The following is a 53,944-nucleotide window of genomic DNA, read 5'->3' on the forward strand; positions in this document are numbered from 1 at the left end:
CGTTCATCTGGCTGGAAAGCGTGGTTTCCAGGTCAGCGCTGAGCAGCACGCGGATGGCGCCGGGGTCCTCGCTGGGGGCGGCCGGGGGCAGGTCATCGGCAAGGGCGATGGGCAACTGTAGAGACAGGACAAGGGACGCAAACAGGGCGAGCAGACTGCGCTCAGCGATCGACGACATGCGGTGTTCCTTATTTGCTGACCAGAAGTTTGCTGTGTTCCTGTTCACCCAGGGTGCGCTGGATTTCTCGGGCCAGCGTCTGGATATCGTGCTTCTCGATCTGCTCCGGGAGGATGTCCAGGCCAACGGAGTTATACAGCCGGCCCCAGGCTGCCTGGGCGTCCGAGTAGGCTGCTTCACGCTGGTAGCGCGAAAGCAGGTAGCGGCCTTCGGCGCGGATCAGCTCCAGCTCCGAGCCGTAGGAGGTGGTGCGCGCCGCCTGGGCGTAGTCCAACAGGCTCTGGTCCACCCGCAGGCTCTGGTCGGCGAACTCCACTTCCTGGCGCGCCAGCTGGTAGCGCAGGGTGCCCACCCGGACCTGGGTGAGGATGGCCATGGACAGTGCCACACGGCGCATGTCGTCGGTCTTTTCCTGGGATTCGGCGGCGGCGTTCAACGACGGCAGCTGCAACAGGCGCAGCAGGTTCATGGACACCTGCAGGCCGGTTTCAGTCCAGTCGCTGTTGTAGAGGAATTTGTTGGAATCGTACTTGTAGCCGAAATCCAGGCTGACGTTGGGCCAGAGCTGTGCCTTGGCGATCTTCAGGTCATTCTCGTTGACCCGCTTGCGGTACCACTCTTCCATGATCTCCGGGCGGTTCTCCAGGGAGATCTGTTCCAGCCGGTCGATGTCCTGGTTCAGTTCCGGCAGCGGTTGCTCGGTCTGGTCGGGGAGGATCAGCTTCGAGCCCGGCGGTAGCGACATCAGAGCGGCCAGTTCGGCCTGGGCGAACTCCAGGTCCTGGCGGCGCACGGTGAGCAGGTAGATCGAGTCGAGCAGGGCGCGCTGGTAGGACAGCACTTCCTGACGCGGCAGCAGGCCCTTGGTCTCGGCCTCGCGGGCGGAGAGCAGTGCCTGGTGGGTACGCACCAGCAGGCGATCGACCTGGGGCATCAGGCGCTGGGCGCCGACTGCGCGCCAGTAGGCGTTGCGCACATCCTGCAGGACGTTCTGAGCCACCTTGCGGCGACGCTCCTCGGCCATGAGGATCTGGTCGCTCTTCTGCTGGGTGCGGTAGTAGGCGACGCCGAAGTCCAGCAGGCTCCAGGAGAGGCCCAGGCCGTACAGTTCGCGATAACGCTCTTCGGAGGTGGATGCCCGCAAGCTTTGCTCGCGGTCCTCGATGCCGATGGAGGTGCCGCCGGAGTCGTTGTTACGCCCGGCATAGCCAGCCGAGGCGACTACGCGCGGCAGCATTTCATGGCTGGAAACGTCACGCAGGTCACTGGCCAGCGCGCTCTCCATGAGTTTCAGGCGGTAGTCCAGGTTGTACTTCAGGGCCCGGGCCGCGGCCTCGTAGAAGGTGATGGGAGCCGTCACCGGCTCTTGATTTGCGTACATTTGCGCCTGGTCGCGGATGATACGCTGTCGGCTTTCTTCGTCCGTGTACTCGTGGGGCTTCATGGCCGAGCAGGCGCCCAGCAGCAGGGTGGAGGCGATGGCGGCGCTGAGGAGCGTGTAGGGCGTTCTTGGCATGGTCGATCCTTGGTCCTTGCTTATTCGGTTGGCCCATTGCCCAGTGCACGCAGGCGCTCAGCGGCCTCGCGCAACTGGGCACGGAAGCCGGGGGCGGTACGGGCGTCGGAGGGCGGCGGCAACTGGGCATCGCCCTGGGTCAGGTTCTCCGGGGTGGGGGCGAACACCGACGGATCAGGCAGCAGCCCATCGGCGCTCAGGCTGGTCCGGCCATGTCGGCCGAGAATCCACGCCAGGTCGAGGTCGCTGTTGGCGCTGCTGTCGTGTACCGCGCGGGAGACGAACTGGCCCTTGATCTGGCCGAAGTGCGCGTTCAGGGTTTCGCTCTCGATTTCCGGTTCCAGTCCCAGGCGCAGATCGCTGCCGTCGGCGTCCCAGCCAGACAGCATCAGCTGGCGATCATCGCGCTCCACCACCGGTCCGACGAAGACCACCGGGTCCACGCCGGGCAGCGGCGGGCGGCGGAACGGGTCGAGATCGTCACGGTCCTCGTGCGGGCCGATGGGTTCCCGTGGTGCGGGGATGAAGGGCGCAGCGATATCCAGGTCGATCGTCAGTTGCGCCAGGTCGGTCGCGCCGGCGCGGTCGCCCACGGTGTAGGTGAAGACGTCCTGCAGGACGCGGCCGAGACCGGCGGCCCTGAGCACTTCGGGATTGGTCAGGTCGATGCTGTAGGTGTAACTGCCGTCGGCATTGATCACCAGGGTGCCGTAGCGACCGGCGATGGGCTGGCCGACCAGGCCCGTCGTGCCGGTGCCGTTCTCTGCACCACTGCGGATGCCCACTACCTGCAGTAGCTCACCGCCGTCCACGTCCGAATCGTTCGGCAGCACATTGCCGGTGGCCTGGGGCGCCGGGGTCTGGTCGCTGGCAAGGTTGCCATCGTCCTGGGCAACCGGATTGTCGTTGGCGCCCTGGATCAGCAGGTTCAGCCTTGCTTCGGACTGAGCACCAGTCGTGTCGCGCATGACGTAGGTGAAGGTTTCGCGCAGGGTTTCGCCGGCGGTGCGCAGTGCCTGTACCAACGGGTTGGCGTTATCCAGCACATAGACATAGCTGCCATCGGCATTGAGGGTCAGCGTGCCGTAGCGGCCCACCAGGGCCTGCCCGACCAGCGCGCTGTTGCCCAGTTCGCTGGTGGCCGAGAGGACCTGCCGGGTTTCGCCGTTGGCGACGCTGTCCACGTCCTGGTCGTTGGTCAGGACGTTGCCGGAGGGATTGCTACCGGGAATGGCGTTGCCCACGCCGCCGGCCTCGACCGCCGTGGCGTCGTCATCCTGGGCGACTGGCGTGTCGTTGCGACCGTCGATGGTGATGCGCAGTTCGGCGGTGTCGGTCGCCAGATGCGTGTCGGCGAGCGTGTAGGTGAAAACATCCACCAGGGTCTGGCCGCTGATGCGCAGCGCCTGGACAGCGGCCAGGCTGTTGTCGACCACATAGGTCCAGCTGCCGTCGGCGTTGATCGTCAGGTCGCCGTAGAGGCCGCGCAGTACGGTGCCAACGGTCCCGCTGGTGCCAGTGCCCGCTTCGCTGCCAGTGCGAATGGCCGATACCGAGAGCTGCTGTCCTTCCAGATCCGTGTCATTGCCGAGCACGTTGCCGCTGGGGTTCAGCCCCGGAACACCGTTGTTCAGGCCGCCGGCCTCGATGGCCGTTGCCTCGTCGTCGAAGCCGTCCGGGGCATCGTTGCGGCCGATGACGATGATCGATAGTTGCGCCAGGTCGGTGAGTCCGCCCAGGTCGGTCACCTCATAGGTGAAGTGATCCACCAGAGTGTCCAGCAGATCGAGGGCGAGCACGTCCGGGTTGGAGATATCGATGGTGTAGTGGTAGCTGCCGTCGGCATTGATGATCAGGGTGCCGTACTGGCCGACCAGTACGTCGCCGACGGAGCCGGTGGTGCCGCTGCCGTTCTCCGGCCCCGTGCGGATACCGGTGACGGTGAGCTGGTCGCCCTGGTCGACATCGCTGTCGTTGGGCAGGACGTTACCGGTGGGGTTCAATACCAGGCCGTCGCCATTGTCGGTGATGGCGATGTTCAGGTTGTCTGCTGCGACCGGGGCGTCCCAGGCACCCTGGATGGTGATGGTGATACGGGCGATGCTCAGGGCGCTGGCGGTGTCGCGCATGCGGTAGGAGAAGACTTCCTGCAACGTGTCCCCGGGCTTCAGCGCCTGAACGGCCGCCAGGGAGTTGTTCACCACGTAATGCGATTCGCCGTTGGGTTCCACGATCAGGGTGCCGTAGAGGCCGTCGATACTCTGGCTACCGGTGACCAGGATGAAGTTGTTGCCGCCGAGCTCGTCGCCGAGGCGGATCCCGATGAGCGTCTTGGTATCGCCGGCGTCGACGTCGGTGTCATTGGCCATGACGTTGATGCGTGGGTCGATACCGAGGGTGCCGTTGTTGGTGCCGCCAGCCTCCACGGCGACCAGGTCCACACGGATCGCGTGCGGGTTGTCGTTGCGGCCCTGGATGGTGATGGTGAGGGTCGCGGTACTGGTGGCGCCGGCCAGGTCGCGGATGGTGTAGGTGAAGGTTTCGCGCAGCGTGTCGCCAGCAATGCGCAGGGCTTCCACACGGGGGTCGTCGTTATCGACGAGGTAGGTGTAGCTGCCGTCGGCGTTGAGGGTCAGGGTGCCGTACTCGCCGAGCAATGCGCTGCCGATGATGCCGACATCGGTGCCGTGGCGCACAGCGACCACGGTGAGCGTCTCGCCGTTGAGGTCGACGTCGGTGTCGTTGATCAGGACATTGCCGGTCGGGTCGACCCCATCCAGGTTGTTGTCGAGGCCACCGGCCTCGACGGCGATGGCGCTGTCGTTGTTAGCCACCGGCGCATCATTGGCGCCTTCGATGGTGATGCTCAGCAGGGCGATGTCGGTGGCGCCGGCGGTGTCGACGACGCTGTAGTTGAAGGTATCGAGCAGCGTATTGCCGGCGCGCAGGGCCTGGACCGCCGTGAGGCTGTTGTCCAGGCGGTAGCTGTAGCTGCCGTCGGCGTTCAGGGTCAGCCAGCCATATTGGCCACGCAGTTCGGTGCCAAGGATTCCATCTGTACCTGCGCCTTCCACGGCGCCGGTACGCACCGATCCCACCGCCTTGGTTTCACCGTAGTCGATGGCATCGAGGGCGCCGCCATCGACGTCGGCGTCGTTGTCCAGCACGTTGCCAATCGGGTCGACCCCGGCGCTGCTGTTGTTCACCCCGCCGGCTTCCACGGCCGTGGCCGTATCGTCATCCGCGACCGGGTTGTCGTTGCGGCCGAGGATGAGGATCACCAGTTGCGCGGATTGCGGTGCTTCCAGGCCATCGGAAATGGCATAGGTGAAGCGCTCGATGAGGAAGTCAGAGAGCAGACGCAGTGCCTGCACCTCGGGATTGTCGTTGTCCAGGACGTAGCTGTAGGTGCCGTCGGCATTCAGCGTCAGGGTGCCGTACTGGCCGTCGAAGGCCTGGCCGATGATGCCCGTGGTGCCCAGTTCGTCGTTGCTGACTGAAATCACCGCGAGCGGGTCGCCATCCGGGTCGAAGTCGTTGAGCAGGACATCGCCTGTGGGGTCGAGGCCCGCCTGACCATTGGCCACACCGCCGCGTTCGACAGCGATGTTGAAACTGTTCTGGGCTACCGGCGGGTCGTTCACCCCGCGAACGGTAATAACCAACTGGGCCAGATCGGTGAAGCCGTTGGTGTCGATGATCTGGTAGGTGAAGGTCTCGGTCAGGGTCTGACCGGCTTGCAATGCCTGCACCGTCGGGTTGGCGCTGTCCACGTCATAGGTGAAGGAACCGTCGGCACCGATGCGCAGCAGGCCGAAGTTGCCCAGCAGCAGGGTGGCGCCAGTGGTACTGGTAGAGCCGGTAGCCACCCCGATCAGCACACCGCCCGCCGTTTCCAGGCCCGAGCGCACGCCATTGACCCTGAGCAGGGTATTGGGCCGGTCGGCCGCATCGACGTCGTTGTCCACGCCATTGCCGCCAGGCTGGGTGACCGGTCCGGGGCGGCTGGGGAAGAGGATGACGTTGCCGCTGGGGTTGCTTTCACCGATGGCGGTGGGGCCGGAGCCGGCCTGGGCGACAGCCTGGTCATCGCTGGCCAGGGGGTTGTCGTAGTTGCCGCGAATGGTAATGCGCAACTCGGCCAGGTCGTTCAAGCCTGCCGTATCGGTGACCTGGTAGCTGAAGAACTCGGTCAGCGTGTCGTTCGGCCCCAGCCGCTGCACGGCGGTGGCGTTTTCGTTGAGCACATAGGTGTAGGTGCCATCGGAGGCGATGTTCAGCGTGCCGTAGGTGCCGATGATGTTCACGCTGCCGCCGGCAGGGACGATGGTCAGCAGGCCTGGCGCGAGCTCACGCAGCGCGCGCGCGCCGGTGACCCTCTTGGTTTCGCCGTAGTCGATCGGGTCCGCCGGGTTCTCGCCGCCGTCCACATCCAGGTCGTTGTCCAGCACGTTGCCGGTGGCGTTGGCGCCGGGAACCGGGAAGCCGGTTGGCGGCGTGTCGCCGGGGTTGCCGATATCGGTGTTGTTGACGCCGCCTTTCTCGATGGCGGTGCCCTCGTCATTGATACCGACCGGGGTGTCATTGGCGCCCTGAATGACGACCGAAAGAGTGGCCGAGGATTGCAGCGGCGGGCCGCCGAGGCCGATGTCCGAGATCACGTAGGTGAAACTCTCGTTCAACTGGTCGCCCGCCTGGCGCAGGGCCTGCACCTCGGGATTGGCGTTGTCGACGATGTACTGGTAGGCGCCGTTGGACTGGACCACCAGTTTGCCGTAGCGGCCCAGGACTTCCACCGAGCCGAGCAGGGGAACCGAGACCGGTACGCCGAGCGGCGAGGTGACCGAAACGACGCGGATCTGGTCGCCATTGGTGGCGATATCGACGTCGGTATCGTTATCCAGCAGGTTGTCGCGCGGGTCGACACCCGGCAGGCGGTTGAACGTACCGCCGGCTTCCACCGCCGTGGCGTTGTCATTCACCGCAATGGGGGCGTCGTTCACCGGGTCGAGGCGGATCACCAGGAAGTCGTCGTCGGTGCGTGCGTCCGCCAGTTCCCCGGGAATGCCGTTGCCGTTGAAATCGCCATAGTTGCCCAGGTCGTTGCTCACGACCTGGAGGAAATCGACGCCGTTGAAGTTGAGGTTGCCCAGGTAGCTGAGGCCGGCGAGTGCGGCGTTGATGTCGGCGACCCGACCCACCAGCACCATGTTCGCGGTACCGGCGCCAGTCACCGTCACGCCGGTGGTCGGACCGGTGAGGGACAACGTGCCGCGAAGAACGTTGAGGTTGACCTGGATGGCGCGGCTGTTGATGTCCGGGTCGCGCTCGGCATCGATGTCGCTGACGCTGATACCGGGAATCGCCAGGGGTGTGTCTTCCAGTCCCGGCTGGAAGCCGGGGAGGGTATTCACCGGGGCATCGTTGAGTTCGACATAGCCGGAGTTGGCTTGTTGCGCCACGCCTTCGCCGAGGGTCACCTGGACCTGGCCGAGGGTACTGCCATCGGTATCGATGCGAATCCGCAGTTCGCCGAACTGGGCAATGCTGTTCACCGTGGTCGGCGCGTCGATGCGGAACAGGCCGCTGGGTAGCACGCCGAAGGAGAAGCGGCCATTGGCGTCGGTGGTCGTGGTGAAGGTCTTGTCGTCGCCATTGCCGAGCACGCCGTCATTGCCGGCCCAGATCAGGTTGATGGTCTGGTTGGCGATGGCCAGTTCGTAGGCGGGCGTGCCGGGAACCGGGTCAGGGTCCGGCGTGGCGTCGTTCGGCGCGGTGGCAGCGGTGCCCGTGTCGTTCCACAGGGTGCCGCTGATGATCCCGAGCCCGGCGCCTTCGCGAAGCACATAGTTGTTCAGGGTCGTACCGTCGGGGCCAGGGCCGTCCGCACCGGTACGTTCGCCCGCAGCGGTGCTGTCGGCACCGACGGCCGTACCACCCCAACTGGTGAAGGTTTCCGGCAGGCTGCTCCAGCTCAGGGTGGCATCGGTGCTGGCGATGGTTGCGCTGTTCGGTACCTGGACGCTGTACACCACACTGACGCTGGTGCCCGGGTCGATCCGAGCGATATCCACGGTCACACCGCCCGTGGTGCTGAAGCTGACGCCGGCCGGCAGGTTGCCCGGACCGTAGGTGTTGGCGCCGATGGTGATGCTGAGCAGGGTGTAGTTGCTGCCGGTGGGGAAACCATCGGTCAGGTGCACGTCATAGGCTGGCAGGCCGCCGTTGGCGGTGAAGCCGACCGTGACGGTGGCGGTCCCGAGGGTGCCGCCGGGGTTCGCGTTGAAGTCGGTGACGGTCTTGTTCAGGCTGGCGAAACCGGGCTCGACGATGCGCTCGAACAGGGTATCGCTGGTGGTGCGGACAATACCGTTGACGCGGTCATGCGCCGTGACGCCAAGCTGCTTGGCGCTCTGGTTGCCGAGGCTGTTGTCCACCCGGGCATTGAATTCGAAGACCACGCCTTCGAGATCTTCGTCATTGCCGTCATTACCGGTGCCGAAGGGGCCGTTGGTGAGGTTGCCCAGGTTGATGGTCACCACCTGCCTGCCGTTGGCGTCGATGTCCAGCACCACGTAGATCGGATTGATCACACCTGTAGGCGCTGCGCCGGACAGGTCGGGCGTAATCAGTTGGGCTTGCGGGCTGTCCTCGTTGCCGATGATCTGCAAGGTACCGCCGATGATCAGGTCCCCCAGGCTGGTGACCAGCCCGCCATCGGAAATGAAGCCGATGCGCATGGTGCTGATGTCATCCACCGTCAGGCCGTCGTCCAGGGTGATGATCAGTTGGTAGTTGGGGTTGCTGCCCTCGGGAACCAGCACGGCGGCGCGGTAGCGGATGATCTCGCCGATGCTCACGTTTTCCACGAGCGCATCCGTCGGGTTGGGCGCGGCGGTATCGGAGAGGCCACCAACCCGCGAGAAGCGGATGGCCTGGGCCACCGGGATGATCAGGGCGTTGCTGCGCTGGTAATCGTTCAGGACGCCGGTATTGATCAGGCCGTCGAGGCCGGTGCGTTCGTCGGCAGGGTCGGCGGCGCCGTTGATGTTGCTGCCGTTGAGGCTGGTCCAGCGGACATTGGCGAGGTTGTCGAACTGAGCCACGGACGCACCGGTGGCATTCACCACGCCCGTCACCCGGATGACGATGGTACCGCCCTTGGCGATGTCGACATTGCCGGTGTTGATCAAGAATCGACCGTTCGGATCAAGGACGAAGCTGCCGCTGATATCGGTACTGACCCCGCCGACGGTGTAGGTCACGCTGACCAGGGCGAGCTGATCCATCTCGGTGGGCAGCTGGCTGGAGAAGGCGATGTCGAAGGCATCGAAATCGCTGCCGGCATTGCCGTTGGCAATGGTGATGCTGAAGTCGACGCGGTCGCCTTCGTCAAAACCCAGGCCCGGGGTGGTGATCAGTTGCTGGCTGAGCTGCAGGGTCGGTTCGTGGATGGTGATCGCCGGCTTGGTACCGGTCAGGTTCACATCGCGATTCAGCGGCACGGTGCCGTTGGGGGTGTCGCCGTCCGGATCGCTGTAGCTCAAGCGCGCGTCGTTCTGGCGAACGCCGCCGGCCTGGTTGCCGATGACGTTGCTGGCCACCAGGCGCACACGGATCACGAAGCTGTTGTTGCCGACGTTGTTGTCGCCGGCTGCGCTGGACGCGGTAAAGATGAAGCGCGCATCGGCGCCGTCGGCACCCAGGGTGCCGGTGGGGGCGGTGAGGCTGCCGATGGTGACCGAGCCGGCGAAGTTGGCGGTCAATGCGCCGCCAGCGGTGGTGATCAGTTGATAGCCCAGGTTGCCGTTGAAAGCGGTGTCCAGGCGCAGGCCGGGCGGAATCAGGTCGTCGATGCGCAGGTTCTGGGTAGAGCCCTCGGGCAGAGTGACGATGATGTCGTAGAGCATGCTTTCGCCGACCACCAGGTTCGCACCGGTGGTGTGACCTGCGCTGGAGTCGCCGTTGTCCAGGCTGCCGCCGGCGAAGCTCTTGCTGATTACCGGCGCCGCGACCTGCTGGCTGGCAAGGTCGGAAAGCGGCACTGGCACGAAATTCTGCCCGCCCTCGGCACTGGCGTAGTGGGTCAGCTCGGCGGTGGTCTGCAGGGTGGCGTTGGCGCCGATGGCCGCCGCGACCTGCACGTCGTAGGTAATCACTACCAGGTTGGCGCCGCTGTTGTCGGCGGCCGTACCCGGACGGCCGGCCAGCAAGGCGCCGACGCCGGGAGCATCGATGAAGGTGATGGTGTTGGTGGCGTTGTCCACGGTGAAGTGGGTGCCCGCTACCAGCTGGGTGCCGTCGCCGCGATAGATCAACAGGTTGGCGCTGGACAGGTTGCCGCCGACGAAGGACAGGCCTGGCGGCAGGGTGATGCGGGTGCTGACGTCATAGGCGGTGCCGCCGCCACGGTTCTCGATGGCGGTGGCCAGTCGCAGGCTGTCGCTCGCATCGATACCGGTGACATTGCCATTGACCGCGAGGATGTCGGTGATGCTGCCACTGAAGGGCACGCCAGTGGTGCCCGGCGCATTCCAAGTGCCGGTGGTGCCGGTCACCGTGCCGTGGCTGGTCGACACCACGCCGTGGCTCATGCTGAGCACGGGCTCGGCCACCGAGGCGATCAGCGTCACGTCATCGGTGGTGAGCAGGACGCTCTTGTCCAGGGTGCGGGTCTGGCTGGATTCGCCCAGCACGTTGAAGGCGCGCTGGTCGGCGAAGGGCTGGTCGCTGACGGTGAGGGTGAAATCGATGGCGATCCGGCTGCCCGTGATGCCCGTATTCACATAGTCGGCGAAGGTGAACACCAGCGAGTTGCCGGGGCCGATGGTGACCGACGTGGGGCTGTTGGGGTTGGTGTTGCCGGTGGCCAGGCGCCAGATGGTGTTGGGGTCGATGCCGGTGAGGTCGAACAGCGGCAGCGGCAGGTAGGCGGTGAGTTTGAAGTTCTCGTAGTCGCCGGTCACCAGGTCGTAGCTGAGGCGGAATGTGACCGTATCGCCAGGCCGCAATTCGGTACCCGGCGCCGGAGCTCCACCACCATTGAGGCCCGCCAGATCGATCTGCACCTGGCTGGTGGGAATGGTGCTGACGGTGTTGGAAGCGTCGCTCTCATCGAAGCCGCTGAGGTTGTTCGGGTCGAAGAGGACGGTGGCGGTCACCGTGGCATTGTTGCCGAACGAGTCGCCTTCGTTGATTTCACTGTGGGGCGCGCCCGCCGGCGGGGTGTAACTCTGGGCAACCCGAGCCTGGTAGGCGAGCACCGCCAGGGTGGCGCCCTGCAACACGTCATCGAAGGCCAGGTCGCCGTTGAGCCACTGGCGGAGGCCGAACGCATTCGCCAGCGAGGCACCGATATTGAAGGTGATGGACGTACTGCCATCGGCGTTGACGATGGATTGAGAAAGCAGGGCGACGGTCTGGGTGATGCCGTTCTGACTGATTGTCAGGGTGGCGGTACCGGGGATCAGGGTCTGGCCGTCGCCGAGGCTGTCGACGACCGCAAAGTTGCCGGCACCCAGGAAGGTCCTGCCGAAGGCGAAATAGTCGGAGAGGGCGATGTTCAGTCGGTAGTCCAGGACATCCCCCGGGCTGAGGCCGGTGGTGCCGCCATCGGTACGCACGCTGACCTGTTTCTCCAGGGTGATGGACTTGGCGACGAAGCTGACGTCGTCACCGGTTCCGTCGAAGGCGATCGGGCCATTAGTGGCGTCGCGAGGGTCGAGGGGGACCCAGTTGCCTGCCGCAGTCGGTCCGTCGAAGGTGATGGTGACGTCATCACCGGTGGCGGCGTTGAGTACGGGCACGCCATTGGCGTCGTCGTCCGGGACGAAGAACTGCACGCTGGTGGTGGTCGGCGTGTTCAGGGTCGGATAGCGGACAGTGAACTCGCTGATGTACAGGTCGTTGCTGAGGTCGCCGTCGCTGTTCTGCGCCAGGATGCGCTGGATGAACGTCGGATCGGTAACCGTGCCGCCGTTGTGCAAGGTGATGGACGTGATGATGCCGCCACCGCCGGGCGTAATGGCGGTCACGATGACGTTGTCCGGCACCGGCTGGGTCAATACCACATCGGTCAGGGTCTGGGCGTCGGCCGGGGTGATGGTGACGTCCAGTTCGCGGCCGTAGTTGGGGCCGGTTGCGGTTTCGCCTTCAGGGGTGGTGATGACCTGGTCGAAAGTGATCACCGTCGGGTGCACCACGTAGCTGTCGGCGTTGGCGGACGGCTCCAGGATGCTGGGGTCGGTCGCCGGGTTGTTCAGGGAGTCGTTGCCGTACTGGAAGCCACTGCGCGCACGGATGGTCAGGTCCGGCGTCGACCCGGAGAAGGAGAAATCGGTATCAGCCAGGTCGCTCAACGCGGCCGTCACTTGCACGGTGATGGGTGGCTGGCCCAGGGTGACGCTGGCGAACGGCAGTTCGACCACCACCATCTGGTCGCCGGCGCGCATGCCGAAATCGGCCGCATTGATGATCACCGGCTTGCCGTCGGTTCCCACTGCCAGCGGGTGGCTCGCCTGGCCGTTGGCGTCGAAGGTCAGGACATGGGTGGTGAGGTTCTGCCCGAGGTAGCTGGCCGTGACGAAGGTGATGCCGTCGTCGATCTCTGCACCTGCACCGTCCTTGCCTGTTGCCGGGAAGAACAGGTCGATGAAGGGCGCATAGCCGGTGTCGGTGGTGATATTGGTGAAGGTAACGTCGAAGTTGAAGGTGTTTCCCAGCAGTACATCGGCGCCGCCGGAGAGGGTAGTGGTCGGCCCGGCCGCCAGCAGCCGGTCGTAGCCGGCGGTGGCTGCGGCAGCAAGGGCGATGGGCTTGTCGACGTCGCCGCTGGTGACTTCGAGGTCCCAGTCGCCGCCTGCGCGGGCGCTACCCGTGTCATCGCTGGAGGCGGCGACGTCGGCGCCGGTCCAGCGCGCCAGTTCGTTGACCAGGGTACGCCCGGCGCTACCTTCGCCAACCTTGCAGCCGTAGAGCTGGATATCGGCGCCTTCGCTGAGCGACTGGCTCCACTGGCTGAGGGGCTGGGCGAACTGGCCGATGTTGTCGGCGCTCAGGGTGGTCTTGCCGAGGGTGAATTCGCCGGCGGCACCATGGGAAAGGATCTGGATGGAATCCACCTGGCCGAGCTGGGCCAGTGCAGCGGAGATGGCGGCAAGACCATCCTGGTTGGCTTCCACCACCAATACTTCGACATTGCCGGGCAGTTGCGCCGTCAGTTTCTCGCGGCCGTCGATGCGGCTGTCCAGCACCAACAGGTGGCGGCTGGCGGAGGGTTGCTGACCGGGTTCACTGCGGGCGTCGTTGGGCGTGGCGTGATCAGCTGCAGGCTTGCCGGCGTCACCGGCGTCCTGGTGCTGCTGGTCCACGGCCGCGGCGGCTGCGCCGTCGAACAGGATGCGTGGTTCCAGGGCCATGGCGCGGCACTGGGGCCTGAATGCGGGCGGCACGGGGGTGCCGGGCTTGGTATCAATATCCATATGCTCACCAAGAGGCCTGTCGCGCAGGGGCAGGCCTTTAACGTTTGAGATTCAGTACCGCGAAAACACCTTGCGTCCCCCTCGGGTGCAAGGTGCCGATGCAACCTGTGCTGGAGGCTGCGGCGCAATGGCTCGGCTCTGTCCGGTCATCACAATGATCCAGGTTGAGGCGAGTTCTTCGTTGCGGCCGAGTCCTGAAATTCGGTTTGTCAGGCAGAAGTCCGTTTTCTGTCAGAAATTTCTCACGTGAGCCTACACAAATTTTTCCGAAACGCCAGCCCATCCGTCCGTCGTAGAAAGAGGGAAATCCAGCTGCCGCGCCACTTTGGAGGCGAATCCGTGATGCGGTTGGCTGTTGTCTGTACAAGGTACTCGCGTGCCTGAATCCCGATTCGATTTCGCGAACTGGACTAGGCTGCAACTCGCCAGGCCAGGAATCGGGGGTGCCTGGCGGACAACGAGAACGGGCCGGAGTGCGCTACATGGATAAAAGGATCAGTTGGTGGGGAGCCACGATCTTCTGGATTCTCTCGATGGCGCTTTCCGCCGTCGCACACGCGGCGGAGGAGGTAGCGACCACGGTGGCGGAACCCGCCGAACTGAAAGTCGCCAACCGCAGTATCTTCGTCTTTCGCGCCACGTTCCTCGGTGAATCACCCGCTGCCCGTGCCAGCCGCGCGGGTGCGGTGATCCGCGAAGTGCTCGACGGCACCGAGGAAGCCGAGGTCAGACTCGACAGCATCCAGGACAGTTATATGGTCCTGCTGGGCGACCGACGCGCCTTCATCGTCTCGCCGAACGACCTGGATGCCGGTGAAACTTCAGTGCGCGAGGACGCCGAAGTGGCGGTGCAAAAGCTGCGCCAGGTGGTTGCGGAATCGGCGGAGGCTCGCAGCCTGCGCTTCCTGCTGACGGCCGGGGGATTCTCCGCAGCAGCGACGCTGCTCTATATCGGACTGCTGAAACTGCTCGGCTGGGCGCACCGCCGGGCGCTGTCCTGGCTGCCAGGACGCATGGGCCGGCACACCAGCGCGCTGAGGATCGGCGAGACGCAGCTGGTGGATAGCAGCAACCTGTTCCCCGTGGTCCGACGCCTGTTGGCACTGGTGTTCTGGTCATTGGTGCTGCTGCTCACCTATGAATGGCTGAGCTTCGTGCTGCAGCGATTCCCCTATACCCGGCCCTGGGGCGAAAGCCTCAACGAGTACCTGGTGGATCTCGTGCACTACATGCTGGATGCCATCGTCAGTGCGATTCCGGGATTGGTCATCGCGCTGCTGATCTTCTTCATCGCACGGGGTATCAGCGCCTTCAGCAAGCGGCTGCTGGAGCGCCTTTCCCGCCCGGGCACCATCAGCTGGCTCAACCACGAGACACTGCAACCCACAACGCGCCTGACTTCGCTGGCCATCTGGCTGTTCGCCCTGGCCATGGCCTATCCCTACCTGCCCGGGGCTGGGACCGAGGCATTCAAGGGGTTGTCGGTGCTGATCGGCCTGATGATTTCCCTGGGCGCATCCAGCGTAGTGGGGCAGGCGGCCGCGGGGCTGATCCTCACCTACACCCGCACCCTGCGCCCCGGCGAGTACGTGCGCATCGGCGATAACGAGGGTACCGTCACCGAGCTGGGGATGTTCACCACCAGCATCCGCACCGGCCTCGGCGAGGTGCTGACCATTCCCAACTCGATGATCACCGGCTCGGTCACCCGCAATTACTCCCGCGTCGTGCAGGGCCAGGGCTACGTGGTGGATACCACCGTGACCATCGGCTACGACACAGCCTGGCGCCAGGTGGAGGCCATGCTGCTGGAAGCTGCGCGGCGCACGCCTGGCATCCTCCAGAAACCGCTGCCGCAGGTGTTCCAGACGGCGCTGTCGGACTTTTACCCCGAGTACCGGCTGGTGGCCCAGGCCGTGCCCAGCGAGCCGCGTCCGCGCGCCGAGCTGCTGACCATGCTGCACGCCAACATCCAGGACGTGTTCAACGAGTACGGCGTGCAGATCATGTCGCCGCACTACCTGGGCGACCCCGCGCAAGAAAAATGGGTGCCGAAAGAGCGCTGGTACCCAGCTCCAGCCAAGGATGCGGATCAGGAAGGGAACGGGCGATGATCGATTTCGTCATCGCTGCGCTGCGCTCGCACCCGGAAATAGCTGTTTTTCTGGCGATTGCGCTGGGCGTGCTGGTCGGCCGGATAAAGCTGGGCAGCTTCCACCTGGGCTCGGTGGCCGGCGCCTTGCTGATGGGGCTCGTCATCGGCCAGATTGGCTTGGAGGTGCCCGACGAGCTGAAGTCGGTGTTCTTCGTGCTGTTCATCTATGCCGTGGGCTTCAAGAGCGGGCCGGAATTCTTCGGCAGCCTCAACCGCGGCACGCTCAAGCTGGTGCTGTTCTCGGTGGTGCTTTGTGCCACCGCCCTGGGCGCCATCCTGCTGATGAATTCGGTTTACCACTTCGACGCCGGATTTACGGCTGGCCTCGGCGCCGGCGCGCTGACGGACACCGCGATCATGGGCACCGCCAGCAGTGCCATCGCCCAGCTGCCTTTGGACGACGCGGCCAAGGCCCAGCTCAACAGCCACATGGCCATCGCCTATGCCATCACCTACCTGTTCGGCACCATTGGACTGATCGTCTTCGTCGGCAGCATCGCGCCCCGGCTGCTGGGCGTGGACATGCGTACTTCGGCGCGGGAACTGGAGCTGGAACTGGGCATCGCCAGCAACGAAGAAATCATCAGCATCCCTTACACGCGCATCGTGGTACGGGCGCACCAGGTTGCGGAAGGCGGCGTGGCGGGTAGCACCATTGCTGACATAGAGCAGTTGCACCCGACCATGAGCGTCGAGCGCGTGGTGAGGGGCGGGCAGATTATCGAACGCGATCCGGGCCTGGTGATTCGGGCCGGGGACATCGCGGGGATCTATGCGCTACGGGAGGCCGTGGGCCAGTTGGCCGAATGGGTAGGACCGGAAGAGGATCATCCCCAGGCGCTCTCTTTCCCGACCCGCTCGGCAGATATCGTGCTGACCTCCGGCGAGCTGGCCGGCAAGACCCTCCACGAAATCAAAGCGTGCCTGCTCGGGGCGGAACGGATGGGCTGCTTCATCAACACCATCACCCGCCAGGGGCTTGAATTGCCGCTGCTGCCCAATACCGTGCTGCGGCGTGGCGACGTCATCTCCCTCACTGGGCGCACCTCCAGTGTCGAGGCACTGGCCGCCCAGGTGGGGCGGGTGCGCGAGCGCAGCTACAAGTCCGACATCGCTGTGCACAGCCTGGGCATGGTGGCGGGAGCCTTGCTGGGCATGCTTTCGACCCATGTCGGGATGATCCCCATCGAGCTGGGCGTCGGTGGCGGGGTGCTGCTGGTTGCACTCCTGATCGGCTGGTACAACTCCCGGCATCCCGAGATCGGCGCCTTGCCACCTGCGGCGCAGTGGGCTTTCTCCGAGTTTGGCCTGACCGCATTTGGCGCAGTAGTGGGGCTGTTGGCGGGCCCAGCGGCGATTTCCGCGATGCAGGAGCAGGGCATCTCGCTGCTGATATCGGGGGTTGTGGTGACACTGCTACCACCGTTGGTGGCGCTTTACTTCGGCCGCTATGTCTTGCGCCTGCACCCCATGATCCTCTTCGGCGCCCTGGCTGGCGCCCAGACCGAAGCGGCGTCGATGAACAAGATCATCGAGCAGTCGGGCAGTAATACGCCGGTCATTGGTTTCACCGTCTGCTACGCCATCTCCAACGTGTTGCTGGCCGTGTGCGGGCCGATCATCGTGTTCGCGTCGACCTAGGGGCGTATCGCGCCCGGTGAGGGAGATCCATTCATACTCGGTATCCCTGTGGGGGCGATTTCATTCGCCAAGGGCAACGCAGTTGCCCCAGGGTCGACCTCGCGAAACCCATGGATTCCGAACCGCATGGGTTTCGTGCCTCAACCCATCCTGCGGGTTGCAAGACGGCGCTGTGGGTAGGGTGGATGACGCTTTTTCCATCCATCAATGCTCCGCGCCACGGTGTTGGGCCTCGTTCCTCGGACCAACCTACGGGTTGCGAGATGGCCCTGTGGGAGCGACTTCAGTCGCGAAGCGGACTCACGGCGAAACCTTCGTGCCGTCCTCCAGCTGCCTGCAAAAAACGTCCGCCGTTTTTCGCATGCACCTTGCGGCGCACTCGCGCCAATGTTGTTTCGGGCTGTCAAACCCGGCCACGGGATTGACCGCGGCCGGGGCAGGATAGGGAGGGTGGAACTGGAGAGCAAGGGGAGGCGGCTGGCTTTGTTCGACGGCGCTCTGGCACGTGCCCGGAGTCCGCTGTATTCCATCGGCCTTCCTCGTGCCATTCGACAGACAGATGCTGGAGGCATGCACTAGTCTGAAGTGCGCACATGGGGTGTGCGAACAGAACAAGAGCCCGGAACAGGGCGATTCGAATTGACCGTGGAGCAAGGGAATGGGGTGTTTCAAGAGCGGGGGGAACGGGTTGTTCCGCTGCGTGGTGCTGCTGATGCTGCTCGGTCTACAGTCGGCCTGGGCCGAAGGTGTCGGCCGCATGCCCGGGCAGTCCAGCGAGGCGGAAGGTTACGCCGATGGCGCCAGTTGCCTGGGTTGCCACGCCACCGAGGCCGGCCAATGGAAGGACTCCGACCATGGCTGGGCCATGCGCAAGGCAGAAGCCGGCAATGTGCTGGGTAACTTCGACGCGGCGACTTTCGACGAAGCCGGGGTCAAGGCGCGCTTCTTCCGCAAGGGCGACGATTACTTCGTCAACACCGAAGGCGAGGACGGCAAGGTTGCTGACTTCCAGGTCCTCTACACGTTCGGCTTCTCCCCGTTGCAGCAATACCTCGTCGCCCTGCCGCGCGGGCGGTTGCAGGCCCTGACCATCGCCTGGGACAGCCGCTCCAAGGCGGAGGGCGGACAGCGCTGGTTCTCCCTCTATCCAGGCCAGCGATTCGCGCCGAACGACCCGCTGCACTGGACCGGGCGCTACCAGAACTGGAACTCGATGTGCGCGGATTGCCACTCGACGCGCCTGATGAAGCACTACGACGACAAGCAGGACAGCTTCTCCTCCACCTGGCATGAGCAGACCGTCGGCTGCCAGGGCTGCCACGGTCCGGGTCAGGCCCACGTCGACTGGGCGAAACAGAACAAGTCGGCCAACAAGACCTATGCGGCGGCTGCCGATCTGGGCCTGAAGGTCGACTTCAAGGCCCTGGGCAGCAAGGGGCTGGTGGAGCAGTGCGCGTACTGCCACAGCCGCCGGCAGAGTCTGGGCACGGGGCAGGAGCCGGGGCAGCCGCAGCTGGACCAGAGCCTGCCGGCCACGCTGCGTGCGGGCCTCTACCATGCTGACGGTCAGATCGACGGCGAAGTCTACGAGCACGGCTCCTTCACCCAGAGCAAGATGTATGCGGCCGGGGTCGCCTGCACCGACTGCCATAACCCGCATACCACCCAGGTGCGGATCAAGGGCAACGGCCTCTGCCTGCAATGCCACAACACCAACCTGCCGCTGGCGCGCTTCGCCAGCCTCCAGGCCAAGGACTACGACAGCAAGGCTCACCACCACCATGAGCCCGGCACGCCCGGTGCGCAGTGCGTCAATTGCCACATGCCAAGCAAAACCTACATGGTGGTGGACCCGCGCCGCGACCACAGCCTGCGCATCCCGCGTCCCGACCTGGCGGCCAAGTCCGGCAGCCCGGATGCCTGTACCAGTTGCCACCAGGATCAGAAGCCCGCATGGGCGGCGACAGCCATCGAAGGCTGGTATGGCAAGGCGAATCGCCCGCCACACTACGGTGAAGACTTCCATGCTGTGCGCAGTGGTCAGGGAATCTCGCTGAGCCTGCTCGGCTCGGTGCTGGCAGACAAAGGCAAGCCGGCCATCGTCCGCGCCACCGCCGCCGAGCAGATGGCCGACCTTGGCCCGCCGGCTATCTCCAACCTGCAATGGGCGCTCAAGGACGACAGCGCGCTGGTACGTGCCTATGCCGTTTCGGGCTTTGCCAGTGTGCCGCCAGCCGAGCGGCTGAAACCTCTGCTGCCGCTACTGGAAGACCCGACCCGCGCGGTGCGTGACGAAACCGTCCGTGCCCTGGTCGATATCCCGCCGGAGCAACTGCCGGCCGAGCGCCGCGAGCCCTTCAGGTCCTTGCTGGCCGACTATGAGCGGCGCCTGCGCGGCAACGCTGACCTGCCCGGCGGCCGCCTCAACCTGGCAGTCATGCTGTCGCGCCAGGGGCGCGATGGCGAGGCGATGGAGCAGTACCGCCAGGCGCTCAAGCTCGACCCTTACTTCTCGCCTGCGCGGGTCAATCTGGTGACGCTCGCCAGCTCCTCCCAGCGCCTGGATGAGGCCGAGCAGTTGCTGCGCGAGGGCCTGGCACTGGAAAAGATGCCGGAAACCGACCATGGCAATCTCGCTTACATGTTGTCCTTGCTGCTGGTCGAGCGCGGCAGGGCGGATGAGGCGTTGAACTGGATGGAAAAGGCCGCAGTCGAACTGCCTGGCAATTCACGCATCCGCTACAACCAGGGCCTTCTGCTATCGCGCATGAATCGCCGCGGTGACGCGCTGAGCGCGCTGCGTAGCGGGCTGGAACAATCCCCTGCGGACGCGGACCTGCTCTATTCGCTGATCTACCTACACGCCGTGGAAGGCGAGCGGAACGAGGCGTTCGAGTACGTCAAACGTATGCGCGAAGTGGCGCCCGACGACCCGCGTTTGCAAGCGATTGAGCCTTACTGGAAGCAGTGAATCGCGGCCAGCAGGGCAAGCGGCGGGCTTTCCTGCGAGATCGCATTTGAAAGTCGTTGGGGTCTCGCCTAAACCTTCAGGACGTTTACGTGTCGTTCAGCGTGGAAGTCGTACGTGCAGTCACGTGACTTGCTGTTCATCAACCAAGGAATGAAAAAATGACAAACAAACTCATTGGCAAGGCCATTATTTTCGGACTTCTCAGCACTGCCGGCGTCGCGGCGCAGGCGGGGCAGGCCGGGGGCGGTGGTTGTGGCTGGGGGAACATGGTATTCGAAGGCCAGAGCGGCCTGATCCCGCACCTGCTGGCCACCACCACCAACGGTACTTCGGGCAACGCCACCTTCGGCCTGACCTCAGGTACCAACGGTTGCGACTCCAGCGTGAAGCTGGGTTATGGCGGCCGCTCGGTGTTCGCCATGAACGGCATGCTCGACAGCATCGCCGAGGACATGGCCCAGGGTCAGGGCGAAGCCCTGGATGCCTATGCCACCCTGCTGGGCGTCGAGCAGGCTGACCGCGCCCACTTCGCGAAGGTCACCCAGGCCAACTTCTCGACCATCTTCGCCAGCCCCGACGCGACCGGCGAAGAGGTACTCGCCGCGACCCTCGACGTAATGAGTCGCGACCAGCAACTGGCCCGCTACGCCAAGCTGCCGAGCTGATACCTCGAACAAACGAAATTGCCCTCTTCAGAGGGCATTTTTGTGGGTGGCAAAAAACCGTAGTAGCGAGCTCTGCTCGCGAACGACGTCGCTGGGTAGGGCGGATGTCGCGCTTCACATCCACCATCGATGCAGCGTTCGACCGCCATGGTGGGTCGGTGAATCGTGACCCACCCTACGGGGCTGCTGCGCAGCCCATCGCGAATGAATTCGCCCCCACAGGAAGAGCACCTTTTTGTGGGCGGCGGAATAACGGTAGGAGCGAGCTCTGCTCGCGAACGGCGGTGGCACGAACTTCCTGTAGGTTGGCGCAGAGCGAAGCGAAGCCCAACAGCCAGGTTGCCTGTGCCCTCAGAACCGCCAAGTCGCGCCGCCACCGATGATGTGCAGCGAGGTGTTGTCGTAGCTGCCGGACAGACTGTTGCCCGAGCGCTGCTTGGTCTGTTCCACGTCCATGTCGCCCAGCCAGATGAGGGTATAGGCCATGTGCAGGTCGAGTCCTTCGTCGATCTGGTAGTTCACACCTGCGGCCAGGCGCCAGGATTCGGCCATGGGGTTGTCCACGGTACGGTCTTCGTCGTCCACCGCTGAGCTGTCATAGCCAACGCCCATGCTCCAGCGCAGCTTATCGGTGGCCTGGTACTGGGCGCCCACCGACGCGTGCCAGGTGTCCTTGTACTGGCGGTCCACGCTTCGACTGGTACCGAAGTTGTCGGCGTCCACTTCGACACCGATGTTCCCGAACTCGCTCCAGTCCTGCCAGCCGAGGCTGGCCAGTAGCTTCCATTGCGAATCCAGGTCGTGGGCGATGCTCAGTACCGCGGTTTGCGGAACTTCCATGTCGATGTCCAGGCTGTCCACGTTCAGCTGCCGTAATGCCAGGTTCAGTAGCGGGTTGCTGATGTCGTCGACGCTGGGGCGGTCGGAGAATTCCAGGTCCACCTTGCTGGTGTAGGCGAGGCCGACGTGGGTGCGCTCATTCACCCGATACAAGAGGCCGATGTTGAAGCCCACGCCGAAGTCGGTGTCCTTGTATTCGAGTTGGCCATCCGGGCGGTCGACCAGGCCGAGCAGGTTGTTGTTGACTGCCACCTCGGTGCGGTAGTAGCCGTACATCATGCGCGGCCCGAAACCGATGGAGAGGTCGTCGTTGATCTTGTAGGCGTAGGTCGGTTGCAGCGACACACCGATGATGGCCGCCTCCTGGGTGAAGTAGCGCCCAGCCCAGTCGTCGTCGTAGTCGAGCGCGAGGCCGAAGTTGCCGTACATGCCGAAGCCGATGGCAGCCTGGTCATTGATCTGGTGGCTGACGAACAGGCTCGAACCCGGCAGGTACTGGAGCGCGTTGCCCCCTTCGTTACCGTCGAACTGGTTGCCGGCATCACGGGAGAAACGGATGTCGCCGAGGATCACCTGGGCGTTCGCGCTGATCTGGGTGCCAGGCAGTTCCGTAAGACCCGCGGGGTTGTTCATCAGCACGCTGGGGTCGGTGGCCAGCGCCGCGGCGCCCGCGTTGGCCAGGCCCGCGCCTTCCTGGCCGGCCTCGTAGATCAGGATGCCACCCGCCCAGCTCGTCGCTGACAGCATCCAGAGTGCTGAGGCCAGAGCAGTGAGTCCGATGGGGCGCGTGACTGGGTAGCAGGTGCTGAACATGGCGCGTCCTCTGCAGTAGGGCTAATCCCCGGGTTCGTTCTCCAGCCTAGATGCTCGTCTCTGCAGCGCAACACAAAATCCGGAGCTTGCTGGCGCATGAACCACTTGCGGCTAGAGTTACCGGACCGCAGTTCACGAATGCGTCCGGTGTAGGCGATCCAGGCCCGAGCAGGGCTGGCCGACAGTGCGCCACTCCACGCAAGCGTCGATGGTCAACTTTCTGAACCAGGCTCAGTCAGGGAATGAATAAGTGACTACACGCGAGCAGATTGCCGAGTTGGAAGCCAGCGTTTCGGAACTGGTGCTGGGGCAGGCCCATATCATTCGCCACGTGTTGTTGGGGCTGTTGGCCAACGGCCATGTACTGCTGGAAAGCCTGCCGGGCCTGGCCAAGACCCGCACGGTCAAGGCACTCGCCACCCATCTGGAGGCGCAGATGCGCCGCATCCAGTTCACCCCGGACCTGCTGCCGTCAGACATCACTGGCGGCGAGATCCTCCAGCAGACCGCCGAGGGCAACCAGATCAAGTTCCAGCCGGGCCCGCTCTTCGGCAACGTGATCCTCGCTGACGAAATCAACCGCGCCCCGGCCAAGGTCCAGGCCGCTCTGCTGGAAGCCATGGAGGAGCGGCAGATCACCGTCGCCGGCCAGAGCTACCCGATGCCGGGCCTGTTCATGGTGCTGGCGACGCAGAATCCCATCGAGCAGGAAGGTACCTACCCGCTGCCGGAAGCGCAGATGGATCGCTTCCTGATGAAGCTGCAACTGGATTACCCGAAAGTGGAAGACGAGACGCAGGTCCTGCGACTGGTGCGGGGCGAGGAACAGGCTGCGCAGGGTACGCGCCAGGAGCCGGTGCGGCTGCCTCAGGAGGTGGTGTTCGCGGCGCGGCGAGAACTGGCCGGCGTGCATGTTTCGGACGCTATAGACCGCTACCTGATCGATCTGATCAACGCGACGCGCCACCCAGCCGACTACGACGCCGACCTCGCCCGCTGGATCAATATCGGTGCCAGCCCTCGGGGCGGCATCAGCCTGGACCGCGTATCACGGGCCCACGCCTGGCTGGCGGGCAACGCGTTCGTCTCGCCGGACGATGTGCGCGCCGTGGTGCACCCGGTCTTGCGCCACCGTCTGCAGCTTTCCTATGACGCCATCGCCGACGGCGTGAGTGCGGACCAGGTCCTGGACCGCCTGCTGGACAAGGTGGCGATCCCTGCCTGAGTGGACCCATGGCCATGCAACAGACGCAAACGGCTCCAGATGGCTTCGTCTACGTTTCACTCGCCCAACTGATGGCGCTGGAGCATCGCGTCCGTGGCCTGAGTTTTCATTCCCGTCAGCCGTTGTCGAGCATTCTCTCCGGCAACCACGCTTCGCGCCTGCGGGGGCGCGGGCTGAGCTTCGACGAGTTGCGCCACTACATTCCCGGCGACGATCTGCGGCACCTCGACTGGCGGGCGTCATTACGCTTCGGCAAACCCTTCGTGCGCACCTATACCGAAGAGCGCGACCGGCCGACGCTGGTGTTGGTGGATCAACGCATGAACATGTATTTCGGCTCCCAGCGCTACTTCAAGTCGGTGACGGCGGCGGAGCTGGCAGCCTTGTCCGCCTGGATGGCCTTCCATTCTGGCGACCGCGTGGGCGGCCTGGTGTTCGACGATCAGCGGGTGGAGCACATCCGCCCGTTGCGCAGCCGCAACCGGATCGAAGCCTTGTGCGCGGCAGTGGTCCGGGCCAATCACCGCCTGAGCGTCGACCTACCCGACAGCGAGGGTAGCGATCAGCTCGACATTGTGCTGCGCAGCTGCATCGGCGCAGCGGGCCACGACCACCTCATCTGCATCATCAGCGACTTCGCCGGGGTCAGTACGCAGACATTGCAACTGCTGCGCCAGCTCAGCGCGCACAACGATGTGATCGCCATGCAGGTCTACGACCCCATTGCGCTAAACGTTCCCGAGAAGGGTCGCGTCACCGTGACCCAGGGGGAGTTGCAGGTGAAACTGGAGGTGGAGCGGCGCCAGGTCCAGCGCCCCCTGGGCGAGTTCCTCGCCGGACGCTTGCAGGAGGTAGCCGAATTGCTGCGTCGCAGCCAGGTGCCGGTGATGATGATCAACACCGGCGAGGACACCCTCGACCAGGTGCGGCGCGAGCTGGGTCGGCTATCGGGGATGCCGCGATGAGCACTACCGCAGCGCCGAGCATCGATCAACTCAAGGAGCTGGCCCTGCCAGTGCCTCCCTACAGCTACTGGCCCCAGACCTGGGGCTGGCTGGTGCTGTTGCTGGTGGTGCTGGCCGTTGCCCTGGTGTGGGGCACCCTGATATGGCGGCGCTGGCAGCGTGACCGCTACCGGCGGGAAGCGCTGGTGCGGCTGGATACCCTGGTGGGCGCACTGGATGACCATGAGCGGCGCCTTGCGGCCATGCGCGAGCTGCCGGAGCTGCTCAAGCGTGTCGCGCTGTCCATGCCCGATGCGCCACCCGTAGCGCGTCTGGGAGGCCAGGAGTGGCAGCGGTTCCTTGCCGAGCGCGCCCCGGCGCCTTTGCCGGAAGGCTTCGCTGGGGGCCTGTTCGTCGTCGCCTATGCGCCGGATGCACGGCTCCTGGCCATTCCCGATGCGAATGTGCGGTCGTTGTTCGCCACCAGCCGGCACTGGATAGAGGCGCACCATGTGGCAGTTTGACTATCCCTGGGTGCTCTTCCTGCTGCCTCTGCCGTGGTTGGCGTGGCGCTATCTGGGTGAATACCGCGAGGCTCGCAGCGCCTTGCGAGTACCGTTCTTTTCGGCCATGAGCCGCGCCGTCGGCCAGGTGCCGGGGGCCAGCGGGGGGCGGGGAGGGCGCTGGCAAATACTGCTCAACCTCCTGGTCTGGGCCCTGCTGGTAGCGGCATGCGCGCGACCGGTGTTTGTCGAAAAGGCCATCCAGCACGAGCAGCCGATCCGCGACCTGATGCTCGCCATCGATATCTCCCAGTCCATGGAGACCACCGACTACACCGATGCCAGCGGCCGCCAGGTGAATCGCCTGGTGGCGGTGAAAGGCGTGGTACGCGACTTCATCGAACGGCGCAAGGACGACCGCATCGGCCTGATCGTATTCGGCACCGGCGCGTACCCGCAGGCACCGCTCACCCTCGACCACGCCAGCCTGCGCGTGCTGCTGGATGAGGTCGGTATTGGCATGGCCGGGCCGAACACCGCCCTGGGCGATGCCATCGGGCTCACCATCAAGCTGCTGGAAAACACCATGGAGCAGGAAAAAGTGCTGATCCTGCTCACCGACGGTAACGACACCGGCAGCGCCATCACCCCCGTCCATGCGGCGAAGCTGGCGAATGCGCGCGGGATCATCGTGCACACCATCGGCATCGGCGACCCCGATGCCACTGGCGATGCCAAAGTGGACCTGGAGACCCTCCAGGACATCGCCAATACCACGGGCGGACTCTTCTTCCGGGCGGATGATCGCAGCGCACTGCAAGAGGTGTACGCGACACTCGACCGACTTACGCCTCACAAGGTGAAGACCTTCAGCCACCAGCCCAAGCGGGACCTGTTCTGGTGGCCGCTGGGCGCGGCGCTCCTGCTCCTGGCGGGCTGCCACTTGCTCGCGGCGCTGTTCGGACGGGTTTCCCGGGGCGCGGCGGCCCAGACGGAAATGGAGCACTGAGATGACCATCGACCTCAGTGCCTTCCACTTCCTGCGGCCGCTCTGGTTGCTGCTGATACTGCCGGGCGTGCTGCTACCGGTGCTCTGGATTCGCCGCCACGACCTCAAGCGTCAGCTCAACGGCGTTATCGCGCGGCACCTGATGGAACGGCTGCTCATTACCCCGGAAGATCATCAACGCCTGCGCCCGGTCTACCTGCTTGGGGCTCTATTGGCACTCGGTGGCCTGGCCGCCGCGGGGCCGACCTGGGAACAGGACAACCCCGCCTTCCTCGACAACCGGGCGCCGCTGATCCTTGCGGTCGACCTCTCGCCATCCATGGATGCCGACGACGTGCCACCCACGCGGCTCGCCGCCGCCAAGCACAAGCTGCATGACCTGATCCAGCGCCGGGCCGGCGCCCGCACCGCGCTGATCGCCTACGCCGGCGGGGCGCACCTGGTGCTACCCGCCACCGAAGACCCGGCGCTATTGGATACCTTCGTCGAGGCGCTGGCCACCGACCTGATGTCGCAACCGGGCAAGGACGTGCTGGGAGTGATCGATGAGGCGCGCAAGATTCTCAATGCGGAAAAGGCACCTGGCACCCTGGCGCTGGTCACCGACGGTGCCGACGCCGGCCAGTTCGAGGCAATCGGCAAGCGCCTGACAGGCGGGGATCTGCAGGTGCTCGTCCTCGCCGTCGGGAGTCAGAATGGTGGCCTGGTACGGGATGCTCGCGGCCAGCCGCTGATTGCCGCCGACGGCCGCCCGGTCGCGGCGGCCTTCGATGAGGAAGGCCTGAAGCGCCTTGCCGATGCAGCCAATGCCCCCCTCGGTAGCCTGACCCTGAATGACGACGACCTCGACTGGATCGAGCTGCACGCCCAGCAGCACTTCCAGGCTGTGCAGGGCGATGGCCGGCAAGTGCACTGGAAGGATGCCGGCTACTGGCTGTGCTGGCCGCTGGCGCTGATTGCGCTGTGCTGCATACGGCGTGGCTGGCAAGTGCACTGGCTGGGCGGAATACTGCTTGCGGTCTCGCTGCTCGGAACCCCCGTTCCCGCGCAGGCCGGCGCTTTGGCGGATGCGTTCTTCACTCCCGAGCAGCAAGGGCGCTGGGCCTTCGAACACGGGCATTTCCCAGAGGCCGCCGCGCACTTTACCGACCCATACTGGAAAGGCCTGGCCGCCTACCAGGCAGCAGATTTCCAATTGGCCCTGGCCAGCTTTGCTCGGCTGGACAGCGCAACCGCGTACTTCTATCTCGGCAACACCTACGTCCGCCTGTTCAAGTTCCCCGAGGCCATCGCCGCCTACCAACAGGCGCTGCAGAAGCAGCCAAAGTTCCCCGAGGCAACTGCCAACCTGGCCCTGGCCGAAGCGCTGCTGAAGGATTACGCGGACCAGCAGGAAGCCGGTACACCCAACGAGAAGCCCGACAAGGTGGTGGAAGACCAGACACCTTCGCAGGGCGGCAAACAGGTGCAGCAGGACAAGGCCCAGGCGGCCTCCGACCAGGTCTGGTTGAACAACCTGACCACGTCCCCAGCGATGTTCCTCAAGCGCAAGTTTTCCTTGCAGGAAGCCGCGCGCGAGCAAGCCAAGGAGGCTTCCCAATGAAACGGCTGGCGTGGCTGTTGCTGCTCTGCTTGCCATGGCTGGCGCAAGCGGCCGAGCCCGAGGTGCGGGTGCAACAGCGTCTGGTTCCGGCGGATGGCGCGGTGGTCGGCGGAATCGTCACGCTGGAGGTGGATCTGCTGGTGGACACCTGGTTCACCGCAGCGCCCGTCCTGCCGAAGCTCGACCTGCCCGGCGCGGTGGTGACGCCGCCCACCGGTGAAGCGCAACACCTGACCGAGCAGCACGACGGCAAGACCTTCTTCGGCCTGCGCTACACGTACCAGATCACCCCACAAACGGCGCGGCGTTTCGACATCCCGGTCCTGGAGTTCCAGATTCAGCCGGGGCAGGCGAGCGGGCCGGTGAAGATCAAGGGCCAGCCGCTGTCCTTCGCGGCCAAGGCCCTCGTGGGCGCGGGTGATGAGCAGCGGCTGGTGGCGAGCAGCGTGAAGCTCACCCAGGACATCCAGCGCTCCCACGAGCCGTTGCGCCAGGGCGACAGCATTACCCGACGACTGCGGGTGGAGGCGGAGGGCGCCCAGGCCATGCTCATCCCGCCGCCCGTGTTCGCCGATGTCAAAGGGCTCAAACGCTACGTCCAGACGCCCAAGGTGCAACCGCTCAGCGACGGCCGTGGCGGCACCAACGGTGGCGCCCGCGACGACTCCGTGACCTACGTGATCGATGATGCGGGCACCTTCGAACTGCCGGCCATCGAGCTGAAATGGTGGGATGCCACTACCGGCGAAGCGCACAGCATTTCAGTGCCGGCTGTAAAGCTCGAAGCGGCCAAGGGCGCTTACCAGGCGCCGTTCTCAATCAACGAAGACCTGCGCGCGTTGGGGCAGAAGGCTCAGGTGAGGGTTTCCGGCCACTGGCTGCTACTGGCCGTGCTGCTGTCGCTCGCGGCCGGGCTTGCGTACTTCGGCCGCCCCTGGGCGCGCGCCGCACTGGCTGGGTGGCAGCGTTGGCGAGCGGCCCGCCAGCAGGCCTGGCTGGACTCCGCCGAGCATGCTTGGCAACTGGCTCGACAACAGTTGGCAGCTCGCCCGGCGCAACTGGGTGGGCTGTACCTTTGGGTTCGCCGAAGTACTGGCAGTCGGACACTGTCGGAATTTTCTCAGCCGTTGCCCGACCGTATCGCGAATCGTTTGCTAGCCTACTTCAAGGCTCGCTACGGGTCGGAACCTTCCGACAATCAAGCAGCTTCCGATCTGTCGCAGGTATTGCCCGATGTGCGGCGCGTGGCAGCTGAACCGAGTAAGAAAGGCCGTGCCAGCCACGGATTGAAACCGCTCCATCCCTGAGCCGGTGGTGCCAGGTAAATCGCTCTCAGCAAGGACGTCACATGCACCCATCATCTGCCCTGAATAACTTGCGCTGGTGGTTCACATTGCTCCTGGTCTTGCCTTTGCTGGCGCAGGCGCAAGACCCGTTGCCATCCTGGAAGGACGGCCCGTCGCGCAAATCCATCGAGGCCTTCGTCGCGGCGGTGACTACGGAAGGGGGCAAGGATTTCGTGCCGGAGGCCGAGCGCATTGCCGTCTTCGACAATGACGGCACCTTGTGGAGCGAGCAGCCGATGTACTTCGAGGTGCTGTTCGCCATGGATGAGGTCAGGCGCCTGGCACCGCAGCATCCCGAATGGAAAGAGCAGCAGCCCTTCAAGGCCGTTCTCGAAGGTGACCATAAGGCCCTGGCCGAAAGCGGTTCGGAAGGGATGATGAAAATTATCGGCGCCACCCATACCGGGATGAGTACCGACGAGTTCATCGCCCTCAGCCGGAGCTGGCTGGCCAAGTCCGTGCATCCGCGCAGCCAGAAACCCTATACCGAGATGATCTTCCAGCCGATGCGGGAACTGCTGGCTTTTCTGCGGGTAAATGGCTTCAAGACCTACATCGTCTCCGGGGGTGAAGTGGCCTTCATGCGCGCCTTCGCCGAAGAGGTTTATGGCGTTCCGCCGGAACAGGTGATCGGCACCAATTTCGCGTCGCAGTTCCAGGACAAGGACGGCAAGTTGTCGATCCAGCGCCTGCCCAAGCTCCTGCACAACGATGACGGCCCGGGCAAGCCGGTGAGCATCGACACCATCATCGGCCGGCGACCTATCTTCGCCTTCGGCAATTCCGACGGCGACCTGCAGATGCTCCAGTGGACCATGGCCGGGGAGGGCAAGCGCTTCGCCGGACTGGTTCACCACACCGACTCCACGCGCGAATGGGCCTATGACCGGGAAAGCAAAATCGGTCGGCTGGACAAGGCGCTGGACGCGGCAAAGGCCGGCAACTGGACAGTGGTGGACATGGCGACGGAGTGGCGCCGGGTCTATCCCTTCGAAACCAACTGACCACCCCTAACGAGAAACCGCAGGGACACAGGGACACTAGCCGGGCAGTCGGTATCTCTCGTGTACGTAGTCGTGGCGACACAACAACGTAAGACGGAGTAAGGCCATATGAAGCGCAGTGGAAAATGGATAACGACATTTGCCCTGGCCGCGACAGCGGCAATGGGCATCTGTACCGCAAACGCGGCTGACAAGCCGAACATCCTGGTGATATTCGGTGACGACATCGGGCAGACCAATATCAGCGCCTACAGCAAGGGCGTGGTGGGCTACCAGACGCCGAACATCGATCGCATCGCCAAGGAAGGCATGATGTTCACCGACTACTACGCGGAGAACAGTTGCACTGCGGGGCGTTCGACCTTCATTACCGGCCAGGCGATTTTGCGCACAGGCTTGTCCAAGGTCGGCATGCCCGGCGTGCCGGTGGGGCTGCAGGCGCGCGACGTCACCATCGCCCAGGCGCTCAAGTCTCACGGCTATGCCACCGGCCAGTTCGGCAAGAACCACTTGGGCGACCGGGATGAGTACCTGCCGACCAACCATGGTTTCGATGAATTCTTCGGAAACCTCTATCACCTCAACGCCGAGGAAGAGCCCGAACGCCCCTATTGGCCGAAGGATGATGCGGCCTTCGTCAAGGCTGCCTCGCCCCGTGGTGTGATCAAGTCCAGTGCCGACGGCAAGATCGAGGACACCGGTGCGCTGAACAGCAAGCGCATGGAAACCATCGATGACGAAACCACCCAGGCCGCCATCAACTTCATCGACAAACAGGTCAAGGCCGACAAGCCATTCTTCGTCTGGATGAACACGACGCGCATGCACGCCTTCACCCACGTGCGCGAATCCATGAAAGGGCAGAGCGGCATGGCGGGCAACGATTACGCCGACGGCATGCTCGAGCACGATGGCGACGTGGGCAAACTGCTCAAGACCCTGGATGACCTCAAGATCACCGACAACACCATCGTGGTCTACACCACCGACAACGGCCCGAACCAGTGGTCCTGGCCGGATGCCGCGACCACACCGTTCCGCAACGAGAAGAACTCCAACTGGGAGGGCGCCTATCGGGTACCGGCGATGATTCGTTGGCCGGGCAAGGTCAAGCCGGACTCCATCTCGACCCAGATGTTCTCCGGTCTCGACTGGTTCCCGACGCTGCTTGCCGCGGTGGGTGACACGGACATCAAGGATCGGCTGCTCAAGGGCACCGACCTCGGCGGCAAGAGCTTCAAGGTGCACCTGGATGGCTACAACCAGTTGGACTACCTGACTGGCAAATCCGACAAGAGTGCGCGAAACGAGTTCTACTACTTCAACGACGACGCAGAACTGGTGGGCATGCGCTTCGCCGACTGGAAGATCGTCTGGTGCGAACAGCGTGCACCGGGCGGCCTGAAAGTCTGGAGCGAGCCCTTCACCTGCCTGCGGGTGCCCAAGCTGTTCAACCTGCGCATGGACCCGTACGAGCGGGCGGATGTGGTTTCGGACCAGTACTACGACTGGCTGACCAAGAACGACTACCTGCTCTTCCAGGGCACGCAGAAGGCGGCAGGTTTCCTGCAGACCTTCGTCGACTACCCGCCGAGCCAGCGTCCGGCGAGCTTCAGCATCGACCAGATCCGCGCCGACGTAGACAAGAAAATCGAAGAGAAGATGAAACAGCAGTAGATCGACCTGGTGCCCGCCCCCTGGCGGGCACCTTCCTTTCAACTACCTTCTGCGGGTTGCCCAATCCGATAAGGCCAGTCGATGTCCTCAGCCGCGAGTTCGTCCCGTGCGCGTTCCCGGGCCACGGTGCGTGAAGATGCCCGCAAACGGCTTCCCTTGCAGATACTCCTTCCCGCAGCGTTGCTGTTCGTTTCCGGCGGCGCGGCGCTGGTCTACCAGGTCCTCTGGGTCAAACAGCTTTCGCTGGTGGTTGGGGTGGAGGTCTATGCCGTCACCACCGGCATCAGTGCCTTCTTCGCCGGGCTCGCCCTGGGTGGGCTGGTCTTCGGTCGCTGGGCCGACCGCCTGCGTCGCCCGGTGCGCCTTTATGCCTTGCTGGAGCTTGCGGTGGCCGTGCTGGGCGTTGGCGCCACGCTGGCCCTGGCCAACTCGGCCGGCCTGTTCGCACGGCTCGAAGACCGGATCGGCCTGCTCGCCTGGCTGTTGCCCTTCCTGCTGGTAGGCCTGCCTGCCTTTCTCATGGGCGGCACCTTGCCGGTGCTGGTCCGTTCCCTCACGCCTGCCGACGGCCAGATGGGCGAAGCCGGTGGGCGGCTTTACGCGGCCAACACCGCTGGCGCCATTGCCGGCACCTTGCTGGCAGCCTTCATCCTGCTGCCGCTATTGGGGGTAACCGGCAGCGCTCTCGCGGCCGCTTGCCTGAACCTGCTGGCCGCAGCCGGCGCCTGGGTCACCCGGCGCGGTGACGATCTGCCGGAGCAGGCGTCCACAACCTCGCGGATACCGCGCTCATCCGGGGCGCGCCTCGCCATCGCCCTGTATTGCGTCGCGGGCGGTGTGGCGCTTGGCTACGAAGTGGTCTGGAGCCAGTCCATCGTTCAGTTCATGAGCACCCGCACCTTCGCCTTCGCCATGGTGCTCGCCACCTACCTGACCGGCTTGGTGCTGGGTAGCGCCCTGTATGCCCGCCGTGCCGACCGGATTCGGGACCCCTGGGGCCTGTTCGGCTTGTTGATCGCTGCTGCTGGCCTGATCGCCTTGTTGCAGGTGGCGGGCCTCGGCCGCTGGTTGGTGATCGCCCAGACCCAGATTGAAATGCTCGTGCTGCAGGCCACAGGTAACGAGTTGGCTGGCATGTGCGCGCGCTTCGCCACGGCGGCGCTGAGCATGGTCTTTCTTCCCACGACCTTGCTAGGCGCTGCGTTCCCGCTGGCCCTGCGGCTTTCAGTGGACAGCGGACATGTCGGTCGCGATGTGGGCGCGGTAGTCGCCCTCAACACCTTGGGTGGCATTCTCGGCGTGATGCTCACTGGCTTCCTGCTGGTGCCCAGCGTGGGCCTGGTGCGTACCCTGGCTATCCTCGCCCTGCTGGCGGCGCTGGTGGGCTGTATCGCCGCCTTGCGGGGTGCCAATGTCAGCCGGGGCAAGCGCGGCGCGATCCTGGCGGTGGCCTTGGCAACGCTGGTTGTCGGCATTCTCACGCCGCCCCAGCGCCTGGCGGAACTGCTGCCCGGCGCGCGCAATGGGCAGATCACCTTCTACGAGGAGGGCAGGGGTGGCACCGTCGCCGTCGTGACCCAGGGACGGCAGGGGCGCGAATTCAGCCGCCTGTACATCCAGGGTGTGTCCAACACTGGCGACGCCATGCCGTCATTGCGCTACATGCGTCTGCAAGCCTTACTGCCGCTGCTTATCCAGCGTCACGAGCCAAGGTCGGCGCTGGTCATCGGTTTCGGCACTGGCATCACCGCGGGCGCCATGTTGCGTTATCCCAGTTTGCAACGACCGGTGGTGGCAGAGTTGCTGCCCGAGGTGCTGGCCGCCGCGTCGCTGTTCCACGGCAATTTCGACGCTGTGAATGACCCCCGCCTAGATATCCGCCTGCGCGATGGCCGCCGTGAACTGCTGCGCAGCACCGAGCGCTACGACCTGGTCACCCTGGAGCCGCCACCCCCCTCGGCAGCTGGGGTGGTCAACCTTTACTCGAGGGACTTCTATCAGTTGGCCGCCTCGCGGTTGCAGCCCGGCGGCCTCGTTGCCCAATGGTTGCCGCTACCGACACAGAACCTGGATGACAGCCGCTCCCTGGTGCGCAGTTTCCTCGATGTGTTCCCCCATGCGTCGCTCTGGACCACCGAATTCCACGAGATGCTGCTGATCGGTTCCCTGGAGCCCCAGGAGCTGGATGTCACGCGAATTCGCCAACGCTTCGCGCAACCCGAAGTCGCTGGGGCGCTGGCAGAAGTGGGGGTCGATTCTGCGGCGGCGCTGCTGGCCACCTGGGTGACCGATCGTGACGGGCTGGAACGCTTTGCCGGCGATGCACTTGCGGTCACCGATGACCACCCGCGCATCGAGTACGCACCCTGGGTACGCAGCAAGGAGATCACGCGGGTCCTGCCGGAGTTGCTGGCCCTGCGCACGCCACCGCCGCTGGTGAACACGGACGCCGGTTTCCGTGGCGCCGTGGACGACCAATGGCGCTCGCTGGCGCGCTTCTATGCTTTGACGCTGCACGCCTACAACGGCAATCGCCAAGCCTGGGCCCGCGAAGTCCAAGAGCTGGCGCGCAGCGACGGCGACAACCCCTATTACCGCTGGTTCATCGGTAATGGGCAGTAGGCGAGCAATGGTGTGGGCTCTGCTTTTATAGGTTGTGGCGGGTGGCGGTCCGCTAGAGCGGAGCGAAACCCAACGATCGGTGCTGCAATGTTGGGCCTCGTTCCTCGGACCAACCTACGGCAGGACTGCGTCCTGCTTGGCGAATGAATTCGCCCCTACAGGAAAGTCGCGCGGTTTTTCCTAAGACTTTTCCTACAGCTCTCGTCCTGCGACGAGTCGCGCTGCCCACAGTCAACCTTCCTACGCGCCTATAACCTTGAACGCTTACAAACGCGATGGATAGAGTGCCCGCCGTCACGGTTAGTCGTGACCGGGTTTGACGACCCGAACTAGTTAGGTGCGGTAGCGCCATGCGGTGCATGTGAGAGCAATCTTGCAGGCATCGGCGCTTGGGCAGTTCTGGACTGCCTACTTCATGGCGGATCGTGTGGGGAGACCTTTGGGTCTGCCGGGTCCTAACTAGCCGGTTCGTCAACCCCACGCGATCCGCCTCCTTTCTTTGACGGCGGGTTCCTTCAGGAACGAAGTGGAGCTTCAGCATGCATGACGCATATATCCCCGTCGTTTTCCAACGCCATTCCCACCAACTGCGCGCCGTAATGATCGACAACCAACCGTGGTTTGTCGCCACGGACTTCGCCCGCCTCATTGGCGCCCAGCGCCCTTATCGCCTGCCCAATCGCATGGACCCGCACCAGAAGCGCAATGTGCTGCTGCAGTACGCCAGCGGCCTACGTGAAGAGGTGGAGGTGATCAGCGATGCCGGGGCCTACAAGGCGCTGTACCGCTTCGGCCACCCGGAACATCGGGTGATCAGCCAGTGGTTGAGCGAAGTGCTGGTACCGACGCTGCATGACTATCACCGCGTCGCGGATGCCTCGCCCCAGCGGGCCTTCATGACCTGGGCCAACCAGCGCATTGGGGTGGTGAAGTGGCAAGGGGAGATCTGGATCGCCCGCAGGGACCTGCCTGTGTTCTTGGCCGCAACTGATGACCCGCAACTGCGGGGTGATTCGGCCTGGAGTAGGGCGCCTAGTGGAGATTGAGGGGGGAGGCCCCAATGATTTCCCTATCTCGCATTTCCAACCCTGAAGGGGGCTAAACGCCTTGAGCATCAACACAACTTGGATACATCAAGAGCCAGTCAGACTGGCGCTATTTCTGCTCGGTTTCGTTCCAGCACTTGCCACCGCCATTCCCGGTGAGGACTTCTGCGTTTGGACGATATATCCGCCGTCCCCGAGCATGACGCTGGAGCTGCCTGACCCCGTATTGCTCATCGACGAGCGAGTGCCGGTGGGGGCGGTCATGTTGACCAGATCGCTTCGTAGCAGCTCTCTGGAGGTGGGAAGGATGATCTGCGACATCGCACCGAATTTCCATAAGTACGAACTTCATGGCCTCAGCTTGGTACCGGGCTATTCCGACGTATACGAAAGCGGTATCGAAGGGATCGGGCTGAAAATTTTCAGTCATGGAGCCATAGGCGGAATGGGCTCTGCCGATAGCGGATATCTGCCCAGCAATGACAACTCTGCCACGGAACCCTTTCGGCCTCGTAACCGCTTCGAGCTGGAGCTCATTCGCGTGGGGCAGCGTGTGGGGGCAGGGACGATACCCCTTGATTTTCGTGTTTCCTTGACCAGCTGGGTATACAGCGCAGGTTCCTTCCCGCGGTTGAGCTGGCAAGGTACCGGGAGTGCCACGGTCATCAACGAGGCCATGTATGCCAGTTGCGAACCGGTAAAACCTGTCGACACCGTCGACATGGGCGACGTACTGGGCAAGGACCTGATAGCGGGGCGGGCTCCCGTGAAGACCTTCTCCTTCGACGTCCGCTGCAAGGGGCTGAAGCGCCCGAACCATTTGGTCCGGGCGTATTTCGAAGGAAACTCGCCAGGGACCGGCCTACTCGACATCCAGGCTGGAGCCGAACAAGCAAGTGGTGTGGCGCTGGCCCTGAAAGATGCCCAGGACAATCCTTTGCATTTCGGTACTGGTCGCAAATATCCGCTCGGACTGACCGGGGAAGATGCCGAGGGGCACCTCTACCGTTTTGAAGGAAGCTCCCAGTACGTTCGGACTGACGGCCCACTCACTACCGGCCAGGCGGACGCGGCGCTCACCTACGTGCTGGATTACAACTGAACTCGGCACTGCACCGTTGGTTGCAGGCGGCAGTTCAATTCCACTCACGTGAATCATGGGTGGCGTACCACCCATGATTCTGGTCGCTACCGGGCGGCGCTATTTTCCAGTCCGAAGTCGAGACTGCCGACTCTATTCAACTCCTGCTGAATGTTCTGCGAACGGCAAAGGAACCAATAGACCAGCGCCGAAGCTGCAAGTCCGATAGGCATGCTGATATCGGCGCCGTCCAGCCTTTCAGAGATGAAGCCGGTGTAAAGCCCGGTATTGGAGAAGGGCAGCATGATCATGAACCCAACGATGTACGCCCCAATGCCGCGCCAGTTCCATTTTCCATAGATCCCGTTTGGGTTGAATATTTCCTTTATGGAGTATTTCCCGTGGCGAACGCCGTAAAAATCCACGAGGTTGATTGCCGTCCAGGGCGTGAACAGATAGAGCAGGATTGCCAGGAAATCACCAAACTCTTTTACGAAGTCGGCGGATGCGGATAGAGCAATCAGCATCGCGGAACTGCCGACGACGACCATTGCGATAATGCGTTTCAGAAGGGTGGATTTCTGGGTCTTTATCGTGTCGATGATGCTAAGAAGGGTAATGGACGCGCCATAGAAGTTTTGTGCCGCACTGGTAATCAGAATGAGCACCGAGATGATCACCAGGGTTTCGCCGAATCCCGAGAAGACCATGTTTCCCAGCATCACCAGGCCGGCGGCGAGGTTCTGGCCGGGGCTGAGGGCGGTGGCTATCGCGCCGATCAGCATCATCCAGACGCCGCCGATCATGGCGCCCATGTAGGTCCACCAGAACGAGGCGCGAACGCTGACGTTGGCAGGCAGGTAGCGGGAATAGTCGGAAACGTAGATGGCCCAGCTCAGTTGGTAGGCGGCAGCAACGAAGAACTGAGCCAGGAAGGCATTGAGCTTGAACTCGCTCAAGGTCAGTTGATTGGCCGGAAGTTTCATGGACAGGAGCAGGCCGATGGTAAGCGCCAGCATGAGTGCGACCATCAGAAAGGCCAGGCCCCGCTGGACCTTGTGGAAGGTGTTGTACCCAGCAACCGCCATGATGATTGCCAGTAGCGAGAAGACCAGGGCCGAGCCGTTCTCGGAGACGCCTAGCAATTCATGCAAGGTCTGCCCAACCAGTAGTTGGTTGAAGGCGTTGTAGCCGACGTAGGTGACGATAGCCACGAGGTAGACGAGCAGGGCGCCGAGATAGCCGAACTGGGGACGGGACTGGATGAGTTGCGGCAGGCCCATTTGCGGACCCTGGGTGGAGTGTCCGGCCATGAACAGCGTACCGAAGGCACAACCGAGAATGATGGCGATGGCGGACCACAACAGATTGGCGCCCATGCCGATACCGATGATTCCCACGGCCAGGGTCGTCAGCTGTGCTCCACCGCAGAACCAGATGGGCCACAGGTGCCAGGCCTTGCCATGGCGTTCTGAATGTGGAACGTGGTCAATGGAGCGTACTTCCAGATTGAAACGTCCAGCAGATGAGGGGTTTTCTTTGGCTAACATGATCTTCGTACCTATCTTTCTTGTCGTAGTACATTTGTTAGGCAGAAAAGCAAATAAGTTAAGGGGCTTGCCAGATTGCAGGCGCTTTTAAAGTGCTGATTTAAAGTTGAAAATCCATTTTCAGGTTCTTGCCTCTTGCCTCTTGCTTCTGGCGATACCGTTAAGCTTTTTGCTTATTTGTGCGTTCGGGTTGGGGCTTCAACGTGTCCGTTTCTGGCGGCGTGAAATTGGTGTTTCCCGGCAAGGCTACAAAGTTGATGAGTGTCGATTCATTGCATCGGGATGTCCTCGTCTTATCATGTTCTGGAAACTCATAATTTCCCTCTCCAGGAGAATTGCAGGCGCAGCGAGTCGCTAATGGTGAATAGGCTTCGCGCGCTATTCATTTCATTAGTTCAATGCGTCCTGCGGGTGGGTGTGGGGTCGTTCTATTTAAGTTGGCAGGGCTGAGAGGTCAGTTCTGCGCACTTATTCCTGGGACAGAACTCTCGCGGAAAAGCTTTTCTCGATTTCACTGGCCAGTCTGAGAATGGTTTCCTCATCGCCAAATCTTCCGACTATCTGCAGTCCAATCGGCAGCCCGTTGCCCATGACGCCCACCGGTACGCTGATAGCGGGTTGACCGGTGAGGTTGAAGACTTCGGTGAAGGGGGAGAAGGCATAGGCATTTTCGTACCAGACCTCCAACTGCTTCTCCCCGGAAGCGGTGAACCCACCGATCAGGGGCGGAGCGAGCGCCACCGTAGGCGTGATCAGCACATCGATCTCCGTGAAGCTTGCCGCGATACGACGTGAGACGCGGTTCTGCACGGACCTTGCGTGATGGACATCGAGGGCGGAACGGCGGGACGACTGCTTGTACATTTCGTACGTGATCCATTCGACATCGCCTTCGCCGACGGGGCGGCCCAGTGTCGCTGCCTGATGCGCCATCAGGGCTTCGATTTCGAGCTGCCAGAAGACGGCTGCGGCATCGCCCGCGCCCGTCAGGTCCGGCCAGTTGAAGTCGCGCAGCTTGTGGCCTTCAGAGCCGAGGAAGTCCACCACGCGGAGAACCGCGTTACGTATGGACTCGTCTATATCCGAGCCGTCGGGGCGGGTGCAGCTGAAGGCAATGTTCAACGAGGGCGAAGCCCTGTTCAGGCTCTCCAGCCAGGAGGACGGCGCAGCTGGCGCCGCATAAGGCGCGCCGGACTCGTAGCCGGCCAGGACGTCCAGCAGCAAGGCGGTGTCGCGGACGGTCCTGGTCAGCACGTGTTCGCTATCGAGACCGCCGACGAACTCCCCGACATGGGGACCGACCGGGTTACGTCCGCGGCTGGGCTTCAAACCGACGACACCGCAGACAGATGCCGGGACGCGGATCGAGCCGCCGCAGTCGGTTCCGTGAGCCACAGGTACCATGCCGGCACCTACCGCGCAGGCCGAGCCGCCACTCGAACCACCGGATGCGTACTTCGGATTCCTGGGGTTTCGGCAGGGGCCGAAGTACTCGGGCTCGGTGACGAAGTCCCCGGCGAACTCCGGCGTCTTGGTCTTCCCCAGAATGATCGCTCCGGCATTGCGCAGACGCGTGACGAGCTCGCTGTCAGCCTTTGCCGCCGCTGCATCCTTGTACAGACGGGAACCGTGTCGGGTTGCGAAGCCTTCGACGTCGATGTTGGTGTCCTTAATCAGCATGGGCAGCCCCGCCAGGGAGCCTTGCCCATGGCTTGTGGCTGCCCGCCGGGCGCATTCGGCATCAATGGACACGACCGCCCCCAGTTCGTGGTCCTGGATTTCGATTTCATTGATCGAAAGGTCGACCAATTCCAGGGCGGTGACTTCCCCAGCCTTTACCAGCTGAACAAGGCTTACCGCATCGAAGTTCTTATATTCATCGCGAGTCATATCTACACCTTCAGGTCAAAACCAAGGAGGTTGTTCAGGAACTCATAAGCCAGTCGGCGGGATTCGCCGATCGTTTCCGGAGTAGGGTCCACTGCTGCCCGCAACCACAGGCCGTCGATGAACACCGCGATCATCTGGGCCTTATATCGAGCCGTGGTCTTATCCATGCTTTTCGCCAAAGCATGGAATAGCAGTGAGTGGCTGCGGCGCGCCACGATGTTCTGGATCCGCTGGAATTGCGGTGACTGGGGGACTTGCGCCCAGAAGGCCAACCAGGCGGCGACGTTCTCGCGTGTCAGGTTCAATGCGCTGACGTTGCCTTCAACGAAGGCCTGAACCCGTTCGGAAGGCGTCGTGGATTGCCGGAGGTGATTGAAGATCTCGGCGTTGATTCGCTTGTTCAGCTCTCGCAGGGTCGCTTCGAGCAGGGCGTTCTTGTCCGAGAAGTAGTGATGCACTATCCCGTTGGACATGCCCGATCTGGCGCTCACCTGCGCCATGCTCGTACCGGCAAGGCCCTGCTCGCCGATCAGAGAAAGCGTGGCCTCCACCAACTGCTTCTTGCGTATTTCCTGCATTCCTACCTTTGGCATGGTGCGCTCTCTTTTTTCATTGGTCGCTCAATGAATAAAAAATTAGCACCCGTTTTGCCGGACTTGCAAGAAAAAATCTGCGCGCGAGCAAGCGCTGCTGAAGATGCAGATTGATGGGGCGAGGAAAGGGCCGGGCTAGAGCGGATCAGCCTGGCGTTCGGGATTTTTGTAGAAAGGGCGAGCGGTGAGGGCGAGGAAAGTGCGAACGGCAAAGCCGGTAGGGTGCGCCGTGCGCACCGGCGGTTTGACAGGGTATCGAAGCTGACCCTGAAGTCGGTGCGCACAGCTCCCTACGGTTCAATCCGAACTGAATCGTCCCCTCCTACGCGTGCCCGCGCAGCGAGTCCAGGATCGTATTCAGCTTCTCCATCAGTCCGTCTCTCATCTGGTACGACGTAAGGGGGGCATCCGTTGGAGGTGACTCTTCGCACAAAATCGCAAATTCCTCTGCAATCTGTTTGCACAGGTTCTGCAATTTTTCCGGTGTATCCCAGAGCGTTGGCTCCAGGGCCGGCAGCACGATCATGTGGTGGCTGGCGAGGCTTTCGAACTGCAGGTTTATCGCCCCATCTTCTTGACGTGTCACGACGCAGTGAAATCCCGGCATCAACTCTTCAAAGCGAACTTCAAGGTCCCGATTTTCGTTGACGGTGTTCATGGTGGGTCTCCTCAACCCGTAAAGGGAACAGCGATTGCCGAGACGTCGGCTCAACACTCGGGAGAGCTGAATACAGGACAGCCATCCTCATCGATGTGCAGCAACTTGCTAAGTGCGTCCCGGGCAGCAAGCACAGCATCCGTCCGTCGCTTGAAGTGCGTTCGGTCATACACCTGGTGGAGGTGGGGTTCGATATCGAGGTGATGCGGCTTGATGGCGATGAATGCCAGAACGTGATCACCATTGAGATGGGTCTCTGTCCAAGCAGCATGCCCGGGGAAGTCTCGTCGATTCATGGCGGCCTCCTGCAGGGCGCAACGCAGACGCGCGGGATTCTTAATATGGCTCAACGGCCAGAAACCGGGGAGCGTGTCGATGAATGGCTGACGCCGAGCCCCGCCAACCTGGCCAGGCAGGTCCGGTCGGGGGCTGCGGGCATATCGATCAAGGGCGGACAGCACGCGCGTGGTCAAATCCCTGGAATAACCGAACGCTTATCTATACTGACTTCGCACGCCGGTTCCGGAGTACGGATGGAAGACGCAGGGCAATATCCACTTGGGGAGAAATGGAGATGAATCCGGCAAGTCTTGGCGAAAAACCCACAGTCCTGATCGTGGACGACACCCCTGACAACCTGACCCTGCTGGCTGACCTGCTGAAAGTCATCTATCGGGTCAAGGCTGCGCGCGACGGAGACAAGGCGCTGCAGATCGCAGGCAGCGACGACAAGCCCGATCTCATCCTGCTTGACGTGATGATGCCGGGCCTCTCCGGTTTCGATGTCTGCCGCCAACTCAAGGCGCAGCCGCATACCCGTGATATCCCGGTCATCTTCCTCACCACCCAGGGAGCGGTCGAGGACGAGCTTCGCGGCCTGGAGCTTGGCGCGGTCGACTACATCACCAAGCCGATCAATCCGCCCACGGTTCTCCTGCGGGTGGATAACCACCTGAAGATCAAGGCGGCGGCCGACTTTCTGCGCGATCAGAACGACTTCCTCGAACAGGAGATCGCCCGGCGCACCCAGGAGGTGATCGCGATTCAGGACGTGACCATCCAGGCTCTCGCGTCCCTTGCCGAGACCCGCGACAACGAGACCGGTAACCATATCCGGCGCACCCAGCACTACGTGCAGGCGCTCGCTGAGCACTTGAAGGATCACCCTCGTTTTGCCGCTGAGCTGGACGAGAATACCCGTCGCCTGCTGTACAAATCAGCACCGCTTCATGACATCGGCAAGATCGGCATTCCAGACAGCATCCTGCTCAAACCGGGGCGGCTTACGATGGAAGAGTTCGAGGTCATGAAGACGCACACGACGCTCGGCCGTGATGCCCTGCAGCGTGCCGAGGATCAACTCGGCGTGGAGGTTCCCTTCCTGCGTCTGGCCAAGGAAATCGCCTATGGCCACCAGGAAAAATGGGACGGTAGCGGTTATCCCGAGGGCAGGGCAGGCGACCGGATTCCGCTATCGGCACGCCTGATGGCGGTGGCGGACGTCTACGACGCGCTGATCAGCCGTCGCGTCTACAAGCCCGGTATCAGCCATGAAGACGCTGTCGCGTTGATCAGCGAGGAGCGGGGTCGTCATTTCGACCCGGATGTGGTCGACGCTTTCCTGGCGATAAAGGAGCAGTTCCAGGCCATCGCCGAGCGCTACGCCGACAGTGAGCAGGATTTGAAGGCCAAGGCCAGCAGAGGGGCGTGAAGCGCACCCGTGTGAGGCGCTTTCGGACACAGTCGATTGCGTTACCCGAGCCACCCTGTCTGGCGGCCTGCTCATAAAGGCGAATTCAGATGATGCCTCCGTTCGACTTTTTGCAGCGTTTGCCCCTGCGCCTGAAACTGCAGTTCGGCTTCGGCGGGATTCTTCTGCTGGCGCTGTTTCTGGGCCTGTACAGCCTGCGTGTGCAATACCTGCAGAACCAGCAAATCCGCCAGATCTACTCACAGGACATGCTGGGCCTGGTCCATATCGATTCCGCCCGCGTCGCGCTCGCGGAAATTGGCTTGCACCTGCGCCAGTCGGTGCTGGCCAGCGATGACAAGGAGCGATCCGATGCACGGCGACAGCTGACCGCTGCCATCGAGCTGCTTGACCGCGAGATGGAGCTGGCGCGACCGCTCATTTTCCGCGCGCAGAATCAGCAGAACCTCCTCCGTTTCGACATGGCCTTTGCGGAATACCAGCGACAGCTGGATAAAGTGCTGGAGCTACAGGTTTCGAGCGCTTCTCGCAGCGCGGAAAGTACGCGGCTTGCCGCCAGCGCCATGATCGACTCGCCAGCCTTTTTACGAGCGGGGGCCGCGGCCGCCCAAGCGCTTACACAGATGGCCAGGATCAAGCGCGAAGGGGCGGACATCGGCGTGGCGTCGGCAGCCGACCGGCTCGATCGAAGCGTGCAGCTGACCTCGTGGTTGCTGGTGCTTGGAATGCTCGGCGGCATCGTCTTCGGCTATCTCATCAGCCGGTCGATCCGTCGGCCGGCCGAAAGCCTGCGCAAGACGCTGGAGGCGCTGAGCAGCGGAAATCTCGATGTCGAGGTTCCGTTCCAGGACTACCCCAATGAAATCGGCGGACTTTCCCGGGCACTCCTGTCGCTTCAATCGGAAGCCCAGCAGATGGCGGCCCAGCGCTGGCTCAAGACCCATGTGGCGGCCATCAGCCGCGACCTGCAATCGGCGAGCAATTTCACTGAGCTGAGCGAGCGGTTCCTCGGGGCCATTGCGCCGCTGCTGGGTATTGGAAGCGCCACCGCGTACGGCCATGACGAAACCCATCATCGCCTGATCTTGCTGGGGTGCTATGCAGGCTCCACCCAATCACCGCCTCCGCGCCATCTGCGTCTGGGCGAAGGACTGGCCGGCCAGTGCGCGCAGGAACGGCGCACCATCACACTGGAGCAGCCTCCGGCCGACTACCTGCACATAAACTCCAGCCTGGGCGAGGCGGCGCCAGCGGTGGTGACGATCCTGCCGCTGCTGCGCGGCGAACGCCTGCTGGGTGTGCTGGAGCTGGCCAGCTTCCGTCCGCTGGAACCCAATCAGCAGAGCCTGCTCGACGAACTCCTTCCGCTGCTGGTGATGAGCGCGGAAATACTGGAACGCACCTTGCGCACCCACCAACTGCTGGCTGAAACCCGCGAGCAGGCTGCCCAGATGGAGGCGCAGCAGCAAATCATCCAGACCACCAAGGCGTGGTATCGAAGCATCATCGAGTCGGCGCCTGACGGCATGATGGTGGTGGATCGAAGCGGCGCCATCATTCTCGCCAACCCCAAGCTGGAAGAATTGTTCGGTTATGGCAGCGGCGAGCTGATCGGTGTCCGGGTAGAGCAGTTGGTACCAGAAGCCTCCAGGGCCAGGCACGAGCCACTGCGCAACCAATACTTCGAGCAGGGGCATACCCGCCAGATGGGTGGCACCAACACGGACCTGCAGGGACTGCGCAAGGACGGCACCCAGTTCTCGGTGGAAATCGGCCTCTCAAGGCTGCCGGAACTGCACAATCATGAACTGTGCGTGTGCGCGTCGGTCCGTGACATCAGCGAACGACGCGCCATGGAGGCTGTGATCCTGGAAAGCGAAGAACGCCTGAAGAGCATCCTGGACCGCAGTCCGGTGAGCGTCGCGTTCGTAACCCAGGGCCAGATCCATTTTGCCAACCCGAGGTTCGTCGAAACCTTCGGCCTCACCGTCGGTGACATGGTGCCGCAGCTCTACGTCAATCTGCTAGACCGGGACGATGTGTGGACCCAGCTCCAGACTGGCGCACCCTACTACGAACGCGAAGTGCAGATGTACGACAGCCAGGGACGCGAACGCGAAATGCTCGCCACTTATCTGCCGATGCAGTATCGCGGCGAGTTTGGAGTTCTCGGTTGGCTCATCGACATTACCCAACGCAAGGCAGCGGAACGGGCCATGCTCCGCGCCAAGCAGTTGGCCGAGGAAGCGACGCAAGCCAAGAGTCACTTCCTGGCGAACATGAGTCACGAGATCCGCACGCCGATGAACGTCATCATCGGCATGAGCTGCCTGGCCCTGAAGACGGAGCTGGACCGCAAGCAGCGCAACTACGTGGAGAAGATCAACCTCTCGGCGGAAAACTTGCTGGGCATCATCAATGACATCCTCGATTTCTCGAAGATCGAGGCCGGGGCGATGGCCGTCGAGCGAATCGGCTTCCGACTCGAAGATGTGATGGACCACTTCGCCAGCGTGGTTGGCTTCAAGGCCGAGGAGAAGCAGCTGGAGTTGTTGTTCCAGCTCGACTACGACTTGCCCACTGCGCTGCTGGGGGACCCGCTGCGTCTCGGCCAGGTACTGATCAACCTCGGAAACAATGCGGTCAAGTTCACCGAAACCGGGGAAGTCGTGGTTGGCGTCGAGCAGGTTGCCGCCGCCGGGACGGACGTCGAGCTGCACTTCTGGGTCAGGGACACTGGTATCGGGATGACGGCGGAGCAGTGCGAGCGCATCTTCCAGTCCTTCATGCAGGCCGACTCGTCCACCTCACGCAAATACGGCGGCACCGGCCTGGGGCTGGCGATCTCGCAGAAACTGGTGGAACTGATGCACGGCCGGATCTGGGTGGAAAGCGAACCTGGACGTGGCTCGACCTTCCATTTCCACGCCCGCTTCGGCCGCCAGGAAAACGCACGGCCACGGCGGGTCATGCGTGCTGAAGAACTGTTGGGATTGCGCGTGCTGGTGGTCGATGACAATGCCTCGGCCCGGGAAATCCTCGGCACCATGGCTCACAGCTTCGGACTGGAAGTGGACGTTGCGCGCACCGGTCACGAGGCCCTGCAGTTGTTGAACCGCGCCACGCAAAAAGGGCTGCCTTACCGGCTCTTGTTGATCGACTGGAAGATGCCGGAAATCGATGGCATCGAAGCCGTGCGCCAGCTGCACGACGGTGGCGGGGACGTGCCGGCGGTTATCATGGTGACCGCCTTCGGGCGGGAGGACGCCCTCGATGCCGCCCGTGTGCAGGGCGTAACGCTGGATTTCGTGCTCACCAAACCGGTGACGCCGTCCTCACTGCTGGAAGCGATCAACGACGTGCTGGGGGGCGAGTCCCCAACGGAGACCCGCAGCACCGAACGCCACGGCCAGACCGAGAGCGCCAAGGCGGCTCTCGCCGGCAGCCGCGTGCTACTGGCGGAGGACAACCCACTGAACCAGGAGCTGGCGGTGGAGGTGCTCACGGATGCCGGCATCGAGACCGTGCTGGTCAGCAACGGCCAGGAGGCGCTCGATCTGCTGGCGGTCGACCAGCGCTTCGACGGCATTCTCATGGATTGCCAGATGCCCTTGGTGGATGGCTACGAGGCGACCCGTGCGATTCGCCAGCGGCCACAACTGACGAGCATTCCGATCATCGCCATGACCGCCAACAACCTCGCTACCGATCGTCAACTGGCGCTGGACGCGGGCATGAACGATCACATCGCCAAACCGCTGAATCTGAACACCATGTTCGCCACGCTAGCGCGCTGGATCACCCCGGCCCAGGGGCGCACTCTGGCCCCCACGCAGACCGCTGCCACGGTGCAGTCGACCCTGCCTGCATTGCCTGGCATCGACCAGCAGAAAGGGCTCGCCACCTGCAGCGGCAAGCTGTCCCTCTATCAACGGTTGTTGCTGAAGTTTCGCGACGGTCAGCGGGACTTCGCCAACGTCTTCGAAGAAGCGCGAGTCGGAAATGATCCCACCGCCGCCCAGCGCGCCGCCCACAGCCTGCGGGGGGGCGCTGCGAATATCGGGGCGGTGGGGGTGGCGGAGTCAGCTGCTCGGCTGGAGCAGGCCTGCCGGCAGAACGCCCCGGCCGAGCGTATCGACACCTTGTTGGGGGAATTGCTGACCGACCTGGCAAGTGTCGTTCAGGGACTCGCCGCCCTCGACAATGCCCCGGAGTCAACTGGTGCTTCCAACGAGAGCGACCAGGCCCGGCTGTCCGACCTGTTCGATCGCCTCCGGCACTGCCTGGCGCAAAGTGATACAGCTGCCGAAGAACTCATCACGGATATCTGCGACCAGTTTCGAGGTCGGCCGGGGGAAGACACCCTGAGACGGGTGGCCAAGGCAGTGGATTCATTCGATTTCGACCAGGCCCTGGCGCTGCTGGACCAGTTGGAACAGCCGGACCGCAACGCCATTGGCGAATGACCGTAGGAGCTGGCTTGCCAGCGAATGGCCCCGTTTCGCTAGCAAGCTAGCTCCTACAAGGAACAGCTAACGCAGATATAGCCAATGACGTTGCGCCTCCGGTGGGTCCATGGCGGCACAGTGCTTAGTCCGCCATGGACCGTCCTCGATCAGAGGCTGAGGAAGCCGCTGTAGAGGCCGTAGCCTGCGATCAGCGCGCCGATCAGTACCACCAGGAAAATCACCTTCTCCACCCCGGTGAACACCGGCTGGCCCAGCTCGCGCTTGGCCTTGGCGAACAGGATGGCGCCCGGTGCATAGAGGAGGGCCGACAGCAGCAGGTATTGCACGCCTGCTGCGTAGACCAGCCAGACGGCATAGAGCACGGCGACCAGCGCAATCACCAGGTCCTTGGTGCGTTCACCGGGTGCCTGTTCGTAGGTCTCGTTACGGAACGCCAGCAGCAGGGCGTAGGCAGCGGACCAGAAGTACGGCACCAGGATCATCGAAGTCGCCAGGTACAGCAGGCTCAGGTAGGTGGAGCTGTTGAACAGGGTGATGATCAGGAACAGCTGGATCAGCCCGTTGGACAGCCACAAGGCATTGGCCGGGACCTGGTTTGCGTTCTCCTTGCGGAGGAACTCCGGCATGGTGTGATCGCGGGCACTGGCAAACAGAATTTCGGCACACAGCAGGGTCCACGACAACAGCGCACCGGCGAGGGAGACGATCAGCCCCACGCTGATGAGGACGGCTCCCCAATGGCCGACCACGCTTTCCAGCACGCCTGCCATCGACGGGTTCTTCAGGCCGGCCAACTGAGCCTGGGCCATGATCCCCTGGGACAGCACATTCACCAGAACCAGCAGCAGGAGCACCGCGACAAAGCCCACCACGGTGGCCTTGCCGACATCGCTACGCTTCTCGGCGCGCGCGGAGAAAATGCTGGCGCCTTCGATGCCGATGAATACCCAGACGGTGACCAGCATCATGTTGCGGACCTGGTTCATCACCGTTCCCAGGTCACTGTTACCGGCGCCCCAGAAGTCAGACTTGAACACGTCCATCTTGAAGGCCACGGCGGCAATGACGATGAACAGCGCCAGCGGCACCATCTTGGCGATGGTGGTCAGGGTGTTGATGAAGGCGGCTTCCTTGATTCCCCGCAGCACCAGGAAGTGCAGGAACCACAGCAGCACCGACGCACAGATCATCGCCGGCAGGGTGTTGCCCTCGCCGAATATGGGGAAGAAGAAACCCAGCGTGCCGAACAGCAGCACCATGTAGCTGACGTTGCCGATCCAGGCGCTGATCCAGTAGCCCCAGGCCGAAGAGAAGCCCATGTAGTCGCCAAATCCGGCCTTGGCGTATGCATACACCCCGCCATCGAGCTTGGGCTTGCGGTTGGCGAGGGTCTGGAACACGAAGGCCAGCATCAGCATGCCGACCCCGGTGATGAGCCAGCCGATCAGGGTGGCCCCGGCACTGGCGCTGTTAGCGATGTTTTGCGGCAGCGAGAAGATGCCACCGCCCACCATCGAGCCGACGACCAGGGCGATCAGCGCGCCCACCTTCAGTTTGTCGCTGGAGGTAGCGACCTCCGTCTGTTTACCGGGCTCCGCCTGCTTGCCCAGGTCTATGTTGCTGGTTGAGTCGACCATGAAAAGCTCCTTGCCGAAATGGCATTGCGCAAATGAATGGCCGGCCAGCAAGAAATGGTCTTAACCGCACTGCATGACCCTTCGAGTGGTCCACGCCACCGAACAGACTGCTTGACTCTCTGCTGGAGTTGGTTCGCTTCAACTCGCGCCCCGCAGCCGGGCACTGCTCTTTGGATCTCCGAAGTGACAGCTTCGCCCGGTCTGGAGGGATCTGTTCCATACGGCTACTTGGCGCTCCCGTGGGCAGGGCTCCGCTGTCGAAAGCAGTTTTAGTGTAGCGACGGGTTGAAGATTCGACAGGTTATTTCCTGACATGGATATGCGATGGCGATGCGAACATGGTCGCTGGTGGACTGAGTTCATGGATGGCGAAGTAGTTGCACGTTGTTATTGATGAGGGTTTGTACGATTTCTATCGAGCCATTGATGGCGAATTGAACGCCCATGCATACGAGCAGAAATCCCATGATGCGCGATACAGCATCAATACCTGACGGACCGGTAATCCTCATGATCAGATCTGAAGCCCGCAAACAACCCCAGAGTATCAGCGCCGTTGAAAGGAAGATTAACGGCGGGGCTGTCAGTATTACCCAGTGCGGAAAGTTCGTACTGTGCTTGATGGTGGCCGAAGCGCTGATGATCAGAGCAATGGTGCCCGGCCCAGCCGTGCTGGGCATGGCCAGCGGAACGAACGCGAAACTGGCTCGTTCTGCTTCGCCGTTGCCAGAGGCGGAGGGTTGTACGGGTTGAGGAAAAAGCATTTTTGCACCAATTATTATCAGAATTCCTCCGCCCGCAATTCTCAAGCCCGGTATGGAAATATTGAAAACATCCATGATCAGTTCACCTATGTAGTAGGTGAGTATCATGATGAGAAAGACATTAAGTGCCGTGAGGAATCCCAGTTTGTTCTTTTCTTCCCGAGTAAGTCCCCGTGAAAGGGTGAGAAAAAGCGCCACGGTGGTAGGTGGGTTTATCAATGGCAACAAAGCCAGCAATCCCAGCAAAACGGCGTCGAACAAGTCACCCATGCTTCGTCATCCTGAAAGTATTCCGGTGATTCTCTCTACGCCAACGCTTCGCTATTGATATCGATTGCGTCGGTATCGCATCTCAATATAGACGCTGAACTGATTGCATCCCGTGCAGGTGGCACCGATTCATTGTGGGAGCGAATTCATTCGCGAATGGCCGGCGGGGCCGGCCCGTACGGTGGATGGTGCTTTTTCCATCCACCAACATTCGGCGCTGCAACGTTGGCCAACCTACGGCAGGACTGCGTCCTGCTTGGCGAATGAATTCGCCGCCATAGGAAACACGCCGGACTCGAACGTCGGCACCGAATTCTCGTAGGTTGGCGCAGAGCGCAGCGAAGCCCAACGGACGGAGTGTCCGCAGGCGTTGGGCCTCGTTCCTCGGACCAACCTACGACAGGACTGCGTCCTGCTGCCCCTACAAAAAAACGTTCACTCAAGCGTCGAAGCGAACCGGTCTGACAGGAAGTCGATAAACGCCCGCGTCCGGGCCGGGACGAAGTTGCTTGGAGCCCTCAGCGCATAGATGGCGGAGTCTGACGCCCGTGAAATATCCTGTAGCAGCGCGACCAGACGGCCGGACTTCAGGTCGTCGCGCACCATGAACTCTGGCAGACGTGCTATCCCTGCACCGGCCAGGCATAGGGTGCGAATGGCCTCGACACTGTTGCAGGAGAAACTTCCTTCCAGTCGAATCTCCCGGTTCGACGCGGAACGAAACTCCCAATCGTTGAACCGGCTTTCAAAGTTGAGTTTCAAGCACAGGTGTTCCGCGAGATCGGCAGGCCTGGCCGGCACTCCATGCAACTCGAGGTAGCGAGGGGAGGCGCAAATAATGCGTTCATTCGATGCCAGTTTCTGCGCAACCAGACTTGGGTCGGATACCGCGCCGCTCCTTATCGCGACATCGATGCGTTCGTGCCTGAGATCGACAATGGCGTCCGTCAGGGTCAGGTTCACTTTTATATCCGGGTAGGTCCGCATGAAGTCGACGACGGCAGGCACTACATGGTGGTGACCGAAGGCATTTGAAGAGGTCACTCTCAACATGCCCCGTGGCGCATCGGAATCAAGCAGCACGGCAGCTTCCAGGGCCTGGATATCCGCGAGTATCGGCCGTGCTTCGCGCACATACCGCTCCCCAGCATCCGTCAGTGCCACCATCCGCGTCGTGCGCGACAACAGCTGGATACCGAGCCGATCCTCCAGCCGCTGAACGCGTTTGCTGATAGCCGAGTGGGTCATTCCAAGCTTGCGCGCGGCCGGCGAAAAACCACCTGCGTCCACCACTGCAACCAGGATTGCCATGTCGCTGTACCTGTCCATCGGAGCCTCTTTTTTGTTCCGTTATGGAACAGGTCTCTGGAAAATTCAACGAATTCCAATTCTTTCGTACAGGTCAGAGAATGCGTCCGGCGGGACCTGGATCGCCGATCTGCCGGGTCGAGAAAGAACGATCCGGCATGCAGTCACATCCATCCGAGAGCGTAGCGATGAAACCCACATTCACGACTGGCATTGCTGCCGCGACATTCGCCTCCCTCACGTGGTCGATGAACTTCGTCGCGCCACTTTTCATCGGCGAATATTCGATCTTCGATCTTGCGGCCTGCCGATACATCATCTCCGGATTGATTGGTGCGGTGATTCTGCTGGCCAATATCGAATCTTGCCGAAGGCTTGACTGGAAAGACTGGCTGACTGCCGCCGGGCTGGGATTCATCGGGTATGTTGGGTACTTCATGGCGGTTGTCTTGGCGGCTACCTATGCGGGCCCGGTCATCGCGCCTGCCTTTCTGGGGCTGGTGCCCGTCGCTTTGGCCATCAGCGGGAATGTCCAGGGTGGAATCTCCTGGCGATTGCTTCAGGTGCCCTTTGGACTGGCTGCGCTCGGACTGCTCCTGGTCAATGGCCAGAGCGTTGCCCAGGCTGAAGGGCTCTCGCATACCTCGCTGGTTATCGGAATAGGGGCTTCCGTCGCCGCCGTGGCACTGTGGATCTGGTTCGGACTCGCCAATCAACGTGCCCTGATGAAACGCCCCGGCATGAACGCCTGGGTCTGGACCGCCATGATGATGGTCGGAGGGGGGCTGCAAACTCTCGTGTTCATCCCCATCGGAGCAGGCATGGAATTGTTCAACGCCCCCAAGCTGGGATTGGGAGTGGGCGCCATCAGCCATCTGTACCTGCCGGCGCTCATGCTTGCTGCCGTTGCCTCGATGGGCGGGGCGTGGGCCTGGACCCTGGCGTCCCAGCGTCTCCCCATAACGCTCGCCAGCCAACTGCTGTCCCTGGAGATGGTCTTCGCCACGTGCCTGGGGCTGCTGTTCCATCACCGCTGGCCCACGGTTCCGGAGGCCCTGGGTGTTGCACTCATCGTCTTCGGGGTGGTGAAGGCCATCGGCGTCTTCCATGGCCATTCCGGCAAGCTCGCAGTCGCGCATTGAGTGGCTGCGCCAATGCAGGAACTGTTCATTTGATAGGGGAAGGGGCGACCCGTTAGTGCCGTTTGGCAGGTAAGACGTCGCAGAGCGCTCTGAGCGTTATCCTCACCAAAGGCGACTGAAACCGGCTCAAAGGCGAAGTGGAAGCGGAGGCTTCTGGAGGACCGATGAAGCAGAGGCTCCAGCAACGACTACAAACGCAGATTTCCGAGACGCTACCTGGGTTCATGGTGCAGTGTGAGTTCACTGGCAAACACCTGATCGACGTCTATCTGAGGAACGAGAAGACCCGTGAAGCGGCGCGAATTACGGGCGTGAACACGGCTGACCTGACCGGTCCGGGGGCGCTGGATGCAACGGTTGATCAACTGCTGTTCGAGATCGAACTGGCCATCGCATCCCAACGTTCAAAAGAGTGAGCGCGCGGGCTCTGATCGTTCATCTTCGTCTGAAAGCGAAACTTCCCCTGCTTTTTCCAGCCTGAAATGAAGCTGGCAGGCCCGAGGCCCGCCAGCGTTTCGCATCAGTGGGCAATGCAGACCGACTTCAGCTCGGTGTATGCCTCGATCACGGCGCGGCCGAACTCGCGGCCCATGCCGGACTGCTTGACGCCGCCGAAGGGCATGTTCGGGTCCAGCAGCACGTGGGCGTTGACCCACACGGTGCCGGCCTCGATGCGCGGGACCAGGTTCATCGCCTTGGACAGGTCGTTGGTCCACAGGCTGGCGGCCAGGCCGTACACGCTGTCGTTGGCCAGTTCGATCATGGCGTCCTCGTCGGTGAAGGGGATCACCGACAGCACCGGGCCGAAGACTTCCTCGCGCGACACGGTCATCTCGTGGTTCACGTCGGCCAGCACGGTGGGCTGAACGAAGAAGCCGTCGCCTTCCAGGCGCTCGCCACCGGCGACCACGCGGGCGCCTTCCTGGCGGGCCAGGTCAATGTGCTTGAGCACATTCAGCTGCTGCTTGCGCGAGACCAGCGGGTTGATCGCCGCGTCCTGGTCCATGCCCGGACCGATGGACAGGCCCTTCACCGCAGCGGCCAGGCCTTCGACGAAGGGCTCGTAGATGGACTGGTGCACGTAGAAGCGCGAGGCCGCGGCGCAGACCTGACCGTTGTTCAGCAGGCCGCCGAGCAGCGCGCCCTGCACCGCCTTCTCCACGTCGGCATCGGCCAGCAGGATCATCGGGTTCTTGCCACCCAGCTCCAGGGCGAAGCGGGTCATGTTCTCCATGCAGGCCACGCCGACGCTCTTGCCCACGGCGGTGGAGCCGGTGAAGGACACCTTGCTGATCAGCGGGTGCGACGCCAGGGCGTTACCCACGGTGCTGCCACCGCCGGTGACGACGTTGAACACGCCGGCCGGGATGCCCGCTTCGAAGGCCAGTTCGGCCAGGCGCAGGGCGGTCAGCGGGGTTTCGCTGGCGGGCTTGATGACCACGGTGCAGCCGGTGGCCAGCGCCGGCATGGCCTTCCAGGTGGTGATCATCAGCGGGAAGTTCCACGGCACGATGCCAGCGACCACGCCCACCGGCTCACGACGAGCGAAGGCGGTGAAGCGCGAGCCCGGCGGGATCGGGATGGACACGTCCATGGTCTGGCCTTCGATCTTGGTCGCCCAGCCGGCCATGTA

The 53,944-nt window shown here is 63.0% G+C and carries 32 protein-coding genes (1 of these 32 cut by a window edge); 19 read left to right on the top strand and 13 right to left on the bottom strand.

Features of this window, described 5'->3' with window-relative positions:
- The 3 genes in view from E8E95_RS09965 to E8E95_RS09975 are tightly spaced (at most 20 nt apart) and all read right to left on the bottom strand, a layout consistent with a single transcriptional unit that may run on beyond the window.
- On the bottom strand, positions 1-178 hold the beginning of the coding sequence (locus E8E95_RS09965) for an efflux RND transporter periplasmic adaptor subunit (protein ID WP_280349679.1). Its footprint begins 602 nt before the window's first position; only the first 178 of its 780 coding nucleotides appear in the window; the start codon lies at positions 176-178; the stop codon falls past the left edge of the window.
- A 10-nt stretch (positions 179-188) separates the two neighbouring features.
- Positions 189-1,694, bottom strand: a complete 1,506-nt coding sequence (locus tag E8E95_RS09970; protein WP_280349680.1) for a TolC family protein — start codon at positions 1,692-1,694, stop codon at positions 189-191.
- 20 nt (positions 1,695-1,714) lie between these two features.
- Positions 1,715-13,174, bottom strand: coding sequence for a VCBS domain-containing protein (locus E8E95_RS09975; protein WP_280349681.1), 11,460 nt, complete (start codon positions 13,172-13,174; stop codon positions 1,715-1,717).
- Between the two features lie 533 nt (positions 13,175-13,707).
- Here E8E95_RS09975 and E8E95_RS09980 point away from each other — a divergent pair.
- The 4 genes from E8E95_RS09980 (at position 13,708) to E8E95_RS09995 (ending at position 20,606) form a co-directional block, all read left to right on the top strand.
- On the top strand, positions 13,708-15,288 hold the full coding sequence (locus E8E95_RS09980; RefSeq protein WP_280349709.1) for a mechanosensitive ion channel domain-containing protein: 1,581 nt from the start codon (positions 13,708-13,710) through the stop codon (positions 15,286-15,288).
- Positions 15,285-16,970: an aspartate-alanine antiporter gene (gene aspT / locus E8E95_RS09985; RefSeq protein WP_280349682.1), complete on the top strand. Its 1,686-nt coding sequence runs from the start codon at positions 15,285-15,287 to the stop codon at positions 16,968-16,970. The genes E8E95_RS09980 and aspT overlap by 4 nt, the downstream gene beginning before the upstream one ends.
- A 658-nt stretch (positions 16,971-17,628) precedes the next feature.
- Positions 17,629-19,941, top strand: a complete 2,313-nt coding sequence (locus E8E95_RS09990; RefSeq protein ID WP_280349683.1) for a tetratricopeptide repeat protein — start codon at positions 17,629-17,631, stop codon at positions 19,939-19,941.
- A gap of 158 nt (positions 19,942-20,099) precedes the next feature.
- Positions 20,100-20,606 carry a DUF3015 domain-containing protein gene (locus tag E8E95_RS09995; RefSeq protein ID WP_280349684.1) on the top strand — a complete coding sequence of 169 codons (507 nt, stop codon included), beginning with the start codon at positions 20,100-20,102 and terminating at the stop codon, positions 20,604-20,606.
- Positions 20,607-20,957: 351 nt separating this feature from the next.
- Here E8E95_RS09995 and E8E95_RS10000 read toward each other — a convergent pair whose 3' ends face one another.
- Positions 20,958-22,193, bottom strand: coding sequence for an OmpP1/FadL family transporter (locus tag E8E95_RS10000; RefSeq protein ID WP_280349710.1), 1,236 nt, complete (start codon positions 22,191-22,193; stop codon positions 20,958-20,960).
- A gap of 316 nt (positions 22,194-22,509) precedes the next feature.
- Between E8E95_RS10000 and E8E95_RS10005 the strand changes: the two genes are divergently transcribed.
- The 11 genes from E8E95_RS10005 to E8E95_RS10055 all read left to right on the top strand — a co-directional run bounded on the left by E8E95_RS10005 (position 22,510) and on the right by E8E95_RS10055 (position 36,340).
- The gene (locus tag E8E95_RS10005; protein WP_280349685.1) at positions 22,510-23,484 is read left to right on the top strand and encodes a MoxR family ATPase; all 975 of its coding nucleotides are present in this window, start codon (positions 22,510-22,512) and stop codon (positions 23,482-23,484) included.
- A 14-nt stretch (positions 23,485-23,498) separates the two neighbouring features.
- Complete coding sequence (locus E8E95_RS10010) at positions 23,499-24,449, top strand: DUF58 domain-containing protein (protein WP_280349686.1); 951 nt, start codon at positions 23,499-23,501, stop codon at positions 24,447-24,449.
- On the top strand, positions 24,446-24,952 hold the full coding sequence (locus E8E95_RS10015) for a DUF4381 domain-containing protein (protein ID WP_280349687.1): 507 nt from the start codon (positions 24,446-24,448) through the stop codon (positions 24,950-24,952). The genes E8E95_RS10010 and E8E95_RS10015 overlap by 4 nt, the downstream gene beginning before the upstream one ends.
- Positions 24,939-25,940, top strand: coding sequence for a VWA domain-containing protein (locus E8E95_RS10020; protein ID WP_280349688.1), 1,002 nt, complete (start codon positions 24,939-24,941; stop codon positions 25,938-25,940). The genes E8E95_RS10015 and E8E95_RS10020 overlap by 14 nt, the downstream gene beginning before the upstream one ends.
- Before the next feature lies 1 nt (position 25,941).
- Entirely contained in the window at positions 25,942-27,543 is a 1,602-nt protein-coding gene (locus E8E95_RS10025; RefSeq protein WP_280349689.1) for a VWA domain-containing protein, read from the top strand.
- Positions 27,540-28,850, top strand: coding sequence for a hypothetical protein (locus tag E8E95_RS10030; protein WP_280349690.1), 1,311 nt, complete (start codon positions 27,540-27,542; stop codon positions 28,848-28,850). Before E8E95_RS10025 ends, E8E95_RS10030 begins: the two co-directional genes overlap by 4 nt.
- Before the next feature lie 41 nt (positions 28,851-28,891).
- Positions 28,892-29,893 carry an HAD family hydrolase gene (locus tag E8E95_RS10035; protein WP_280349691.1) on the top strand — a complete coding sequence of 334 codons (1,002 nt, stop codon included), beginning with the start codon at positions 28,892-28,894 and terminating at the stop codon, positions 29,891-29,893.
- A gap of 108 nt (positions 29,894-30,001) precedes the next feature.
- The gene (locus E8E95_RS10040) at positions 30,002-31,570 is read left to right on the top strand and encodes an arylsulfatase (RefSeq protein ID WP_280349692.1); all 1,569 of its coding nucleotides are present in this window, start codon (positions 30,002-30,004) and stop codon (positions 31,568-31,570) included.
- Between the two features lie 81 nt (positions 31,571-31,651).
- On the top strand, positions 31,652-34,192 hold the full coding sequence (locus E8E95_RS10045; RefSeq protein WP_280349693.1) for a fused MFS/spermidine synthase: 2,541 nt from the start codon (positions 31,652-31,654) through the stop codon (positions 34,190-34,192).
- 539 nt (positions 34,193-34,731) lie between these two features.
- Complete coding sequence (locus E8E95_RS10050; protein WP_280349694.1) at positions 34,732-35,238, top strand: BRO family protein; 507 nt, start codon at positions 34,732-34,734, stop codon at positions 35,236-35,238.
- Between the two features lie 61 nt (positions 35,239-35,299).
- Positions 35,300-36,340 carry a fimbrial protein gene (locus tag E8E95_RS10055; RefSeq protein ID WP_280349695.1) on the top strand — a complete coding sequence of 347 codons (1,041 nt, stop codon included), beginning with the start codon at positions 35,300-35,302 and terminating at the stop codon, positions 36,338-36,340.
- Between the two features lie 86 nt (positions 36,341-36,426).
- Here the strand turns inward: E8E95_RS10055 and E8E95_RS10060 are convergent, their stop codons facing one another.
- From E8E95_RS10060 to E8E95_RS10080, 5 genes are all read right to left on the bottom strand, one after another.
- The gene (locus tag E8E95_RS10060; protein ID WP_280349696.1) at positions 36,427-37,869 is read right to left on the bottom strand and encodes a cytosine permease; all 1,443 of its coding nucleotides are present in this window, start codon (positions 37,867-37,869) and stop codon (positions 36,427-36,429) included.
- Between the two features lie 468 nt (positions 37,870-38,337).
- Positions 38,338-39,759, bottom strand: a complete 1,422-nt coding sequence (locus E8E95_RS10065) for an amidase (RefSeq protein WP_280349697.1) — start codon at positions 39,757-39,759, stop codon at positions 38,338-38,340.
- A gap of 2 nt (positions 39,760-39,761) precedes the next feature.
- The gene (gene betI / locus E8E95_RS10070; RefSeq protein ID WP_280349698.1) at positions 39,762-40,352 is read right to left on the bottom strand and encodes a transcriptional regulator BetI; all 591 of its coding nucleotides are present in this window, start codon (positions 40,350-40,352) and stop codon (positions 39,762-39,764) included.
- A 322-nt stretch (positions 40,353-40,674) separates the two neighbouring features.
- On the bottom strand, positions 40,675-41,010 hold the full coding sequence (locus tag E8E95_RS10075) for a hypothetical protein (protein WP_280349699.1): 336 nt from the start codon (positions 41,008-41,010) through the stop codon (positions 40,675-40,677).
- Between the two features lie 50 nt (positions 41,011-41,060).
- Positions 41,061-41,306 (bottom strand): hypothetical protein, encoded by a 246-nt coding sequence (locus tag E8E95_RS10080; RefSeq protein WP_077527273.1) that lies wholly within the window; start codon positions 41,304-41,306, stop codon positions 41,061-41,063.
- A 278-nt stretch (positions 41,307-41,584) separates the two neighbouring features.
- On the opposite strand from E8E95_RS10080, the gene E8E95_RS10085 reads away from it, so the two are divergent.
- Complete coding sequence (locus E8E95_RS10085) at positions 41,585-42,721, top strand: two-component system response regulator (RefSeq protein ID WP_280349700.1); 1,137 nt, start codon at positions 41,585-41,587, stop codon at positions 42,719-42,721.
- A gap of 89 nt (positions 42,722-42,810) precedes the next feature.
- Positions 42,811-47,187, top strand: a complete 4,377-nt coding sequence (locus tag E8E95_RS10090; protein WP_280349701.1) for a response regulator — start codon at positions 42,811-42,813, stop codon at positions 47,185-47,187.
- Positions 47,188-47,336: 149 nt separating this feature from the next.
- Here E8E95_RS10090 and arcD read toward each other — a convergent pair whose 3' ends face one another.
- From arcD to E8E95_RS10105, 3 genes are all read right to left on the bottom strand, one after another.
- Positions 47,337-48,827, bottom strand: coding sequence for an arginine-ornithine antiporter (gene arcD, locus E8E95_RS10095; RefSeq protein ID WP_280349702.1), 1,491 nt, complete (start codon positions 48,825-48,827; stop codon positions 47,337-47,339).
- Between the two features lie 359 nt (positions 48,828-49,186).
- Entirely contained in the window at positions 49,187-49,861 is a 675-nt protein-coding gene (locus tag E8E95_RS10100) for a MarC family NAAT transporter (protein WP_280349703.1), read from the bottom strand.
- A 435-nt stretch (positions 49,862-50,296) separates the two neighbouring features.
- On the bottom strand, positions 50,297-51,172 hold the full coding sequence (locus E8E95_RS10105; protein WP_280349704.1) for a LysR family transcriptional regulator: 876 nt from the start codon (positions 51,170-51,172) through the stop codon (positions 50,297-50,299).
- Between the two features lie 185 nt (positions 51,173-51,357).
- Between E8E95_RS10105 and E8E95_RS10110 the strand changes: the two genes are divergently transcribed.
- Both E8E95_RS10110 and E8E95_RS10115 read left to right on the top strand, forming a co-directional pair.
- The gene (locus E8E95_RS10110; RefSeq protein WP_280349705.1) at positions 51,358-52,311 is read left to right on the top strand and encodes a DMT family transporter; all 954 of its coding nucleotides are present in this window, start codon (positions 51,358-51,360) and stop codon (positions 52,309-52,311) included.
- A 164-nt stretch (positions 52,312-52,475) separates the two neighbouring features.
- Complete coding sequence (locus tag E8E95_RS10115; protein ID WP_179061918.1) at positions 52,476-52,727, top strand: hypothetical protein; 252 nt, start codon at positions 52,476-52,478, stop codon at positions 52,725-52,727.
- A gap of 104 nt (positions 52,728-52,831) precedes the next feature.
- Here the strand turns inward: E8E95_RS10115 and E8E95_RS10120 are convergent.
- Positions 52,832-53,944 (bottom strand): aldehyde dehydrogenase family protein (locus E8E95_RS10120; protein ID WP_280349706.1); only part of this gene is annotated, 1,113 nt, incomplete at its 5' end.

Source organism: Pseudomonas sp. BN414, from assembly GCF_029871275.1.
In the GTDB taxonomy this organism is placed as follows: Bacteria; Pseudomonadota; Gammaproteobacteria; order Pseudomonadales; family Pseudomonadaceae; genus Metapseudomonas; species Metapseudomonas resinovorans_C.

Excerpts from the sequence above, each read along its gene's own strand:
- E8E95_RS09970 (WP_280349680.1), bottom strand. The coding sequence starts at position 1,694 with ATGCCAAGAACGCCCTACACGCTCCTCAGCGCCGCCATCGCCTCCACC.
- E8E95_RS09975 (WP_280349681.1), bottom strand. The coding sequence starts at position 13,174 with ATGGATATTGATACCAAGCCCGGCACCCCCGTGCCGCCCGCATTCAGG.
- E8E95_RS09980 (WP_280349709.1), top strand. The coding sequence starts at position 13,708 with ATGGCGCTTTCCGCCGTCGCACACGCGGCGGAGGAGGTAGCGACCACG.
- aspT (WP_280349682.1), top strand. The coding sequence starts at position 15,285 with ATGATCGATTTCGTCATCGCTGCGCTGCGCTCGCACCCGGAAATAGCT.
- E8E95_RS09990 (WP_280349683.1), top strand. The coding sequence starts at position 17,629 with ATGGGGTGTTTCAAGAGCGGGGGGAACGGGTTGTTCCGCTGCGTGGTG.
- E8E95_RS09995 (WP_280349684.1), top strand. The coding sequence starts at position 20,100 with ATGACAAACAAACTCATTGGCAAGGCCATTATTTTCGGACTTCTCAGC.
- E8E95_RS10000 (WP_280349710.1), bottom strand. The coding sequence starts at position 22,193 with ATGCTGTCAGCGACGAGCTGGGCGGGTGGCATCCTGATCTACGAGGCC.
- E8E95_RS10010 (WP_280349686.1), top strand. The coding sequence starts at position 23,499 with ATGCAACAGACGCAAACGGCTCCAGATGGCTTCGTCTACGTTTCACTC.
- E8E95_RS10015 (WP_280349687.1), top strand. The coding sequence starts at position 24,446 with ATGAGCACTACCGCAGCGCCGAGCATCGATCAACTCAAGGAGCTGGCC.
- E8E95_RS10020 (WP_280349688.1), top strand. The coding sequence starts at position 24,939 with ATGTGGCAGTTTGACTATCCCTGGGTGCTCTTCCTGCTGCCTCTGCCG.
- E8E95_RS10025 (WP_280349689.1), top strand. The coding sequence starts at position 25,942 with ATGACCATCGACCTCAGTGCCTTCCACTTCCTGCGGCCGCTCTGGTTG.
- E8E95_RS10030 (WP_280349690.1), top strand. The coding sequence starts at position 27,540 with ATGAAACGGCTGGCGTGGCTGTTGCTGCTCTGCTTGCCATGGCTGGCG.
- E8E95_RS10035 (WP_280349691.1), top strand. The coding sequence starts at position 28,892 with ATGCACCCATCATCTGCCCTGAATAACTTGCGCTGGTGGTTCACATTG.
- E8E95_RS10040 (WP_280349692.1), top strand. The coding sequence starts at position 30,002 with ATGAAGCGCAGTGGAAAATGGATAACGACATTTGCCCTGGCCGCGACA.
- E8E95_RS10045 (WP_280349693.1), top strand. The coding sequence starts at position 31,652 with ATGTCCTCAGCCGCGAGTTCGTCCCGTGCGCGTTCCCGGGCCACGGTG.
- E8E95_RS10050 (WP_280349694.1), top strand. The coding sequence starts at position 34,732 with ATGCATGACGCATATATCCCCGTCGTTTTCCAACGCCATTCCCACCAA.
- E8E95_RS10060 (WP_280349696.1), bottom strand. The coding sequence starts at position 37,869 with ATGTTAGCCAAAGAAAACCCCTCATCTGCTGGACGTTTCAATCTGGAA.
- E8E95_RS10065 (WP_280349697.1), bottom strand. The coding sequence starts at position 39,759 with ATGACTCGCGATGAATATAAGAACTTCGATGCGGTAAGCCTTGTTCAG.
- betI (WP_280349698.1), bottom strand. The coding sequence starts at position 40,352 with ATGCCAAAGGTAGGAATGCAGGAAATACGCAAGAAGCAGTTGGTGGAG.
- E8E95_RS10075 (WP_280349699.1), bottom strand. The coding sequence starts at position 41,010 with ATGAACACCGTCAACGAAAATCGGGACCTTGAAGTTCGCTTTGAAGAG.
- E8E95_RS10080 (WP_077527273.1), bottom strand. The coding sequence starts at position 41,306 with ATGAATCGACGAGACTTCCCCGGGCATGCTGCTTGGACAGAGACCCAT.
- E8E95_RS10085 (WP_280349700.1), top strand. The coding sequence starts at position 41,585 with ATGAATCCGGCAAGTCTTGGCGAAAAACCCACAGTCCTGATCGTGGAC.
- E8E95_RS10090 (WP_280349701.1), top strand. The coding sequence starts at position 42,811 with ATGATGCCTCCGTTCGACTTTTTGCAGCGTTTGCCCCTGCGCCTGAAA.
- arcD (WP_280349702.1), bottom strand. The coding sequence starts at position 48,827 with ATGGTCGACTCAACCAGCAACATAGACCTGGGCAAGCAGGCGGAGCCC.
- E8E95_RS10100 (WP_280349703.1), bottom strand. The coding sequence starts at position 49,861 with ATGGGTGACTTGTTCGACGCCGTTTTGCTGGGATTGCTGGCTTTGTTG.
- E8E95_RS10105 (WP_280349704.1), bottom strand. The coding sequence starts at position 51,172 with ATGGCAATCCTGGTTGCAGTGGTGGACGCAGGTGGTTTTTCGCCGGCC.
- E8E95_RS10110 (WP_280349705.1), top strand. The coding sequence starts at position 51,358 with ATGAAACCCACATTCACGACTGGCATTGCTGCCGCGACATTCGCCTCC.
- E8E95_RS10115 (WP_179061918.1), top strand. The coding sequence starts at position 52,476 with ATGAAGCAGAGGCTCCAGCAACGACTACAAACGCAGATTTCCGAGACG.